The 57,314-nt window shown below is 68.0% G+C and carries 48 protein-coding genes and 2 pseudogenes (1 of these 50 only partly in view); 14 read left to right on the top strand and 36 right to left on the bottom strand.

Features of this window, described 5'->3' with window-relative positions:
* On the top strand, positions 1–1,770 hold a 1,770-nt coding region (gene lepA, locus GSQ87_RS01605), incomplete at its 5' end, for a translation elongation factor 4 (protein WP_158912827.1).
* Positions 1,771–1,900: 130 nt separating this feature from the next.
* On the opposite strand, the gene GSQ87_RS01610 is transcribed toward lepA, so the two are convergent.
* Positions 1,901–2,185 (bottom strand): GIY-YIG nuclease family protein, encoded by a 285-nt coding sequence (locus tag GSQ87_RS01610; protein WP_158912828.1) that lies wholly within the window; start codon positions 2,183–2,185, stop codon positions 1,901–1,903.
* Between the two features lie 262 nt (positions 2,186–2,447).
* On the opposite strand from GSQ87_RS01610, the gene GSQ87_RS01615 reads away from it, so the two are divergent.
* Positions 2,448–2,744, top strand: coding sequence for a hypothetical protein (locus GSQ87_RS01615; protein ID WP_158912829.1), 297 nt, complete (start codon positions 2,448–2,450; stop codon positions 2,742–2,744).
* Between the two features lie 67 nt (positions 2,745–2,811).
* On the opposite strand, the gene GSQ87_RS22975 is transcribed toward GSQ87_RS01615, so the two are convergent.
* Positions 2,812–7,044, bottom strand: coding sequence for a translocation/assembly module TamB domain-containing protein (locus tag GSQ87_RS22975; protein ID WP_158912830.1), 4,233 nt, complete (start codon positions 7,042–7,044; stop codon positions 2,812–2,814).
* Positions 7,041–8,849, bottom strand: a complete 1,809-nt coding sequence (locus GSQ87_RS01625; protein ID WP_158912831.1) for an autotransporter assembly complex family protein — start codon at positions 8,847–8,849, stop codon at positions 7,041–7,043. The genes GSQ87_RS22975 and GSQ87_RS01625 overlap by 4 nt, the downstream gene beginning before the upstream one ends.
* Positions 8,850–9,138: 289 nt before the next feature.
* Between GSQ87_RS01625 and GSQ87_RS01630 the strand changes: the two genes are divergently transcribed.
* From GSQ87_RS01630 to GSQ87_RS01645, 4 genes are all read left to right on the top strand, one after another.
* Positions 9,139–10,470 (top strand): hypothetical protein, encoded by a 1,332-nt coding sequence (locus tag GSQ87_RS01630; protein WP_158912832.1) that lies wholly within the window; start codon positions 9,139–9,141, stop codon positions 10,468–10,470.
* 63 nt (positions 10,471–10,533) lie between these two features.
* Positions 10,534–11,283 (top strand): hypothetical protein, encoded by a 750-nt coding sequence (locus GSQ87_RS01635; protein ID WP_158912833.1) that lies wholly within the window; start codon positions 10,534–10,536, stop codon positions 11,281–11,283.
* A gap of 46 nt (positions 11,284–11,329) precedes the next feature.
* Entirely contained in the window at positions 11,330–11,788 is a 459-nt protein-coding gene (locus GSQ87_RS01640; RefSeq protein ID WP_158912834.1) for a RidA family protein, read from the top strand.
* Positions 11,789–11,819: 31 nt separating this feature from the next.
* Positions 11,820–12,980 (top strand): GNAT family N-acetyltransferase, encoded by a 1,161-nt coding sequence (locus GSQ87_RS01645; RefSeq protein ID WP_158912835.1) that lies wholly within the window; start codon positions 11,820–11,822, stop codon positions 12,978–12,980.
* A gap of 4 nt (positions 12,981–12,984) precedes the next feature.
* On the opposite strand, the gene GSQ87_RS01650 is transcribed toward GSQ87_RS01645, so the two are convergent.
* Complete coding sequence (locus GSQ87_RS01650; protein WP_158912836.1) at positions 12,985–13,395, bottom strand: DUF6491 family protein; 411 nt, start codon at positions 13,393–13,395, stop codon at positions 12,985–12,987.
* A gap of 133 nt (positions 13,396–13,528) precedes the next feature.
* Entirely contained in the window at positions 13,529–14,104 is a 576-nt protein-coding gene (locus GSQ87_RS01655) for a DUF5655 domain-containing protein (protein WP_158912837.1), read from the bottom strand.
* Between the two features lie 65 nt (positions 14,105–14,169).
* On the opposite strand from GSQ87_RS01655, the gene GSQ87_RS01660 reads away from it, so the two are divergent.
* On the top strand, positions 14,170–14,607 hold the full coding sequence (locus GSQ87_RS01660) for an HIT family protein (protein ID WP_158912838.1): 438 nt from the start codon (positions 14,170–14,172) through the stop codon (positions 14,605–14,607).
* A 161-nt stretch (positions 14,608–14,768) separates the two neighbouring features.
* Here the strand turns inward: GSQ87_RS01660 and ppdK are convergent, their stop codons facing one another.
* From ppdK to GSQ87_RS01710, 8 genes are all read right to left on the bottom strand, one after another.
* Entirely contained in the window at positions 14,769–17,477 is a 2,709-nt protein-coding gene (gene ppdK, locus GSQ87_RS01665) for a pyruvate, phosphate dikinase (protein WP_158912839.1), read from the bottom strand.
* Between the two features lie 8 nt (positions 17,478–17,485).
* Positions 17,486–20,020 carry a glycine--tRNA ligase subunit beta gene (glyS, locus tag GSQ87_RS22635; RefSeq protein WP_254062694.1) on the bottom strand — a complete coding sequence of 845 codons (2,535 nt, stop codon included), beginning with the start codon at positions 20,018–20,020 and terminating at the stop codon, positions 17,486–17,488.
* A 3-nt stretch (positions 20,021–20,023) separates the two neighbouring features.
* On the bottom strand, positions 20,024–20,452 hold the full coding sequence (locus GSQ87_RS01685) for an endonuclease domain-containing protein (protein WP_216838925.1): 429 nt from the start codon (positions 20,450–20,452) through the stop codon (positions 20,024–20,026).
* 44 nt (positions 20,453–20,496) lie between these two features.
* Complete coding sequence (locus GSQ87_RS01690; RefSeq protein ID WP_158912992.1) at positions 20,497–21,375, bottom strand: glycine--tRNA ligase subunit alpha; 879 nt, start codon at positions 21,373–21,375, stop codon at positions 20,497–20,499.
* A gap of 116 nt (positions 21,376–21,491) precedes the next feature.
* Entirely contained in the window at positions 21,492–22,118 is a 627-nt protein-coding gene (locus GSQ87_RS01695) for a fasciclin domain-containing protein (protein WP_216838917.1), read from the bottom strand.
* 109 nt (positions 22,119–22,227) lie between these two features.
* Entirely contained in the window at positions 22,228–23,121 is an 894-nt protein-coding gene (locus GSQ87_RS01700; RefSeq protein ID WP_158912841.1) for a 4-(cytidine 5'-diphospho)-2-C-methyl-D-erythritol kinase, read from the bottom strand.
* Positions 23,118–24,875, bottom strand: a complete 1,758-nt coding sequence (locus GSQ87_RS01705; RefSeq protein ID WP_254062696.1) for a tetratricopeptide repeat protein — start codon at positions 24,873–24,875, stop codon at positions 23,118–23,120. Before GSQ87_RS01705 ends, GSQ87_RS01700 begins: the two co-directional genes overlap by 4 nt.
* Positions 24,876–24,951: 76 nt before the next feature.
* Positions 24,952–26,658 (bottom strand): electron transfer flavoprotein-ubiquinone oxidoreductase, encoded by a 1,707-nt coding sequence (locus GSQ87_RS01710; RefSeq protein WP_254062697.1) that lies wholly within the window; start codon positions 26,656–26,658, stop codon positions 24,952–24,954.
* Between the two features lie 134 nt (positions 26,659–26,792).
* Here GSQ87_RS01710 and GSQ87_RS01715 point away from each other — a divergent pair, with 134 nt between their 5' ends.
* Both GSQ87_RS01715 and GSQ87_RS01720 read left to right on the top strand, forming a co-directional pair.
* A complete protein-coding gene (locus GSQ87_RS01715; RefSeq protein ID WP_158912842.1) occupies positions 26,793–27,608 on the top strand; it encodes a uracil-DNA glycosylase in 816 nt (271 codons plus the stop codon).
* A 141-nt stretch (positions 27,609–27,749) separates the two neighbouring features.
* Positions 27,750–29,336 carry a lytic transglycosylase domain-containing protein gene (locus GSQ87_RS01720; protein WP_158912843.1) on the top strand — a complete coding sequence of 529 codons (1,587 nt, stop codon included), beginning with the start codon at positions 27,750–27,752 and terminating at the stop codon, positions 29,334–29,336.
* Positions 29,337–29,461: 125 nt separating this feature from the next.
* Here GSQ87_RS01720 and GSQ87_RS01725 read toward each other — a convergent pair whose 3' ends face one another.
* From GSQ87_RS01725 to GSQ87_RS01785, 13 genes and pseudogenes are all read right to left on the bottom strand, one after another.
* Complete coding sequence (locus tag GSQ87_RS01725; RefSeq protein WP_158912844.1) at positions 29,462–30,742, bottom strand: hypothetical protein; 1,281 nt, start codon at positions 30,740–30,742, stop codon at positions 29,462–29,464.
* Between the two features lie 208 nt (positions 30,743–30,950).
* On the bottom strand, positions 30,951–32,282 hold the full coding sequence (locus GSQ87_RS01730; RefSeq protein WP_158912845.1) for an N-succinylarginine dihydrolase: 1,332 nt from the start codon (positions 32,280–32,282) through the stop codon (positions 30,951–30,953).
* A complete protein-coding gene (gene astD, locus GSQ87_RS01735) occupies positions 32,279–33,751 on the bottom strand; it encodes a succinylglutamate-semialdehyde dehydrogenase (RefSeq protein ID WP_158912846.1) in 1,473 nt (490 codons plus the stop codon). The genes GSQ87_RS01730 and astD overlap by 4 nt, the downstream gene beginning before the upstream one ends.
* On the bottom strand, positions 33,748–34,752 hold the full coding sequence (locus GSQ87_RS01740; RefSeq protein ID WP_158912847.1) for an arginine N-succinyltransferase: 1,005 nt from the start codon (positions 34,750–34,752) through the stop codon (positions 33,748–33,750). The genes astD and GSQ87_RS01740 overlap by 4 nt, the downstream gene beginning before the upstream one ends.
* A gap of 91 nt (positions 34,753–34,843) precedes the next feature.
* A complete protein-coding gene (locus GSQ87_RS01745) occupies positions 34,844–36,844 on the bottom strand; it encodes an OPT family oligopeptide transporter (protein WP_158912848.1) in 2,001 nt (666 codons plus the stop codon).
* A gap of 170 nt (positions 36,845–37,014) precedes the next feature.
* Entirely contained in the window at positions 37,015–37,764 is a 750-nt protein-coding gene (locus GSQ87_RS01750) for a glucose 1-dehydrogenase (protein WP_158912849.1), read from the bottom strand.
* Positions 37,765–37,881: 117 nt separating this feature from the next.
* Positions 37,882–39,279, bottom strand: a pseudogene (gene der / locus GSQ87_RS01755) (ribosome biogenesis GTPase Der); the annotation flags it as partial.
* Between the two features lie 24 nt (positions 39,280–39,303).
* Complete coding sequence (locus tag GSQ87_RS01760) at positions 39,304–40,665, bottom strand: PQQ-like beta-propeller repeat protein (protein ID WP_158912851.1); 1,362 nt, start codon at positions 40,663–40,665, stop codon at positions 39,304–39,306.
* The gene (locus GSQ87_RS01765; protein ID WP_158912852.1) at positions 40,662–41,447 is read right to left on the bottom strand and encodes a tetratricopeptide repeat protein; all 786 of its coding nucleotides are present in this window, start codon (positions 41,445–41,447) and stop codon (positions 40,662–40,664) included. Before GSQ87_RS01765 ends, GSQ87_RS01760 begins: the two co-directional genes overlap by 4 nt.
* A gap of 169 nt (positions 41,448–41,616) precedes the next feature.
* Positions 41,617–42,009 carry a hypothetical protein gene (locus GSQ87_RS01770; protein ID WP_158912853.1) on the bottom strand — a complete coding sequence of 131 codons (393 nt, stop codon included), beginning with the start codon at positions 42,007–42,009 and terminating at the stop codon, positions 41,617–41,619.
* On the bottom strand, positions 42,002–42,616 hold the full coding sequence (locus tag GSQ87_RS01775) for an RNA polymerase sigma factor (protein ID WP_158912854.1): 615 nt from the start codon (positions 42,614–42,616) through the stop codon (positions 42,002–42,004). Before GSQ87_RS01775 ends, GSQ87_RS01770 begins: the two co-directional genes overlap by 8 nt.
* Positions 42,617–42,641: 25 nt before the next feature.
* Positions 42,642–43,067, bottom strand: coding sequence for a DUF6249 domain-containing protein (locus GSQ87_RS01780; RefSeq protein ID WP_158912855.1), 426 nt, complete (start codon positions 43,065–43,067; stop codon positions 42,642–42,644).
* A 112-nt stretch (positions 43,068–43,179) separates the two neighbouring features.
* Complete coding sequence (locus tag GSQ87_RS01785) at positions 43,180–43,722, bottom strand: GNAT family N-acetyltransferase (RefSeq protein ID WP_158912856.1); 543 nt, start codon at positions 43,720–43,722, stop codon at positions 43,180–43,182.
* A gap of 99 nt (positions 43,723–43,821) precedes the next feature.
* Between GSQ87_RS01785 and GSQ87_RS01790 the strand changes: the two genes are divergently transcribed.
* Complete coding sequence (locus GSQ87_RS01790) at positions 43,822–45,090, top strand: MFS transporter (protein WP_158912996.1); 1,269 nt, start codon at positions 43,822–43,824, stop codon at positions 45,088–45,090.
* 28 nt (positions 45,091–45,118) lie between these two features.
* Positions 45,119–46,129 (top strand): beta-eliminating lyase-related protein, encoded by a 1,011-nt coding sequence (locus GSQ87_RS01795; protein WP_158912857.1) that lies wholly within the window; start codon positions 45,119–45,121, stop codon positions 46,127–46,129.
* 170 nt (positions 46,130–46,299) lie between these two features.
* Here GSQ87_RS01795 and GSQ87_RS01800 read toward each other — a convergent pair whose 3' ends face one another.
* The 7 genes and pseudogenes from GSQ87_RS01800 to GSQ87_RS01830 form a co-directional block, all read right to left on the bottom strand.
* Positions 46,300–47,268, bottom strand: a complete 969-nt coding sequence (locus GSQ87_RS01800) for an acetyl-CoA carboxylase carboxyltransferase subunit alpha (RefSeq protein ID WP_158912858.1) — start codon at positions 47,266–47,268, stop codon at positions 46,300–46,302.
* A gap of 86 nt (positions 47,269–47,354) precedes the next feature.
* Positions 47,355–48,407: a lysylphosphatidylglycerol synthase domain-containing protein gene (locus GSQ87_RS01805; protein WP_158912859.1), complete on the bottom strand. Its 1,053-nt coding sequence runs from the start codon at positions 48,405–48,407 to the stop codon at positions 47,355–47,357.
* A 4-nt stretch (positions 48,408–48,411) separates the two neighbouring features.
* Positions 48,412–49,272, bottom strand: coding sequence for a hopanoid biosynthesis-associated protein HpnK (gene hpnK / locus GSQ87_RS01810; protein WP_158912860.1), 861 nt, complete (start codon positions 49,270–49,272; stop codon positions 48,412–48,414).
* Positions 49,269–50,711: a hopanoid biosynthesis associated radical SAM protein HpnJ gene (hpnJ, locus tag GSQ87_RS01815; RefSeq protein WP_158912861.1), complete on the bottom strand. Its 1,443-nt coding sequence runs from the start codon at positions 50,709–50,711 to the stop codon at positions 49,269–49,271. The genes hpnK and hpnJ overlap by 4 nt, the downstream gene beginning before the upstream one ends.
* Before the next feature lie 34 nt (positions 50,712–50,745).
* Positions 50,746–51,882: pseudogene (gene hpnI, locus GSQ87_RS22640) on the bottom strand (bacteriohopanetetrol glucosamine biosynthesis glycosyltransferase HpnI); the annotation flags it as partial.
* A gap of 122 nt (positions 51,883–52,004) precedes the next feature.
* Positions 52,005–52,445, bottom strand: a complete 441-nt coding sequence (locus GSQ87_RS01825; protein WP_158912863.1) for a VOC family protein — start codon at positions 52,443–52,445, stop codon at positions 52,005–52,007.
* Between the two features lie 232 nt (positions 52,446–52,677).
* A complete protein-coding gene (locus GSQ87_RS01830; RefSeq protein ID WP_158912864.1) occupies positions 52,678–53,298 on the bottom strand; it encodes a TIGR00730 family Rossman fold protein in 621 nt (206 codons plus the stop codon).
* A 114-nt stretch (positions 53,299–53,412) separates the two neighbouring features.
* Here GSQ87_RS01830 and GSQ87_RS01835 point away from each other — a divergent pair, with 114 nt between their 5' ends.
* The gene (locus tag GSQ87_RS01835) at positions 53,413–54,234 is read left to right on the top strand and encodes a hypothetical protein (protein ID WP_158912865.1); all 822 of its coding nucleotides are present in this window, start codon (positions 53,413–53,415) and stop codon (positions 54,232–54,234) included.
* Positions 54,235–54,253: 19 nt separating this feature from the next.
* Here GSQ87_RS01835 and GSQ87_RS01840 read toward each other — a convergent pair whose 3' ends face one another.
* From GSQ87_RS01840 to GSQ87_RS01850, 3 genes are read right to left on the bottom strand one after another with little or no spacing between them, the layout of a single operon-like run.
* Positions 54,254–54,694 carry a flagellar basal body protein gene (locus GSQ87_RS01840; protein ID WP_158912866.1) on the bottom strand — a complete coding sequence of 147 codons (441 nt, stop codon included), beginning with the start codon at positions 54,692–54,694 and terminating at the stop codon, positions 54,254–54,256.
* Positions 54,694–54,993: a rod-binding protein gene (locus GSQ87_RS01845; RefSeq protein WP_158912867.1), complete on the bottom strand. Its 300-nt coding sequence runs from the start codon at positions 54,991–54,993 to the stop codon at positions 54,694–54,696. The genes GSQ87_RS01840 and GSQ87_RS01845 overlap by 1 nt, the downstream gene beginning before the upstream one ends.
* Positions 54,993–56,114: a flagellar basal body P-ring protein FlgI gene (locus tag GSQ87_RS01850; RefSeq protein ID WP_158912868.1), complete on the bottom strand. Its 1,122-nt coding sequence runs from the start codon at positions 56,112–56,114 to the stop codon at positions 54,993–54,995. The genes GSQ87_RS01845 and GSQ87_RS01850 overlap by 1 nt, the downstream gene beginning before the upstream one ends.
* Positions 56,115–56,341: 227 nt before the next feature.
* Here GSQ87_RS01850 and GSQ87_RS01855 point away from each other — a divergent pair, with 227 nt between their 5' ends.
* Positions 56,342–56,776: a flagellar assembly protein FliX gene (locus tag GSQ87_RS01855; RefSeq protein ID WP_158912869.1), complete on the top strand. Its 435-nt coding sequence runs from the start codon at positions 56,342–56,344 to the stop codon at positions 56,774–56,776.
* 102 nt (positions 56,777–56,878) lie between these two features.
* Positions 56,879–57,314 carry the 5' portion of an RNA polymerase-binding protein DksA gene (dksA, locus tag GSQ87_RS01860; RefSeq protein WP_158912870.1) on the top strand. 11 nt of this gene lie beyond the right edge of the window, so 436 of the gene's 447 nt are visible here — the first part of the coding sequence; its start codon is at positions 56,879–56,881; its stop codon lies beyond the right edge, outside the window.

Below are 57,314 nucleotides of genomic sequence, written 5' to 3' on the forward strand. Positions count from 1 at the left end.
GTCGTCGCCCACATCGACCACGGCAAGTCCACCCTATCCGACCGCCTGATCCAGGAGACCGGCGGCCTCACCGCGCGTGAGATGAAGGAGCAGGTGCTCGACAGCATGGATATCGAGCGCGAGCGGGGCATCACCATCAAGGCCCAGACCGTTCGGCTCGAGTACAAGGCCGACGACGGCGAGACCTACATCCTCAACCTGATGGACACGCCCGGCCACGTCGACTTCGCCTACGAGGTGTCGCGCTCGCTGGCCGCCTGCGAGGGCAGCCTGCTGGTGGTCGACGCCTCCCAGGGGGTTGAGGCCCAGACGCTGGCCAACGTCTACCAGGCCATCGACAACAACCACGAGATCGTCCCGGTCCTCAACAAGGTCGACCTGCCCGCCGCCGAGCCGGAGCGCATCCGCGCTCAGATCGAGGACGTTATCGGGCTGGACGCCTCGGGCGCGGTGCTGTGTTCGGCCAAGTCGGGCCTGGGCATCCACGACGTGTTGGAAGCCATCGTCACCCGCCTGCCGCCGCCCAAGGGCGACGTCAACGCGCCGCTGAAGGCCCTGCTGGTCGACGCCTGGTACGACGCCTATCTGGGCGTGGTGGTGCTGGTGCGGGTGATCGACGGCCAGATGCGCCGAGGCCAGCGCCTGAAGATGATGCAGACCGGGGCGGTCTACGGCATCGACAAGCTCGGCGTGTTCCGGCCCAAGCCGGTCGACGTCGAGGTGCTGGGGCCGGGCGAGATCGGCTTCTTCACCGGTTCGATCAAGGAGGTCGCGGACGCCGCGGTGGGCGCCACCATCACCGACGAGCGCCGCCCGACCGACGCCCCCCTGACGGGCTTCCGCGACGTGCAGCCGGTGGTGTTCTGCGGCCTGTTCCCCAGCGACGCCGCCCAGTTCGAGGACCTGCGCAACGCCATCGGCCGGCTGCGGCTGAACGACGCCAGCTTCTCGTATGAAATGGAGACCTCGGCGGCGCTCGGCTTCGGTTTCCGCTGCGGGTTCCTCGGCCTGCTGCACCTGGAGATCATCCAGGAGCGGCTGAGCCGCGAGTTCAACCTCGACCTGATCGCCACCGCGCCCAGCGTGGTCTACCGCATCACCCTGATCAACGGCGAGGTGGTGGAGCTGCACAACCCCGCCGACATGCCCGACGTGATGAAGATCGAGAGCATCGCCGAGCCCTGGATCAAGGCCACCATCTTCACCCCTGACGAATACCTCGGCGCGGTGATCAAGCTGTGCCAGGACCGACGCGGGGCTCAGCGCGAGCTGTCCTACGTGGGGTCACGGGCGATGGTGGTCTACGACCTGCCGCTGAACGAGGTGGTGTTCGACTTCTACGACCGGCTGAAATCGATCTCCAAGGGCTACGCCTCGTTCGACTACTCCATCGAGGAATACCGCACCGGCGACCTGGTGAAGATGACCGTGCTGGTCAACGGCGAGCCGGTCGACGCCCTGTCCATGCTGGTCCATCGCGGCCGCGCCGAGATGCGGGGCCGGGGCATGGTGGAGAAGATGAAGGAGCTGATCCCGCCCCACATGTTCCAGATCCCGATCCAGGCCGCCATCGGCGGCAAGATCGTGGCCCGCGAAACGGTGCGGGCCCTACGCAAGGACGTGACCGCCAAGTGCTACGGCGGCGACGCCACCCGCAAGAAGAAGCTGCTGGAGAAGCAGAAGGAAGGCAAGAAACGGATGCGCCAGTTCGGTAAGGTCGACATCCCGCAGGAAGCGTTTATCGCCGCGCTGAAGATGGATGCGGATTAGGCATCGCCATCGGCGGTGTGCGTGCTTGGAGACACAGCGCCTGCGCCGCCGTTCCTCCGCTCGTTCTCGCAACTCACATTCGTCATGCTGAGGAACCCCGAAGGGGTGTCTCGAAGCACGCACCTCCGGTTCACCGCCGACGACGCGAGGCCAAGGTCGAGATTACAGCGAAGTCCCCGGCGACCAGGGCGATCTTCTTGGCGCGCGACCAGCCCTTGATCTGGCGCTCCACGGCGATGGCGTCATCGATGTGCTGGAATTCCTCCACCCAGACGAGTTGCACCGGAAGACGCGCCGCCGTGTAGCCGCCCATCGTCCCGGCCAGGTGTTGGCCGATGCGGCTGTCCAGGTCGGTCGTACAGCCGACATAGAACGACCCGTCGGCGCAGCGCAGCATATAGGTCCAGGACGCCATCGGCGGTCTGCGTGCTTCGAGACACGGCGCCTACGCCGCCGTTCCTCAGCATGACGAATGTGGGGGATTGGAGAAAGCAGATGTGCGCCTCGACAAGCGTCAAGTCTGCGGCGCAACGCCAACAGCCGCTAGGACCCTAGTCGGACATTGCGCCGGACCGGTCGTAGGGCGACACTGCTGTATGAGACCACTTTGGCCAATCGAAAGTGCTGTACTAGAAAAGCTCGCAGAGCTTCACACTTCCATAGAAAGCGCCCTTCGGTTGCAGATTGCATCAGCTGAGGTGACATTTTTTGAGAACACCGGGGCTGGGTTCTTCTCTGAGCTGAATGTTGATCCTGCCGCACCAATCATCTCCGGGGATTCGCCGCTCGGGGAAGTCCATGGCGAAGTTCTTGGCGTGCCGCATGGGATGGGATTTCTGCTCTTCATAGGAAACGGGAGGGCAGCAATGCTAGAAGGGTTTTCTCTTGCGGGATTTTCGACCGACACTATTGATTTCGAGCGCGCCATTTACGCGCTGATGTCCGGCTTTCCCCATCCGGGCAAAGCGCCATAAGTCCGCTTACCATCCGTTTTCGAAGTTCGGAATGTGCGCTTCCCGGACCGCCTACAACGACATTTCCTCACTTAAAGTTCTTCCGCCACTGGATCGACAGTTGCGCGTCGCCCTGGGTGCCGACCTGGGAGATGATCGAGAAGCTGCGGCGCACGCGCCATTCCACCGAGGCCGAGGGGCCTTCGCGGCCGCCGCCGGTCAGCTCGATATAGATGTTGTCGGTGACGTACTTGCCGCCCGAGACGCTGGTGCCGCTGGTGTTGGCGCCGCTGGCGGTGGTGGCCTGGCCGAGCGCCAGCCGGTCCAGCCCCGCGAACTGGCGCAGCCGGCCGAGGAAGTCGAAACCGCCGCCGCCCGCCAGCGACGCCAGGGCCGAGGCCAGCTCGGCGGCCTGCCCTCCCGAAAGCTGGGCGGCCGATGAGCCGAACAGCACCTGGGACAGCACCTCGTCCTGGGGCAGCACCGGGGTCGAGGTCAGGCGGATCTCCGGCTTGGCGGCGGTGCCCGAGACCGTGATCACTGCGGTCAGGGTCGGGTTGCTCAGGGTGGCGGTCAGGTCCAGCCGGATCTGATCGGCCTGGGTGGCCAGCGTGACCGAGCCGCGCTGGTCGAAGTCGAACCGCTTGCCGGCGAAGTCGTAGGAGCCCAGCACCACGTTGGCCTTGCCGGTCAGCGTCGGGGCTGTGACCAGGCCGCCGACGTGGGCGTCCAGGGACAGCTCCACGTTCAGCCCCTTGCCCTTGACGAACACGCCGCGCGATGCGCGCAGCGCCACGTCCAGCGTCACCGGCGGCCCGACCGCGGAGGTCCTGGCGGCGGCGGCGGCCGGTTCGTCGGACTTCTGCGGCAGGTTGATCTCGCGCACCTCCAGGTCGACCACCCCATTGGGGGTCGGCGTGTTGGGGGTGATGTCCGCGCGGTCGATCTTCACCGTGCCCGAGACCCTGGCCGCGCCATTGGTGTCGCGCACCACCGTCACGTCTCCCGAAGCGGTGGCGCGCACCGTCTCGTTGTCGATCAACCGGAACTTGGCCAGCGACAGCTTGAAGTCCGAAGCGCCGCCCTTGGCCAGGTTGATATTGCCCGAGCCCGACATCTTGCCGCCATGCCCGTCGGAGCCGGAGGCCTGGCCCATCTGGATGCTGTTCTGGTCGAACTGGGCGCTTAGGGCCAGGTCCTGCAGATTCAGCCCGGTGGCCGCGTTCTGGTAGCGGCCGGCGCTGAGGGCTGCGTGGCCGGCGGCGTGCAGGCCGTTCAGGCTGCCGCTGAGCACGCCCTGGGTGACGACATGGCCGGACAGGCTCTGGTCGCCGCCCACCAGCAGGTCCCACAGCGGCCGCAGCTCGCCGTCCGCCGAGAACGACCCGCTGAGCGGCTTGGTGCGGTCGATGGCGATGCGGAAGGGCGCGGCGGCGGCCTCCGCGGGCAGGACCATCTGCAGGTTGGACTTCAGGCCCTGGGCGTTGGTGGCGTCAGCGGTGATGCTGAGCTTCGATCCGGTCAGTTCGGCGCGCATCTGCCCGGCCAGCGCCAGGTTGGCCGGCGCGTCGCGCGAACGGGCGCCGCTGAGCGTGGCGTTCAGCACCCCCGACAGGGCCGAGCCATGTCCACCCACGCTCAGGTCGGCGTTCACCGCCCCGGCCAGGTCGGGATCGATCGCCTCCAGGGTGACGCCGGCCAGCTTGGCGTCGGCCTTGAGCGCATCGCCCTGTTCGTGGACGGTCACGTCCGCCTGGCCGCCGCTCACCGCCAGATGCAGGGCGAGGTCGCGGGTGTGATCGTCGAAGCGGAGTGTGGCGGGCTGAAGGGTCTTGAAGTCGACCTTGCGCACGCGCCCGGCGCCGGTGAGGGACAGCTGGCGCATCGGCGCGCTCTGGTCCAGCACCCCGCTCCCGGCGAAGCGCCAGGCCACGGGATTGCTGCTCTCGGCCGAGAGGCGGAACGGCAGGCGGCTCCACGGGCCGTCGGCGTGCAGGCTGACCGTCTTCAGCGTCACCGGCGCCTCGGGCGCGGCGATGTCCTGTCCGTCCAGCGCAATGTGAGCGGTCAGGCCGCCGCCGGCCGCCTGGGTCAGCTTCACCGCGCCGGACAGCTGCCCGTGGTTGAGGAAGGCGCCGGCCTTGGCCTGTAGCGTCAGGTCGGCGGTGGACGGCGCCCCGTCCCGCAGCGCCAGGCTGCCGGCCGCCTTGATCCCGCCCGCGTCGGCGTCGAGGTCGTGCACCTCCAGGCCGCCGCCGGCCCACTGGAACGCCGCCTTGATCGAGGTCGGCCCATAGGCGCTGGGCCCGGTGAAGGCGAGCGCGCCGCCCAGGGCGTCGCCGGCCTTGTCCAGGGTCAGGGCCAGGTGCGCCGGCTTGACGATCAGCCGCCCAAGCGCGAGCGATGCGAGGTCGGCGGTCAGGTCGATCTTGGGTGCGGCGATGCTGCCGGTGAGACGGCCCGTCCCGCTGGCGGCGCCGGCGATCTCCAGCGGCCCGGTGTCGAACGGCCCGCTGGCCTGCCAAACCACGTCCAGGCCCAAACCGCCCTTGGGATCGAGCTTACCCTTGACCCCGGCCGACAGCGCCGCGCCGGTGAACTGGGCCTGGGCGATCTCCAGTCCGGCCGGCCCATAGGCGGCGGTCGCCTTCAGCTTGGGCGTCGGGCCGATGAAGTGGTCCGCCTGGGCGATCCCCAGCGCGAACTTGGACGCGCCGCCGTCCAGGGTGAAGCGCCACGCGCTCGAGCCCTTGGCCTGGTTGGCCGACCAGGCGGTGACGATCACGCCCTTGGCGTTAGGTAGGGCGACCGCCAGGTTGGACACCTCGGCCGATCCCTTGAACGACAAGTCCCCAAGCAGGCCCTGGCCGCCCTGGGCCGACAGCTTCAGGCCCGAGCCCTGGGCGTCGAGCTGGCGTACCAGCAGCCGACCATCGGCCAGACGCGTCCCATCGAGCTTGGCGTGCGGGCTGCGGCCCAGCAGGGCGAAGGGCGCGCCCTTGCCCGCCCCGCCGGCGCCGGTGAGGTCGGCCTGCACACTCCACTGGGCGCCGCGTCGCGCGAGCCCGACCGAACCCGATATCCGATCCAGGGCGTAGCCGCTCTGGGCGAAGCGCCGGCCGTCGATCGTCCCCTTGTAGGTGAAGTTGGCCACATCGCCCGACAGCACGCCGGCGGTGGACGTCGCCCCGAGCGTCAGGCCCGGGACCCAGCGCGACAGGTCGGCGACCTGGAGGCGGGCGTTGAGGTTCGAGCTGCGGATCGCACGCCAGTCGAAGGGCCCGTCCACAGCGAGACTGGCTGCAGGCGCGACCAGGGCGGCCTGGAGCTGGAAGCTGTTGGCGGCGAGATGGCGCGCGGTGGCGGTCAGGTCGGCCTGGGGCCCCGCCCGCGCGGCCAAGAGGGTGGTCCAGCGCGAGGCGGTGAGGTCGATATGGGCCTTCAGCCGCGATACGCCGCCCTTCCAGTCCGATTCGGCGGTCAGCGACTGGCGCGCGCCCGACGTCGCCAGCACCTTCAGCGCGCCGGCGTCCGCCGTGCCTTCCGCGCGCACCTGGACCCCCAGGCGCTGGTCGGCCGCCAGCCCCAACAATCCGGCCAGACCGCCGCCCGAGGCCTCCACCGCATCCGCGCGCAGCTCGATATGGCCGTGATCGCCCAGATGAAAGTCGGAGGTGAACCCGTCGCCCGCATGCAGGCGGCTGCGCGCGGCCAGCCGGCCGGTCGCCGCCAGATTGCGCTCCAGCGTGAAGCCGCCGTCGATGTCCCAGGCGCCATGGCGGATGCTGATCGCCGGCAAGGTCTCCAGCGCCACGCGCACGCGATCCACCTGGATGGCGATCGGCAGGGTGGGCGGCCCGCCCTTGGACGGGGGCTGGGGTGCGATGTCGGGCGCACGCAACACCCGCAGCGACCCCGCCGTCAGGCTCTCGGCATGGAAGCGGCGCCGGACCAGGGCCCAGGGCAGCCAGCGCAGCGACAGGTTGCTCCCGTCGAGCCAGACGCCCTGCGTATCCACGATCTGCAGCCGCTTCAGGGTGAAGTCCCGCAGGGGATCGCCGCCCAGGCCGGAGATCCGCAACCGGCCGATCGGTCCAAGCGGCAGGCCGTTCAGCGTGCGCGTCAGCAGGGCCCGGCCCGGATCGGTCCGCACGCCCACCCTGGCTCCAGCGAGCGCCAGCGCCAGCAGCACGACGAGCGCGCCAAGCGCCAAGGCGATGCGACGGCCCCAGCGCCCCTTGCGCGGGGCGGTCGCCGGGTCCGAGGTCGCGGCTTGCGTCTCCTTAAGCGGCGGATCGTGGGGAGGTGGAGCTTCGGTCAAAAGCTTTGCCCGACGCTGAGATAGACCTGGAGCGGATTTTGCGACGCTCCGCTGAGCTTGTTGATCGGCGTGGCGAAATCTATCCGGATCGGCGCGAAGCCGAGGTCGTAGCGAAATCCCACGCCGATGCCCGAGGCGATGTGGGTGAAGGTCGGCGTGGCCTGGCTTCCCACCGTACCGGAGTCGAGAAACAGCACGGCGCCGAATGGGCCGCTGATCCGACGACGCAGCTCGAGCGAGGTCTCGATCAACGACAGGCCGCCCTGGGGGGTGTTGTCCGAGTAGTGCGGGCCGACGCCCTGGTAGGCGTAGCCTCGGACCGAGCCCCCGCCGCCGGCGTAGAAACGGTCGGGCGCCGGCACCAGCGGGATCTCGCCACCGATGATCGAACCCGCATGGACACGGGCGGCGAAGACGGTGTCCTCGCCCACGTCGAGCGGGAGGTAGGTGCTCGCCTGGGCCTGGATCTTTAGATAGGCCAGCGCCTCCTGATGGTCCTTCATCCCGGCAGGCGCGCCGACCCTTTCCTCGTAACCGGCGGTGGGTTCGGCCCGCGCATCGAACTTGAAGCCCTGCAGCGGATCGAGGGTGTTGTTGGTGTGGTCGAAGGAGACCGCAATCAGCGGCCGTATCGTGGCCACGTTGACGCCGCCCTCGTGGTCGTCGATGCGGCTCGCCACCAAGGACAACCCCTTGGTGAAGAACGAATATTTCCCGTATCGCTGAGTAAGGTCCGCGACCAGCTCGCCGCCCAGGTTGGAGTAGGCGGCGGTGTCGTCGCGGAACACGTCCGGACCGAACTTCAGCGTCTGGCCGGGACTCCACCAGTCGGGCAGGCTCTCGCTGACGCCGATGCGGCTGTCGATGGTCTGGGCCTTGGCGAACACCGTCAGGGTGTCGGCCCGGTGCAGGATGTTGAAGGTCGAGAAGGTGCTATCCACCAGCACCCCCTCGGTGGTCGAGTAGCCGAACCCCAGCGACAGGGCGTGCCGGGTCCGATCCGCCACGCTGACCACCACCGGCCGCAGGCCGTCCGCGTTCGGCTGGGGCGCGAGCGCGACGGTGACGCTGTCGTACACGCCGGTGTCGAGCAGCCGGCGTTCGAGTTCGGCCACATGGTCGGGCTTGTAGATCTCGCGCGGCTTCCAGGGCGCCAGCTTTAGCAGGAACTTACGGTTGGTCCGGCCCCCCTTGTTGGTGAGTTGCATCCCGTCCATGCGCACCAGGGCGCCGGCCGCGATGCGGAAAGTCGGGCGCATGGTCTTGTCCGCATGGTCCACGACGATGTCGTGCGACGCGGCCTTGGCGTCGGCGTAGCCGTGCTGCTGCAGGATGGCGACCAGCCGGCCCTCGGCGGACAGCACCTCGACCGCGCGGGCCGGCCCGCCCGGCTTCAGCTTCAATCCGGCCCGCACCGCGACGTCCGTGGCGTCCACCGGCGGCGTGCCGACCCACTCGATCCTGCTCTCCCCCAGGATCGTGCGCGGACCCGGCGTGACCTTGAGTATGCCCTTGGGATGCTCGCCCTCGCCGATGTCGGGAACCACCTCTGAGTCGTAGTAGCCTTCGGTGCGCAGCAGGGCGGTGGCGCTGACGGCGGCCTGGGCGGCGCGGCGGCGGGCCTCGATACGGTTGGCGACTTCGCCGGGCGCATCGCCCACGGCGCGCTCGATCGCCTGGCGGAGCGTCTTGTCGGCCACGCCTTGGACCTGGGCGCGGGGTTCAGGCGTGGGATGGCGCGCCGCAGCCCGGGCCGCGCAGACCGGAAGGCTCAGCACGGCGATGGCGGCGAGGGCTAAACCCAATCGTCCCAAACAACGGTTCCCAGTGCTGGCGTTGCGCAGCGGACTGTCGCCCCCTTGTCTGTTCTTAGGCTGGCGCACGGGAGCTGTCACGCCGGCTTGCGGCCACGTCGCGGCCAGGTTTCACAAAACAATCAAAACGCTGATTTTGTATGAGCGAAACAGACTGGCCCCCACCCCGACGTCCCCTTACTTCGGCGTGATCTTCAACCCACCGCCCGCACGCGTAACGCGAGCTTGACCGGAACAAAAGGTGAATTTAGGCTGCAGTCTCGCTGAACACGAGGATCGTTTGAAACACCGCTTCCGCTTGACCAATGAACCCGGAGCCCTGGGACTAAGTTGCAGCGCATCCGGACTGGCGCTCGCGGGGGTGGCTTTGCTCGACAAAGGCGAAAACGGCTTCACGCCGCGATCCGCCGACGACATCGAAGCCTTGCTCAAGCGCGCCTATCCCGAACACGACGGGCCGATCGATCTGTCGTCCGGCCTGGCCGTGGTGGCTAGCGCGCTCAACACTGGCGACCTGACCAAGGCGATGATCGCCGCGGTCTTCCTCAAGCTGCCTGAGCTGGACTGGGACGGCGCGGTGCGCATCGCCCGCGCCGACGAGGCCCTGGCGAAATACGATCCCGCCCAGCCCAGGGATTGGCATGGCCGGTGGACGACCGGCGACGGCGCCCATGTCGCCGCCAACCTGCTCGCCCGCAGCCATAGGCCAAAGGGCGTGGACACCCGCCAACTGGCCGCCGACCTGGCCGAACTGCAACGCTCCGTACCCGCCGACCGATTCCAGGCGACCCTAAAGGCATTGGAGGCCCGCCTGTCCGCCGCCGACCGCGACCGCCTCGCCGAGGATCGCCGCCTCGAAGCCAGGATGCCGGAGATGGGACGCGTCTACGGCCCGACCGCGCGCGCCGCCGGCGAACAGGCCGTGCGCATCGAGCAGACCGCGCCAGGGATGCTCACCGTCGACGCGGTCAAACAGGCGCTGACAGCCATCCACGCCGCACGCATGAACCCCGCGACCTCTTCCGAAGACCGCATGCACCTGCTGCCCGCCTACTTCGGCGTCTACACACGCGGCGTCAACGAAGGGCTGCTCTCGGTCGAACTTTCCCATGAACTGGTCGAACTGGGCCTGGGCGCAATGGCCTATGACGACGGCGCCCTGGCGCACGGCGCGTCACGGGGCGTCCATGAGCCCGATCTCACCCTGCCCCGCACGGGGAGCAAAAAGGTCCTTCCCGAAAATGCGCCACGCGGCGCCACGGTGGGGTCGGCAAAGCGCAAGAAATATAAGAAAACATATGTCGATGACGTTCCGGATTCCGATCCAGAATCGGAAGTCCACCACGCCATACCACAGGCCGCCCTTACTCTTTACCCAGACCTCTTTACGCCCGAGGAAATCCATTCACCTGAAAATCTACGAGGCATTCCAAAATCAATTTCTCGTTATATTCATCAATCTCAACTTGGGAAAGAGTTTAGCAAGTTTCGTAGAAAGCATTCAAATCCGTCAAGGCAAGACCTTATAGATTACGCCAGCTATACAGATTGGAAATATGGGGAATTTTATATTCCAAAAATCAGCAAAATTTTATACATCTATATCATATAATTAAATCAAATTGAAACATAAAAAGATCCGAAGAAAATTTCCGTAAAGCAATGAGGTGGAATTATGGAACCAAATTGGGGAATCGTAGAAATTCTTCTAATCGGCGGCCTGGAATACATGTCAGATCATGTTTCAAAGACCACGACTCATATGATATATGATGATTTAAATCGTTTTAGATTTGGAGATGTATACGAATTACTTACCTACATAGCCAAAAAACACAATCTGGAAAATCTTGCGACTGAAGAAGCGGGGCGCCTTATGGGCTTCCTACCGCCCACTTCGCTAGAAGACGCTACAGAACAGCCGGCGCAGCCCAAGAGGCAAATTAGATTTCCGATTAAAGCTCCAGCCCCCTTACATTGGTCAAAATCCGAAATTAGTCAGGAATTAAAAAGAATTATTTTTGACTCAAACATCCAAGAGCATAATTTATGGAGCGATTTCATAAGAAAAGACAGTATTTACAGAGGCATAAAAATTAGAACGATATACACTTATGAAAATGAAAAATTATACATTTGCGAATATCACCCAATGAACATTCCATTCACCCCTCAACGCAACGAAGTTGGGGCGCAAAGAGCAAATATAGAATCTCTACTATTTGATACTTTGTATCAATTGAAAAGATTCATGCCGGCGGTGGACTATGAAACCTATCGCGACGCAATCGAATACGGTCTTTATAAATTCGCATATGCCGCCCTGGGAATATCTTCACAAAAATGCGATATTTATCCAGAGTCCCTAGAACGGGCCGGCCCGCTTCTGGGCTATCCCGACGACCCATCGCCCGTTGAGCCCTAAGCCCCGACCGGCTATTGAGCAGCTTATCCACGAGCGCGAGGCGAGCATGTCTAAGGTCGAGGCCAGATTGGCCGAACTGGGGATCACCCTGCCCGTGCCGGTGGCGCCCCTCGCCAACTACGTCCCCTTCGTGCGGACCGGCAACCTGCTGCACATCTCCGGCCAGGTGTCGCTCGGCCCGGACGGCGGGATCGTCGGCGTGGTGGGCTCCGAGATCGATCTCGCCACCGCCCAGCGCGCCGCGCGCCAGTGCGGGATCAATCTGGTGGCCCAGATCAAGGCGGCGACCGGCGACCTCGACCAGGTCAAGCGCATCGTCAAGCTCGGCGGTTTCGTCCAGGCCGGCCCCGACTTCTTCGACATCCCGGCGGTGGTCAACGGCGCCTCGGACCTGATGGTCGAGGTGTTCGGCGATATCGGCCGCCACGCCCGCTCGGCCGTCGGCGTCTATCGCCTGCCGCGCAACTTCGCCGTCGAGGTCGACGCGGTGGTGGAGCTGAGCTGAGCTTGCGCGCGCGGATCGGGAGTATCGGGGCTTGAAGATCAAGGCCGAGATCTCGGTCCACACCGCCATCGACGAGATCGGCCGCGACGCCTGGGACGCCTGCAACGCCGCCGCCGACTATGCCGACAACCCCTTCACCGCCTACGACTTCCTGCAATCGCTGGAGGAGAGCGGCTGCGTCTCGCCCCGCACCGGCTGGGCGCCCCACCACCTGTCGGTGCGCGACGCCGCGGGCGAGATCGCCGGGGTCATGCCGCTGTATCTGAAGTCCCATAGCCAGGGCGAATACGTGTTCGACCACGCCTGGGCCAACGCCTACCAGCAGGCGGGCGGCGACTATTACCCCAAGCTGCAGGCCGCGGTCCCCTTCTCGCCGGTGACCGGCCCGCGCCTGCTGGTTCGCGACGGCGCGCCCCGCGCGGAGGCGCAGGCGATCCTGCTGGCAGGCGCACGGACCCTGTGCGGGCGGCTCGGCGCCTCGTCGCTGCACGTGACCTTCCCGCTGGAGTCCGAGTGGCGGGCCATGGGCGAGCAGGGCCTGCTGCTGCGCCAGGACCAGCAGTACCATTGGGAGAACGCAGGCTATTCCACCTTCGAGGACTTCCTGGCCGCGCTATCTTCCTCGCGCCGCAAGACCATCCGGCGCGAACGGCGCGACGCCCAGGCCGAGCTTGAGATCATCGCGGTCAGCGGCGCGGAGCTGACCGAGGAGCACTGGGACGCCTTCTTCGCCTTCTACATGGACACCGGCGCGCGCAAGTGGGGCCGGCCCTATCTGAATCGTCGCTTCTTCTCGCTGCTGGGCGAGCGGATGGCCGACAAGGTGGTGCTGGTGCTGGCCCGGCGCGAGGGCCGCTGGATCGCCGGGGCGCTGAACCTGATGGGCCGCGACACCCTGTACGGCCGCAACTGGGGCGCGCTTGAGCATGTGCCCTTCCTGCACTTCGAGCTCTGCTACTACCAGGCCATCGAGCAGGCCATCCTGCGCGGGCTGAAGCGGGTGGAGGCCGGCGCCCAGGGCGAGCACAAGATCGCGCGGGGCTATCTCCCCTCCCCGGTCTACTCCGCCCACTGGATCGCCGACCGGGCGCTGCGCGAGCCCGTCGCCCGTTATCTGGAACAGGAGCGCATGGCGGTGCAGAGCGAGATGGCGCTTCTTGAGGCCGAATACTCCCCGTTCCGGGAAGACTGAGCCGTCAGCGCTTCTGCGACTTCTCCAACGCCCGCGCCTGATCCAGCGTGATCGGCTCGATGCTCTGCATGAAGCAGGGCGTGGAGATGATGTCGCCGCTGTTGGCGACATAGAGCTGGGCGTCGTGGATATCGCAGATGCGCGATCCTCCGCGCATGACGGTGGTGATCCTGGGCAGCGGACTGGCCAGGCTCTGGCACTTGGACGTCGTCACCCGGAAGGCGCGCCCCACGCTGCGCAGCAGCAACGTGTGGTCGTCCAAGGGTTCCCAGTTGTTGGACAGGGTGGTGTCGATGCACTGGCCGCCCGGCAGCGAGGTAGGCGGCGACGGGGTCTTGTCGGGCTGGGCCGCGGCGGGACCGGCGAGCAGAACGGCGGCGAGGAGAAGGGGCGTTGCGGCGCGCGAGGAGGTCACGTGTGTCTCCTATGCAGGGTTGAGCCACGAGTTTGCCCTGTCTTGGCGACCGCATGATGTCCGAGGTGGAAACCGACGGGTCGGGAATCTCAGTGGTCGCTCACTGGAGCCCTCCCCTCGCTCATCCCCGCCTTCAGGATCGCTCCCAAGCTCGGCGCATCAATTCGGCCACCTCCGCGTCGACGTCCTCGGCCGCAGCGAGTTCCATCACCGCCGTCAGCCGCTCGGACCAGGATTCCCGGCCAGGCGGGGACACGCGGGGATGGGTATCCTCCGGCGGCAACGCCAGACCCAACCGCACGCGTCCGCCCTTCAGCGGGCGCACGGCGGCGAACTGGACGCGGCGGGAGAAGGGCGTGTAGCCCTTGCGCCGGCCGACCAGCACGCCTTCCAGCCCGGCGACGGTTGCGGCGATGGCGTCGAACACCGCGCGGGCGTGGGGATCGGCCCACAGGGGGTCGTCGCCCTCGCCGTCCGTATCGTCGGTGTCGAAGGCTGTCGACAGCACCAGCGAGGCGCGGTTCTGCGCCAGGCCGTGCGTGTCCTTCATCCATTTCAGCCGGGCGCGATGGGCCGTCTCGGGACAGGCGCGGGCGATCTCGGCCCAGGCGTCGAGGGTGCGGCCGGTGTCGCGCTCAAGACCCTCGCGAAGGGAGGCGAACCATTTACGCTGCTGCTCGGTGAGGGTGTCGGCGTCCCATTTCGGCATGTCTGCGACCGCCTCTTTCGGCTATCAGGCTCGCGCGAAGCGTACACCGCACGGGAGATTTGGTCATGAGCCTCGAAGGCGCCTACGAGCACGACAACATCTTCGCCAAGATCCTGCGTGGCGAGCTGCCCTGCGCCAAGGTGTTCGAGGACGCCCACGTGTTCGCCTTCATGGACGTGTTCCCGCAGTCGAAGGGTCATGTGCTGGTGGTGTCCAAGACCTCGCGGGCCCGCAACCTGCTGGAGATCGAGCCCCAGGCGCTGCAGCTGCTGATCCTGGGCGTGCAGCGGGTGACGCGCGCCACCCAGGCCGCCCTGCAGCCGGACGGGCTGACGGTGACCCAGTTCAACGGGGCCGAAGCCGGCCAGACCGTCTTCCATCTGCACTTCCACATCATCCCCAACTATGCGGGCGTGGCGGTGGGACGGCACGCACAGGGCGGCATGGCCGACGCGGGGGAACTGGCCCAGCTGGCCAAGGCGATCGCAGCGCAGATTTCTTGATTCCTTCTCCCCTTGCGGGAGAAGGAAGGGCCCGCGTGTCGATAGACGCGTAGGAAGGTTGAGGGGTCGACGAGCGCTTATCGGCTTATGGCGGCGAGACCCCTCACCCTCCCAGCCCGAGGCTGGGTCCCTCCCTCTCCCGCAAGGGGAGTGGGTCAGCCCTACTTCGCCTTCGCTTCCAGCGCCGCCTGGGCCGCGGCCAGGCGCGCGATCGGCACGCGGTAGGGCGAGCAGGAGACGTAGTCCAGCCCCACCGCCTCGCAGAAACCGATCGAGGCCGGGTCGCCGCCGTGCTCGCCGCAGATGCCGAGCTTCACGTCCGGTCGCGTGCTGCGCGCGCGTTCGACGCCGAGCTTGATCAGCTCGCCCACGCCTTCCTGGTCGATGCTGACGAAGGGGTCCTTCTCGATGATGTTCTTCTTCAGATAGGCGTCGAGGAACTTGCCCGAGTCGTCGCGGCTGATGCCGAAGGTGGTCTGGGTCAGGTCGTTGGTGCCGAAGGAGAAGAATTCCGCCGTTTCGGCCAACTGGTCGGCGCGGATGGCGGCGCGGGGCAGTTCGATCATAGCCCCGACCTTGTAGTCCAGCTCCACGCCCTGTTCCTTCAGCACCGCCTTGGCGGTGTTGTCGGTCAGCTTGCGCAGGAAGGCCATCTCTTCCTTCTTGGCCACCAGGGGGTGCATCACCTCGACGATGGGCGCCTCGCTCTTCTTCTTCACCGCGCAGGCGGCCTCGAAGATGGCGCGAACCTGCATCTCGTAGATCTCGGGGAAGGCCACGCCCAGGCGGCAGCCGCGCCAGCCCAGCATCGGGTTGGTCTCCGACAGCTCGGACCGGCGGCGCTTCAGCTTTTCGAGGTCCAGCCCGGCAGAGGTCGCCAGTTCTTCGATCTCGGCGTCGGTATGGGGCAGGAACTCGTGCAGCGGCGGATCGAGCAAGCGGATCGTCACCGGCAGGCCGGCCATGATCTCGAACAGCTCGGTGAAGTCGGAACGCTGATAGGGAAGGATCTTGGCCAGCGCGGTGCGGCGACCCTTCTCGTCGTCGGCCAGGATCATCTCGCGCACCGCCGAGATGCGGTCCTCTTCGAAGAACATATGCTCGGTGCGGCACAGGCCGATGCCCTCGGCCCCGAAGCCGCGCGCGGTGCGGGCGTCCAGCGGGGTCTCGGCGTTGGCGCGCACCTTCAGCCGACGCACCTCGTCGGCCCAGACCATCAGCTGGGCGAAGTCGCCCGACAGCTCGGGCTCGATCATCTCCACCGCCCCGGCCAGGACCTCGCCCTTGCCGCCATCGATAGTGATGATGTCGCCGGTCTTGAACACGCGACCGCGCGCGCGCAGCTCGCCGGCCTTCTCGTCGATCTGGATCTCGCCGGCGCCGGAAACGCAGGCTCGGCCCATGCCGCGCGCCACCACCGCGGCATGGCTGGTCATGCCGCCGCGGCAGGTGACCACGCCGCGCGCCGCGTGCATGCCGTGGATGTCCTCGGGCGAGGTCTCCTCACGCACCAGGATCACCGCCTCGCCGAGTTCGGCCAGGCGTTCGGCCTCGTCGGCCTGGAAGGCGATCTTGCCGGTGGCCGCGCCCGGCGAGGCCGGCAGGCCGACCGCGATCAGGTCGCGCACCGCGCCGGGATCGATGGTGGGATGCAGCAGTTGGTCGAGCGAGGCGGCCTCGACCCGCATCACCGCCTCGTCGCGGGTGATCAGGCTTTCGGCCACCTGGTCTACCGCCATCTTCAGCGCGGCCTTGGCGGTGCGCTTACCGTTGCGGGTCTGGAGCATGTAGAGGTGCCCCCGCTCCACGGTGAACTCGATGTCCTGCATGTCGCGGTAGTGGCGTTCCAGTCGCTCGACCACGTCCTTGAACTGGAGGAACACCTCCGGCATCGCCTCCTCCATCGAGGGGGCCTTCTCGCCCATCTCCTCGCGGGTGGCCTTGGTCAGGGCCTGGGGGGTGCGGATGCCGGCGACCACGTCCTCGCCCTGGGCGTTGATCAGGAACTCGCCGTACAGGCGGTTCTCGCCGGTCGAGGGGTTGCGGGTGAAGGCGACGCCGGTGGCCGAGGTGTCGCCCATGTTGCCGAACACCATCGACTGGACGTTGACGGCGGTGCCCCAGCTCTCGGGGATGTCGTGCATGCGGCGGTAGAACTTGGCCCGATCGTTCATCCAGCTGGCGAACACCGCGCCGACGGCGCCCCAGAGCTGGTCGCGCGGGTCCTGCGGGAAGTCGCTGCCCAGTTCGCGCTTCACCGCGACCTTGTACTCGGCGACGACCTTTTCCCAGTCGGCGGCGGTGAGCGCGGTGTCGACCGAGACGTCGAGCCGGTCCTTGGCGTCGTCCAGGATCTCCTCGAACAGGCTGTGCTCCAGGCCCAGCACCACGTTGGAATACATCTGGATGAAGCGGCGATAGCTGTCGAAGGCGAAGCGCCGGTCGCCCGACAGCTTGGCCAGGCCCTCGACCGTCTGGTCGTTCAGGCCCAGGTTCAGCACCGTGTCCATCATGCCCGGCATCGAGGCCCGCGCGCCCGAGCGCACCGAGACCAGCAGCGGATTGGCCGCGTCGCCGAACTTCTTGCCGGCCAGGGCCTCGACCTTGGCCAGCCCGGCGTCGACCTGACCCTCCAGGTCGGGCGGATAGCTCTGGGCGTTGGAATAGTAGTGGACGCAGGCCTCGGTGGTGATGGTCAGGCCGGGCGGCACCGGCAAGCCCAGCGCGCTCATCTCCGCCAGGTTGGCGCCCTTGCCGCCCAGCAGGTTCTTCATCTTGGCGTCGCCGTCCGCCGACCCGCCGCCGAAGGAATAGACCCAGCGGGTGGTGGCTGCGGCGCCCTTGGGGGTGTCGTTGAAGCCGTCGGCCATGGGTAACCCTATCCGTTGGAAACCAGTGAGAAGTCCGCGATCCGGTTCGCGGCGTCCCGTACAGCGCTTAACAGCCGCAAACGGTTCAGTCGAACCGCCGGCTCCGGGTCGTTGACCAGCACCTTATCAAAGAACGCGTCCACTGGCATTCGCAAGTGCGAAAGGAATCGCATCGCACCTGCGAAGTCCTCTGCCTCCAGAGCGGCGTCCACCTGCCCTTGGACTGTGCGCAGCGCGGCCGACAGCGCCTTCTCCTCGGGCGCGGTGAGCAGCTCCAGGCTCTCGTTGAGGGCGTGGTCCTCGCCCGGCGCCTTCTTGGCCTCGGCCTTGAGGATGTTGGCCGCGCGGCGATAGCCGGCGAGCAGAGACGCGCCGTCCTCGGTCTTGAGGAAGCCGTCGAGCGCCTCGACCCGGCGCACGATGCGCGCGAGGTCGTCGTCGGCTTGTCCATTTGTAGGTGCGAACACGGCGTCTACGAGGTCGTGGTGCTTGCCCTCGTCGCGAAGTTGAACTTTTAAACGATCGGCAAAGAAAGTGAGCAATTGATCGGCCGCCCGCCGAAGCGCAAATATACGAGCCTCTTCGCTAGCCATCACAGCTTGATCAATTATTGACGGCGAAGATTTAAATGACCCCAAGATCGGGTGATTAATTTCCACAGATTCCTTGCCAGCCGCTATCAGCGCGCGACTAAAGACCTCTTCATTTTCGACTGTAATGGACAAGTAACGCTCATGCGCGGTCCATAGTACGGAAAGTATGCTAACGTTACGATCAGCTTCCAGAATTAACCGGATCACCCCCAAAGCCGCCCGCCGCAACGCGTAAGGGTCGCGCGACCCCGTCGGCCGTTCGTCGATGGCGAAGAAGCCGACCAGGGTGTCGAGCTTGTCAGCCAAGGCCACGGCCACCGTCACCGGCGCGGTCGGCACGCTGTCGGAGGGGCCGACCGGCTTGTAGTGGTCGCGCACCGCGTCGGCGACCGTGTCGATCTCGTCGGGCGTCAGGCCGTGCAGCCATCTCCCTTCCCCCTCGAAGGGGGAAGGGTCGGGGATGGGGGTGTGGCCACCGTCATCCGCCTGGTGAACTGTGGAGGCGCCGCCCGCGCCTTCTGAAGCGCCGTCTGCGCCCTGCACCCCCAACCCTGCCCTTCCCTCTTCGAGGGGGAAGGGTGAGGCGTCGACCATCTGCTCGACAGTCGCCAGCGGGTCCTCGTCGCCATCGGACTCAGCGGACAGATGAGCGACGTCCACCCCGGCGCGCGGCGCCGGGTCCTGCGCGACGCGGGCCTGGCGCACATAGTAGCCGCCCATGATCCCCTGCAGTTCGGGGAACTCGCCGACCATGCCGGAGACCAGGTCCGCCTTGCACAGCTTGGCAGCGATCTCGGCCAGCTCGACCTCGCGCGGGGTGCACCCCACCAGCGGCGCGATCTCCTTGGCCAGCGCTGCGATCCGCTCCACCCGCTCGGCCATGGTGCCGAGCTTGGCGTGGAAGGTGACGCCGTCGAGCTTGCCCAGCCAGCGGTCGAAGTTCCCGGCCCGGCTGTCCTCGTCCCAGAAGAAGCGGGCGTCGGACAGGCGCGCGGTCAGCACCCGTGCATTGCCGTGGGCGATCACCGCCCCGCCGTCGGTCGGCTCGATGTTGGCCGTGACCACGAAGTACGGGGCCAATCTCCCAGTATTTGGGCCGCCGGTCTTGGGGTCGCGCACGGCGAAATAGCGCTGGTGGGTGCGCATGGAGGTGCGGATCACCTCGGCCGGCAAATCCAGGAAGTCCGGGTCCATGTCGCCCAGGATCGGGACCGGCCATTCCGCCAGGCCCGTCACCTCGTCCAGCAAACCCTCGTCTTGAACCCACTCCAAGCCGCGCTCGGCGCAGACCGTCTGGCAGCCGGCGGCGATGCGAGCGCGCCGCTCGGCCGGGTCGAGCACGACGTAGCGGCGGCCCAGCTCGGCCGCATAGGCGTCGAAGTCGCGGGCGGCGAACGGCGCGTGCTCGGCGCCCATGAAGCGATGGCCTTCGGACAGGTCGCCGCTCTCGATCCCGTCGATGGCGAACGGAACGATCTCGCCATCGAACACGCACAGGATGCGCTTGAGCGGCCGGACCCAGCGCAGCGTGCCGGAGCCCCACCGCATCGACTTGGGCCAGGGGAAGCCGCGCACGGTAGCGTCGACCATCTCGGCCACGATCTGCGGCGTCGGGCGGCCGGCGCGGTGCAGGGTGGCGAACAGCACCCCGTCGCGCTCAGTCAGTTGCTCGCGGGTCAGGCCGGTGGAGCGCAGGAAGCCTTGCAGCGCCTGGTCCGGCGCATTGGCGCGCGGGCCCTTGCGCTCCTCGGTGCGGTCGGCCTGGGCGGCGGGCAGGCCGTCGACCACCAGGGTCAGGCGGCGTGGGCCGGCGAAGGCGCGCAGGGTGTCGAAGGCGAGGTCGGCGGCGGTCAGGCGCTCACGCGCCATGCGCTCCAGGTCGCGCGCGGCCTGGGCCTGCATGCGCGCGGGGATTTCTTCGGAGAGCAGTTCGAGCAGGAGCTGGGGCATGGCTTACTCTCCCTTCCCCCTAGATGGGGGAAGGGTCGGGGATGGGGGTGTCAGCGCTGCGGTCGCAATCATGGCCACCACGCCGTTAAGGTCATTCACCACCGCCGCATTGGTGAAACGGAGCGTGCGGTAGCCCTGCATCTCGAACCAGGCGTCGCGCTCGGCGTCATGAAGTTGGTTCTCGGGCAGATCGTGACGCGCGCCATCCACCTCGACGATCAACCTCGCGGCGTGAATCGCAAAGTCAGCGACGTAGCGGCCGATGGGCGTCTGCTTACGAACATGCAGGTCTAGCTTGCGCAGCTCCGACCACAGCAGCTTTTCCGGCAAGGTCATCTCACGACGTAAGCGGCGGGCTCGGTCGATAGCGCCTCGAGCATTTCTATCGTCTGATGGATGCGCCGAGACACCCCCACCCCGACCCTCCCCCATGGAGGGGGAGGGAGCGCTGGGTGAACCGCCGCCGCCAACCTCGCTCACGTCTGGCGCTCCATCTCCACCCAGGCTTCCGCGCAGGCTTTGCACAGGTCGCGGATGCGGCCGATGTAGCTCTGGCGCTCGGCCACGGCGATCGCACCCCGAGCGTCCATGATGTTGAACAGGTGGCTCGCCTTCAGCACATGGTCGTAGGCCGGCAAGGCCAGTTTGCGCCCCTGGCGGCTACGCTGCTCCAGGATGCGTGGGACCTCCCGCGCCATGTCCTCGAACTGGCGCTTGAGCATGTCGACATCGGCGACTTCGAGTTCGAACTTGGAGAACTCGCGCTCATTCTCCAGAAACACCTCGCCATAGGTGAACTGGTCGTTGAACCGCAGGTCGTAGACGCTCTCCTTGCCCTGCAGATACAGCGACAGCCGCTCCAGCCCGTAGGTCAGCTCGCCGGCCACCAGCTCCACGTCCAGCCCGCCGACCTGCTGGAAGTAGGTGTACTGGGTCACTTCCATCCCGTCGCACCAGACCTCCCAGCCCAGGCCCCATGCGCCGACGGTGGGGTTCTCCCAGTCGTCCTCGACGAAGCGGATGTCGTGGACGGTCGGGTCCAGGCCGATGGCCTTCAGCGAGCCGAGATAGAGGTCCTGCAAGTTCTCCGGATTGGGCTTGAGGATCACCTGGTACTGGTGGTGCTGGTGCAGTCGGTTGGGGTTCTCGCCGTAACGGCCGTCCGCCGGCCGGCGCGAGGGCTGGACATAGGCGGCGCGCCAGGGCTTGGGCCCGAGCGCGCGCAGCACGGTGTTGGGGCTGAGCGTGCCGGCGCCGACCTCGACATCGTAGGGCTGCAGGATCACGCAACCCTGCTCCCCCCAATAGCGATGAAGCGTCAGGATCAGGTCCTGGAAGGTCAGGGCGTCGCTCATGAGGGTGCGCAGGGCCGTCCAGGCGGTCAAAGAAAAGCCGGCGGACCATAGGGTCCGCCGGTTTGGGGATCAAGGCGAGCGGCCGAGGCCGAGGAAGTCCAAGGCCGCTTCAGGTCTTAGGCGGAGGGGGTCAGCACCTTGTCGACCACATAGATCACGCCGTTGGAGGCCGGCACGGCGGCCTGCAGCACGTTGGCGTCGTTGATCCGGATCGGGGTGGCGGAACCGTCGATGCTGACCTGCTTCTGGGCGGCGGTCATCACCTTGCCGGCGGCGTGGCCCTTGACCTGCGCCTCGGTCACCTGGGTGGTGATGATGTGATAGGTCAGCAGGGCCCGCAGCTGGGCGGGGTCCTTCTTGATCGCGTCGAGCTGGCCGGGCGGCAGGGCGGCGAAGGCCGCATCCGTCGGCGCGATGACGGTGATCTTGGGCTGGGCGCCCTGCAGCACGCTGGTCAGGCCGTTGGCGTCGAGCGCGGCCAGTAGGGTGGTGAACTGACCGGACCCTTTCAGCTCTTCATAGATGGTGGAAGACGCCGACGGCGTGATGATCGGGGCGGAATTCAAGGCTTGAGACGCGCCCGGCGTGGTCGCTGGCGGCGCGCTCGGGTCCGTTCCACCCTGTGTCTGGCTGACACCGGACGTCGTCATGGTCGAAGACGGGGTCGACCCGGCCTGGGCGAAAGCCGAGGACGCCATCAGGGTGGCGACGGCGGCGCCGGCCAGCAGGCGATCGATCTTCATCACGTATTTCCTTCAGCAACGCGAACTGTGCGCTGTTTACCTACCGGCTCAGCTGAGAAAAGGTTTCTCCAGTTCACGGGTTCGTGAACGCGGACAACAGCTCATTTCCTCAGCTCGGGTCAGGCCACGGGCCGCCGAAGCGGCAGGCCTGGACCCACCAGCCGGGATGCTCGCGCTCGAAACGGCGGGCCAGGGCCGCTGCATCGGCAGCGTTGCGGCAAAGCGCGAAGGCGGTGGCGCCAGAACCTGAAAGCCGGGTGAGACGCGCTTCGGGCGCCGCTCGCAATGCGCCCAGCACAGCGTTTATTTCAGGGGCGACGCCAAGCGCCGGCCCCTCCAGATCGTTTCGGCACGCGGCCAGGAAGGCGATCAACGTGTCGACATCGTCGAACGCGTCGGGCGTTTCCGGCCGATCCGCTGCGCCGGCCGCATGGACGTCATAGGCGCGATAGACCTGTCCCGTGGAGCAGGGAACACGCGGGTTGACCAGCACGGCGTCCAGCACCGGCATGACCGGGGGTGGCGACAGGCGCTCGCCACGACCTTCCGCCATCACTGGCCGCGCAGCCAGGCAGGCCGGGCCGTCCGAGCCCAACTCGCCGGCGATGGCCATCAGCACATCGTCGCCGGCCTGGGGGACGAAAGCGTCCCGCACCAGCCGCAGCCCCGCGCCCGCATCGCTCGACCCGCCGCCCAGCCCCGCCGCCACCGGCAGGGCCTTGATCAGCTTCAGCCGGAATGGCGGCGGTTGCACGTCGAAGCGGGCGAGCAGGGCCTGGACCGCCCGCCAGGCCAGGTTGCCGGCCGGGTCCTCGCCCGCCAGCGCGGCGGCGAACGGACCCTCCAGGTCGAAGCCGGTCGTGTCGGCGGCGCTCAGCTCCAGCCGGTCGCCGATGTCGGCGAAGGTCATCAGGCTGGCCAGCGGGTGATAGCCGTCGGGTTGCAGGGGGGCGACGTGGAGGAAGAGGTTGACCTTCGCCGGCGCCAGGGCGGCTGCGATCAAGGATGGCCTGCGTCTTTCGGCGCCGTGGGTCCGCCGGCCGAGCCCAGTCCATCGCGCGCCAGCTTGCCCTCGACGGAGGAGCGAGCCTTGGCGTCGGGCTCCAGCGTCAGCACGCGGCGCCACTGGTACTGCGCCTCCAGCTTGCGGCCGGTGCTGAAGTAGGCGTCGCCGAGGTGGTTATTGATATCGGGATCGGACGGGTCGAGGCTGGCCGCGCGCTCCAGCTCCTTGACTGCCTGGGGATAGCGGCCGAGGCGATAGTAGGCCCAGCCAAGCGAGTCGACCACCGCGCCCGAGTCGGGCGCCAGGGTGGTGGCCTTGGTCAACAGGCTCAGCGCCTCGTCTAGGTGCTCGCCCCGGTCCGCCCAGGCGAAGCCCAGATAGTTCAACACTTCGGGATCGTCGGGCTTCAGGTCCAGCGCGTGTTGCAGGTCCTTTTGCGCGGTGTCCCACTGGCCCTGCCGTTCCAGCGAGGCGCCGCGAAGGTAGTACAGCCGCCAGACCGCGGCGGTGTCGCGGCCGACCAGGGCGATCAGCTTGTCCAGGGTCTGCACGGCCTCAGGATAGCGTTCGTCGTCGCGATAGATGTCGGCCAGGACCAGCAGGGTGTGCGGGTCGCTCGGCCGGTCGGCCACGGCGGCCTGGGCCACCTTGAGCGCCTCATCCTTGCTTCCCGCTTCCTGCAGGTTGATGGCCAACCGGCCCTGGGCCGTGGTGTATTCGGGCGAGGTCGGCTTGACTCGGCGATAGGCGTCGCGCGCGGCCGCCGGGTCCTGCTGCGCCTCAAGCGCGTCGCCGACCAGCACCCAGCCCTCGGCTAGGTTGGGATCGAGCTTCAGCGCCAGGCGCAGATAGGCCAACCCCGCGTCGGGTTGTTTCTGCGCCAGCAGCAGGGCGGCCGGGCCGATCAGCGACTGCGCCGCGCCGGTGAGGATGGTGGGCGCCGCCGGCGCGGTCGCGCCCGCCGCCGCACGCGCCTTGGCTGCGGCGAAGGCCGGGTCGGTCGGGTCCTTGGACAGACTCTGGCCGTAGAGCGCCACCGCCGCATCGCGTCGGCCGCGCCGTTCGAGGAAGGCGCCATAGGCCAGGGCGAACACGCCGCCCCGAGGGGCCATGACCTGATATTCCGCTTCGGCTTCGGGGAACTTGCCAGCGCGCTCCAGCAGCAGGGCGTGGTTCAGCTGCCCGAAGGCCTGCACCGCCCGGTCGCCGCCCCCGGCGACCGGCGTGGTGGCTGCATTCCAGTCCCCGGCCGCTGCAGCCGCCCAGGGCGTCAGCAAGGCCGCCGCCGCCCAATGGGCGCCCATGCTCGACGCCGACAGCAGGTCGTAGGCCGCCTTGCCGTGGTCCGCCGACAAGGCCACCACCGCCTGGGTGACCCGGCCGAGCGCGTAGGCCGCTTCGTCGCCTTCGCCCGGACGCGGGGCCAGGGCGGCGGCCCGGTCCACATCGCCGGCCACCAGGGCTGCGGCGAAGGCGCGTTCCTTGAGGAAGCCGGCGTCGGGGCTGCGCGCGCTGGCCTGGCCGAGATACATGGCCGCGTCCTGGCTGGCGCCGTTGTCGAGTGCGGCCTCGCCCGCGAGATACAGGCCATAGACCGAGGTGTCCCCCAGTCGCGAGTCCATGCTCGAGGCGTCGGCATGGGCGGCCGGACGCAGCGCAGGCGGCGACGCTCCGGTCGCGCAGGCGGCGAGCACGGCGGGAAGGGCCATAACGGCGAGAGCGCGGGCCAGAACCCGATTGGTCTTGGACATCAGGATTTACATCCACCCTTTGCGCCCGCCGGGCAAGCGCGCGCCGCCATCTCGCACCTATAACGCGTGAGACGGCTCACATGTTCGGATAGTTGGGACCGCCGCCGCCCTCCGGCGTGGTCCAGACGATGTTCTGCGACGGGTCCTTGATATCGCACGTCTTGCAGTGAACGCAGTTCTGCGCGTTGATCACAAAGCGCGGATCGGTCCCCTCGTCCTGCACCACCTCGTAGACCCCGGCCGGGCAATAGAGCCGGGCTGGCTCGCCATACTTGGGCAGATTTACCCGGATCGGGACGGCGAGGTCGCGCAGCTTCAGATGGCTGGGCTGGTCCTCGTCGTGGTTGGTGTTGGAGATGAACACCGAGGACAGCTTGTCGAAGCTGATCACGCCGTCGGGCTTGGGATAGACGATCGGCTTGTAATCCTTGGCCAGGCCGGTGGACTCCGCGTCGGTCTTCTTGTGCTTCAGCGTGCCGAGGAACGAGAAGCCGCCGGTCAGGTTGGTGACCGTCATCTCCATCCCCGCCGCGATGGTGCCAAGCACGGTGCCGAGCCGGGTCAGCAGCGGCTTGGCGTTGCGCACCAGCATCAGCTCCTTGCGGATCGCAGAGGCGTCGTAGGCGGTCTGATACTCGCTCAGCACGTCGCCGCCCCGCCCGGCCGTCAGCGCGCCGTAGGCCGCGTCCGCCGCCAGGATGCCCGAGCGGATGGCGTTATGGCTGCCCTTGATGCGCGGCACGTTGACGAAGCCGGCGCTGTCGCCGAGCAGCACCCCGCCCGGGAAGGCCAGCTTGGGCACCGACTGCGCCCCGCCCTCGCAGATCGCCCGCGCGCCATAGGAGATGCGCTTGCCGCCCTCCAGGTGGGGCCGCACCTCGGCATGCTGCTTGAAGCGCTGGAACTCGTCGAAGGGCGAAAGGAACGGGTTGGCGTAGTTCAGGTGGACCACGAAGCCGACGGACACATAGTTGTCCCCGAAGTGGTACATCCACGAGCCGCCGCCGGTCTTGTCGTCCAGCGGCCAGCCGAGCGTGTGCTGGACATAGCCGGGCTTGAAGGTCGCGTCGGGGACTTGCCACAGCTCCTTGATGCCGATGCCGTACTTCTGCACGTCGACGCCTTCGCGCAGGCCGTACTTGGCCTCGACCAGCTTGGACAACGAGCCGCGCACGCCTTCGGCCAGGAACACGTAGCGGCCATGCAGCTCCACGCCGGGCTGGAAGTCGGGCTTGTGATGGCCGTCCTTGGCCACGCCGAACACGCCGGCGACGACGCCCTTCACCACGCCATCCTGGTAGACCAGCTCGGACGCCGACATGCCGGGATAGATCTCCACCCCGAGCGCCTCGGCCTCCGTCGCCAGCCAGCGGCACAGATTGCCGAGCGAGGCGATGTAGGCGCCATGGTTCTTCATGAACCCCGGCATCGGCAGCCAGGAGATGTCCAGCGATCCGTGCGGACCGAGATAGATGAAGCGGTCCTTGGTGACGGGCGTCTCCAGCGGCGCGCCCTTTTCCTTCCAGTCGGGGAACAGGGTGGTCAGGCCGGAGGGGTCGATCACCGCGCCCGAGAGGATATGGGCTCCGACCTCGGAGCCCTTTTCCAGCACCGCGACGGAAATATCCTCGCCCCTCTCGGCGGAGAGCTGCTTCAGCCGGATGGCGGCGGCCAGGCCGGCGGGACCGGCGCCGACCACCACCACGTCGTAGGCCATGACCTCGCGCTCGGGCGAATCGGCTTCCACGCCGCCCATTTCGTTTTCGATCTCTTCCCCGCCCATGCCCTGTCCCCTACCGCCCGTGGATCGCGCGTCGTCTTGAGGTGCGAACGGATCGCGCGACGCCTTGATCCTTGATAGGACTTATCTGAACCTCTCGACAGCATGGTCAAGCGCCGTGCGCCGAACCGGATTGCATGGCCCAACCGCATCATCCCGCCGATCTCCGCGCACTCGAAGGCCTGCTGGCCTTCTGGGCCGATGCGGGGGTGGATTGCGTCTATGCCGAGGAGCCGGTGGACCGGATGGCCGAAGGCGCGCGCCGCTTGGCGCCCCAACGGCCGCCGACTGCGCCTCCCGCCAGGCAGACGGCCGCCGCCGCGCCCTCCGTTGCGCCGCATGTGGGCCAAGCCCTGGTGGAGGCGCGCGCGGCCGCCACAGCCGCCGGGGACCTCACCGCCCTGCAAGCCGCCATCGCCGCCTTCGAGGGTTGTTCGCTGAAGGCCGGGGCGACCAATACGGTGTTCTCGCGCGGGCGGCCCGATGCGAAGATCGTGATCGTCGGCGAAGGTCCCGGCGCCGAAGAGGATCGCCAAGGCCAACCCTTCGTCGGCCCCTCCGGACGGCTGCTGGACCGGATGCTGGAGGCCGCGGGCCTCGCCGACCAGGTATTCATCACCAACACCGTGTTCTGGCGCGCGCCGGCGAATCGCACCCCTTCGCCGCAGGAGCAGGCCGTCTGCCTGCCCTTCGTCGAGCGCGCCATCGCCCTGGTGCGACCCCAAGTCTTGCTGCTGATGGGTGGGGCCTCGGCCAAGCATCTGCTCAAGCGCCCGGAAGGCATACTGAGCCTGCGCGGCCGTTGGCAGGACTGGGTTTCCGAGGACGGCGCCCAATCGATCCCGGCCATGCCGACCCTGCATCCGGCCTTTTTGCTGCGACAACCCGTCGCAAAGGGGCACGCCTGGCAGGATATTTTGACCCTGCTGTCAAGACTTGAAGGGCCCGCTTAGCTCGGTCAGGGTCCACCTGCCTAGTTCTAACTAGTGAAAAACCCACGTGCAGCCCGCCCATGACGAGATCATTCGGGGGCGGGCGGCCGAGCGGAAGGTTACTGAATGACGGTGTCAGGACGGGGTTCTCGCCCGTACGCCATGAGCTTAGCCATCGGCGTTTTCGGGTCCATGTCCCTGGCCGGCGCCGCCCTCGCCACCCCCATCCCCACCTCCGACCTGGCTAACGCCGCCTCCCCCGTCGCGACGTCGGCAGCGCTGAAGGTGCTGTCCGCCGAAGACGCCCGCCGCTATGGCCAGGCCTTCGCCGCCATGAACCGGGGCGACCTGATCGCCGGCCAAAACCTGGCCAAGGGCGTTTCCGACCCCTGCTTGCTCGGCCGCCTCGAGGCCGCCCGGCTGCTGAACCCCAACTACCGCGCCAACTATCCCGAGATGGCCGCCTGGCTCGAACGCAACGCCGACCTGCCCGAGGCCGAGCGCGTCTACGACCTGGCGATGAAGCGCAAACCCTCCGGCGCCGCCGCGCCGCGCGCACCGCTGACCGCCAGCGCCTCGACGCCCAGCGCCGTAAGCCTGGGCGAGCGGGTGTCGCGCAGCCTGCAAGGCGCGCCCGCCCCCAGCGCCGGCCAGCGGGCCGCCCGCGACGCCTTCTACCACGGCGACCTGGAGCAGGCTTACGCCCTGGCTGTCCGCTCCAACGAGCGCTGGATCGCCGGCCTCGCGGCCATGCGGCTGAAGCGCTATCCCGAGGCGCAGAGCAACCTCGAAGCCCTGTCCGGCGACGTCCGCCAGAGCCCCTGGATGCGTTCGGGCGCCGCCTACTGGGCGGCCCGCGCGGCGGCGGCGCAATCGGACGGCGCCAAGGCTCAGGGCCTGCTCAAGGTCGCCGCCCGCTCGCCGGACACCTTCTATGGCCTGATCGCCGCGCGTGAGCTGCAGCAGCTCAACGCCAAGTCGCCCAAGGCCGACGCCATCGCCGACATCCTGGCCGCCTCGACGCTTAGCGTCGACGACGCCGCCGCCTTCGCCAAGTCCGACCCGCGCGCTCACCGCGCCGCCGCCCTGATGCAGATCGGGCTGCCGCTGAACGCAGGCGAGGAATTGCGCACCGCCATGACCACGGCCAGCGACGCGGATCGCCCGCGCCTGACCTCCCTGGCCCTGGCGCTGAACGCGCCCTTGGGCGACGCCGACCCGTCCAAGGCCGGTTGGGCGCGCTTCGACGTGGGCCACTTCCCGACCCCAGTGCTGACGCCGCTAGGCGGCTTCACCATCGACAAGGCGCTGGTCTACGCCCTGGTCCGCCAGGAGAGCCGGTTCGACCCCAACGCCGCCAGCGGCTCGGGCGCCTACGGGCTGATGCAGCTGACCGCCGACACCGCCGCACGGCTCGCCGGCGACGACAAGCTGCGCCACAATCCCGCGGCGCTGCGCGATCCCGGCCTGAACCTCAAGCTGGGCCAAGCCTATGTGACCAAGCTGCTCGCCGCCGCCAAGGGCGACGTGCTGAAGGCGGTGGCCGGCTACAACTCGGGTCCTGGCGTCGTGCAGAAGCTCTCCGCCAAGATGGGTCAGGACGCCGACAGCCTGATGCTGGTGGAAAGCATGCCCAGCAGCCAGACCCGCGACTACGTTCAGCGGGTGATGTCCTACTACTGGACTTACCGGCAGATCTTCGGCCAGGACGCGCCGGCCATCGCCGCCGTCGCCAAGGCGAGCTTCTAGGGTCTGGACACGGTCCGGCTCACGCTCGAGCCGCACCTCGGCTTTCGACGATTAGGGCGCGCCCCTACCCTCCACGGCTCAGGCCCCCATCTCCGCCTTGAAGAGGGTGCAGACGACGGCGAACGCTAGAAGGGCAGGCTACGCCGCTTCAATTCCACCCGTATGATGCTGGCCCGCCCAGGGTCGGGATAGACCAGGGCTAGCACGCTAGCGGAACGGTTTCCGGCGTCGAACGCTGCGCTGGCGGCGCGGACACGCTGGGCGGCCGTCATGATACGTTGCGCACCCGCCGTCTGCTGAGCCAGCAGCAGGCAGATCGCCAGAGCCGCGACGGCTTGGGACAGCTTGGGAAAGCGGCTCCACGCCTGATGGACCGGCGCGATCAGGGCCAGGATCAGGCCCGCCTGAAGCAGGCTGGTGAACGGGAAATAGCGGGTCGGCACGATGGGCTGGGGCAGTTCGTCCACTCGTCCGAACGTCGCCATGACCGCGGTCAGCAGGCTGAACAGGATCAGGTTGCAGCCGATACGCTCGATCCGCCCCAGGCCGCCGGGCGACCTCGCCCCACGCAAGGCCAGCAGACCTCCGCCCAGCGCGCATGCGATCCCGAACAGGTGCGCGGGGATCTTGGCGCCGCTTCCGCCCGACCAGGGCAGAGCGCAATAGCCGGTGAAATAGACGAACATCTTAGCCAGGTGCGCTGGAGCCACCATGTTCATCTCGCCCAGATGCCGACTGGGCGCGCCGAGTCCGCTCATCGAAACGGCGATATAGACGATGGCGACGGCGACGGTGGCCGCCAGCCGCCATTGCAGATGACGGTTGCGAACAGCGGCGTAGATCAGAACCGGCCACACCCCGAGACCTGCCGCATTTCCAAATCCGGACAGCACGCCGCAGACGAGCGCCGCGAGGAAGAACAAGGCTCCGCTCTTCTCGCCGTCATGCAACTCAACGGTGCTGAGCGCCATGGCGGCGAACGCGGAAACGAAGATGTAGACGCTGAAGACCGGAAAGCTGCAGTCTTCGCAGGCAGCCGCACTGATCAACGTCATGACCACGAACGTGCAGGCCAAAACCGCGAAGTCGCCCTTAGGCAGATTGCGGATCACGATCCCGGCCAAGACGGCCACCGACACGAACAGGGACAGCAGCGTCCCGATCAGGAACGCTGGAACCCGCTCCTTCCCGAACACGCACATATCCAGATAGGTCAGGATTCTGGCGAAGACGATTCGCTGATTGGTATGGGGCGTCCAGAGATATCCCAGCCAATTGCCTGCCTTCTGGGTCGCAAAGACCAGCGCATCCCAGTCATGGGGATCGCCGTAGGGCGCGGCGAGAACGCTTCTGGTGGCGGCGAATACGAATATGGCGATGTAGATGATCGCGCAGAGCGAGGACAAAACCAGGACGCTTGGGTTAATTTTCGAGTCCACAATCCTTGCAGCGGTCGCCTGGGACGCACCCATGGGCTCGGATAGCGGCGTAAGCTTTCCAGCAGCCGTCCGCACGCTTGCATCACGCCACATACACAACCCCGCCGCGAATTGATCGCAGCGTTCTAAGTCGAGGTGTAGCTTGGGGCTAGACTATACCTAAGCTCGAACACGGCTAGGTTGACGCAGGTCTCGACAACAGGTCGTCCAGCGCATTCATCGCCTCGCGGCTTTCCCGGATCATCGCGGGGTCGATCAGGTCGGCCGGGGTCAGGCGGTCACGATAATGGTGTTCAGCCCAGGCGGTCAGCCGCCGATGCAGCGCGTCGGTGAGCCGATAGCCCGGATTGGCGGCGGTCAGTTGCGCAGGCGTCAGCACCACCCGAAGGCGTAGGCAGGCCGGGCCGCCGCCGTTGCGCATGCTTTCGCGTACGTCGACATATTGCACCCGGCCGATGGGTCCGTTGGAAGCGGCGATGCGCTCGGCCACGGCGTGGGCGAGCGGGTTCTCCGCCACGTCCATGGGCGCGATCAGCACCAGCCGATCCTCGCCGGGAACCTCGATCAGCATCGAGTTGAACAGGTAGCTGGCGATGGCGTCGGCTAGCGGCAGTTCAGCCTCGGACACCTCGACAAACTGCGGTTCGAACAGGCCGTCGGCCGCGCGGCGCACCTTGTCCCGCATGGCGGCAGGGTCCTCAAAGGCGGTCTGGTGGTAGAACAGGCAGGTTCGGGCCCCCACACAGACCACGTCGTTGTGGAATGCCCCCGCCGCGATGGCCGCCGGGTTCTGGCGCAGGAACACCGGACGATGGGCGCCGTGACGCCGGGCGACCGCCTCGGACGCCTCGCGGGTCTGGCGAGCGGGGAAAGGGTGGGTCCAAGGCACGTAGGCGTCGCGCCCATAAGCGAACAGGTTCACCCCCGGCGCGCCATGCTCGGCGCACAGGCGCACATGGTTGGCCGCGCCTTCGTCGCCGAGATGCGGTTGGGACGGCAGGGCGTCGTGGACGGCGAAATGGCTTTCGTCAGGGAAGATGGTGCGAAGCTGAGCCGCGGTCTGAGGGTGCTCCAGGCTGCGGTGCAGGTTGGCGACGAGATTGGCGGCGCTCAGATGGACGCGGCCGTCGGCGCTGTCGGCTGACGGGGTGACGGTGGCCGCGTTTGCCGCCCACATGGCCGAGGCCGACCAGGCCGCCCCGGCCAGCAGCGGCGCCGTCTTCCAGGCGGCTTCGTTCACCTGGGCGTCGGAACCGCCGAACCCCAGGCTGCGTAGGAAAGCGAAGTCCGGCCGGTCGTGCGGCGGCAGCACGAACTGAGGCACGCCCAGGTCGGCCAGCAGCTTCATCTTGGCCAGGCCCTGCAACACCGCCGCGCGCGGGTTGGAGAGCGCGCCGAAGTGGGTCTGGCTGGCCAGGTTGCCGGGAGACAGTCCCGCATAGTTGTGGGTCGGTCCGACCAGGCCGTCGAGATTGGCCTCGACCGCAGGCGCGCCGACGCCGCTCATCCGCGCAGTCCCTTGATCTCGCCGAGGGTGGGGACCGCGTGGTCGGCCTCGAAGCTGGCGACGGGATAGGCGCAGTAGTCGGCGGCGTAATAGGCGCTCGGCCGATGGTCGCCAGACGCGCCCAGCCCGCCAAACGGCATGTTTCCCGCCGCCCCCGTGGTCGGGCGGTTGCGGTTGACCACGCCCGCGCGCGACCGGTTCAGCAAGGTCCGCCAAAGCGCGTCGTCTTCGCTGACCAGACCCGCCGACAGGCCGTAGCGGGTGGCGTTGGCCGCCTCGACGGCCTGATCGAAGCTCTCAACCCGTTTCACCAGCAGCACCGGCGCGAAGATCTCCTCGTCGGGGGGAACGATGTCGCTCACATCCAACAGGGCGGGGGTGACGAAGGCGGCGCTCAGGCCTTGCACGGCTTCGAACGGCATGAGCACGCGCGCGCCCTGCTTCACCAGCGCCTCGCCCCTGGCCTTGGCGGCGTCCGCCGCGCGGGCGGAGATCAGCGGGCCCATGAACGGTTCGACCGCGCCGTCCCACGGACCGACGACCAGCCGGCTGGCGAGCGCGATGGTCGCCTGGACGATCCGGTCGCCCACAGCCCCGTGCGGGACTATCAACCGCCGGGCGCACGAACAGCGCTGGCCGGTGGTGACGAAGGCGGACTGGACCACGATGGCGGCGGCGGCCTCGGGATCGACGTCCTCCCAGACGATCAGCGGGTTGTTCCCGCCGAGCTCGAGCGCCAGGATCACATCGGTGCGGTCCACGAACTGGCGGCGAAAATGGGCGCCGGCCTCCGCGCTGCCGGTGAACAGCAGCCCATCGATGGGTTGGTCTAGCAGGGCGGCGCCGGTCTCGCGCCCACCTTGGATCAGATTGAACACTCCATCGGGCAGTCCGGCCGCCCGCCACGCCTCGGCCATGCGCCGGCCCGCGAGCGGGGTCAGTTCGGATGGCTTGAACACCACGGTGTTGCCCGCCAACAGGGCCGGCACGATGTGCCCGTTGGGCAGGTGGCCCGGAAAGTTGAACGGCCCCAGCACCGCCATCACCCCATGCGGCCGGTGACGCAGGACCGCCCGGCCGAAGCCCGCAGCCGCCTCGCGCTCGCCAGCCCGTTCGGCTTGAGCTGAGATGGAGACCTCGACCTTGGCGATCATCGAGCCGAGCTCGGCCTTGGTTTCCCACAACGGCTTGCCGGTCTCGCGCGAGATATCGGAGGCGAAGTCGGCTGCGTTCGCTTCCAGCGCCGCCTTGTAGCGACGCACGTGCTCGATCCGTTCGGCCAGGGGCGCGTCGGCCCAGGCGCGGAACGCCTTGCGCGCGGCGGCGACGGCCTCGAACACCTCGCGGCCCCCGGCGGATGGGGCGTCGAACACCACGGCGTCGGTGGCGGGGTCGGTGGAGACCAGGCGCGGGCCTGAACCCTCGCGCCAAGCGCCGTCGAAAAATTGCTGGGCCAGGTCGGTGCTCATGGGGCGATCCTGATGATGTCGCCTTCGGACAGGCGCAGCGCCTCGGCGGTCTGGAGCGTGATCTCGGCCTCCTCCGCTTGGACCAGCACGGGCGCGCGGACGGCGCGGAACAGGTCGACCGCGTCCACGGCGATGAGCTGGCTCGGGCCGGTCACGTCGGAAACGATCTTCAGCCGACGCCTGACGCTGCCCTTTACGGTGACGATGTCGTCACGCCGGCAGGAGACGCTCGGCCCCGCGTCGAACAGGTCCACCAGGTTCTGGTAACGGAAGCCCTCGCGCTCCAGCATGGCGCGGGCGGCCTCACCCTCGCGGTGGACGCGGCCCACGCCCGTGCGCGCCGCCTCGGGCAGCAGTTCGAGATAGATCGGGTGGCGCGGCGCCAGGTCCAGGATGAACTGGCCGTCGGTGGAGGCGCTCATCAGGTCGGCTTCATCGAACGGGAGGCGGAAGAAGCGCATGCCCACCGTCTCCCAGAACGGACAGATCCCGTCGTCGTCGAACCAGCCGCGCAGCTCGGCCAGCACCATCTCGGCGAAGCGCTGAGGGTCGGCGGCGATCAGCATGTAGCGCGACTGGGCCAGCAGCCGGCCGGCCCCGCCCTTGCGGCTCTCCGGCCGCAGGAACAGCGAGCCCACCTCGGTCCAGCCGGAGCACTCGTTCACCAGCACCAGGGCGGAGTGGTCGAAGCGGGTGGCGATGGCGGACGAGAACTGGGTCATGTTGACGACCCGGAAGCTGAAGAAGGGTCGCTTCAACCCGACGGCGGCCTTGACCCCCGCCACACCGACCACCTGGCCGGTGTCGGCCTCCTCCAGCATCAGGGTGTACCAGGCCTCCAGCGGCGCGGTGGCGCCGGAGAAGCTATCCCATGAGGTCAGCAACCGTTCGCGCAGCGTCGGCTCGTCCTCGGGCAGGCTTGTGAAGCCACGCCCCGAGAGCCTCGCCAGCTCGGCCATCGACTCGTAATCTTCAGGCCCCGCAGGACGCACCACCAGCATGGCTTAGCTCTAAACGAGCCCTAGGCGGCAGAACACCCCCTCTGAGGCCTCGTCCAAGGGTCGTTCGTCGCCGGAAGTCGATTGGCTCGGCTTAAGAGGCGGTTCGGCGGCCCAGGGCGGCGATCCAGCGGTAGAGCCCGATCGTGACCACCCCGAACGCCACCAACCCCAATGGCGCCGCCACCGCCTGGAAGGCCCCACCCACCAGGGCCAGGGGCTCGCTCTTACCGGTCGCCACGATCAGGCCGGCCAGGGCCACGCCCCACAGGCTTTCGCCCACGATCAGGCCGGAGGCCAGCAGCACGCCCATGCGCTTGACGCCCTCCCCATTGGGCAGCTTGTCGGCCCAGCGGTCGTAAGCCCAGCCGATCACCGCGCCCACCACCACGAAGGCGGTGGTGGAGGACGGCAGGTAGATGCCCAGCCCCACGGCGAGCGGGGGAACCGAGCCCTTCTTCGAGGCGCGCAGCAGTTCGTCCACCACGATCAGCCCGATCCCGACCACGACCCCTATGCCGATCAGGCTCCAGTCGAGTTGGCCGGTGATGACCCCCTTGGCCAGGGCCGAGATCAGGGTGGCCTGGGGCGCGGGCAGCGGGTTGGAGGTCGCCGACAGGCCGGGCGAGCCGGCGAAGCCGTAGGCGCGGTTCAGCAGGTCGATCACCGGCGGGATCACCAGCGAGCCCATGATCACCCCCACCAGCAGCGCCACCTGCTGGCGCCACGGGGTGGCGTCGACCAGTTGGCCGGTCTTCAGGTCCTGTAGGTTATCGTTGGCGATGGTGGCCACGCTCAGCAGCACGGCGGTGACGAACAGGGCGAAGGCGACCAGGGCCTGGCGCGCCGCCGGATCGATATGCGGCCCCGCCACCATCAGCAGCATCAGCCCCGCGCCCAGCACCGCCAGGATCGCCAGCCCCGACACCGGGCTGTTGGACGAGCCGATCAACCCGGCCATGTATCCGCATACCGCCGCGACCAGAAAGCCGGCGACCACGATGTAGAGCACCGCGCTCGCCACCAGCGGAACGATGATCCCGCCTAGGGGACCGCCATGGAGAAACACCGCCAGCAGCACGGCCAGGGGAACCAGGCAGGCCAGGCAGATCAGCCCGACCACCACGATGGGAATGTCCTGCTCGGTGCGCGGCAGGTCCGCGCCCTGGCCGGACATGTGCTTGCGCGAGGCCGCCATGGAGGACTTCAGTCCGTTCAGCACCGGCATAGCCAGCTTGCCCAGGGTCCAGATCGACGAGGCGCCGATGGCTCCCGCCCCGATGAAACGCACCTGATGCGACCAGACCGAAGTGGCGACGGCGGCCGCAGCGCCCGCCGCCGGATGCAGATTGGTCAGCAGCGGAACCGCCACGGCCCAGGACAGCACCAGCCCGACCAACATGGCCAGCCCGACCTGTAGGCCCACGAGGTGCCCGGCGCCCAATAGGGCGAACGACAGCGAGACGTTGAAGCCGGTCGCGCCCCGCCCGATGCGGAAATAGGTCCCGGCCTCGCTGGCGAACAACTTGGCGGCGCTGACGATGGCGAACCCGGCCGAGGCGACGGCGCCCCAGATCACCGCGGCCAGCCCGGCCTTGCCCTCGGCGGCGGCCTCGGCCTCGTGGGCGCGCGAGCCCACGCCGACCTTGAGCACCTCGGCGGCGGCGACGCCCTCTGGATAGGGCAGGTCGCTTTCGGTGACGAGCGCCCGGCGCAGGGGAATGGAGTACATCACCCCCAGCACCCCGCCGATGGCGCAGATGCCGAAGGTCGGCAGAAAGGGGATGTGGCCGGTCCACCAGCCGATCATCACCAAGCCCGGCAATACGAAGATGATCGAGGACAGGGTGCCCGCTGCCGAGGCGACGGTTTGGACGATGTTGTTCTCGTAGATGCTGGTCGAGCGCAGCATCCGCAGCACCGCCATCGAGATCACCGCGGCGGGGATCGAGGAGGCGAAGGTCAAACCCACCTTCAGCCCCAGATAGACGTTGGCGGCGGTGAACAGCAGGGTGATCAACCCGCCCAACACCAGCCCCCGGAATGTCAGCTCCAAACGATCGGGCTCACGCCGAACGGCGGGGCTTGCGGTCATGCGAATCTCCGGCGGCCGAACGGCCAGACCTAAGCTGTAGCGCCAGACGCGTCCGAGCGGAAATCGCGAGTTTTGGAGCAGGCTTTTGCGGACCCGGATGATCCGCCGACATTGCTTCGCGGGACGTCAGGCGGAGGCGGTGAAATCCACCGCCTCCGCAGATCAGAGCGCTAGCGCAGGCCGCCCGCCGTCTGGATCAGCTCGCCCGTCACCCAACCGGCGTCGGCCGAGGCGAGGAAGACCGCGACCCGCGCGATATCCTCGGGCTGGCCGATGCGGCCCAGCGGGGTCTGGGCGACCATCTGGGCCTCCATCTCGCCGCCGATGATGCCGGCGGTATGGGTGCCCTCGGTCTCGACCCCGCCCGGATTGATCGAATTGACCCGAATCTTGCGCGGGCCGAGTTCCTTGGCGAAGGTGCGCGTGATCGTGTCCACCGCGCCCTTGGTGGCCGTGTAGACCGCCGCCGCCGGGGGCGTGAGCGACGTAACGACCGAGCCGATGTTGATCACCGCGCCGCCACGCTCGCCGAACTGCCTCGCCGCCGCCTGGGTCGCCAGCAGCAGGCCAAGCACGTTGGTGTCGAAGTGGCGGTGGAAGTGCTCCTCGGTGATGTCGTCGAGCGGGGCGAACTGGTAGAGCCCAGCGTTGTTGACCAGGATGTCGGCCGGCCCAAAGGCCTTTTCGCTCTCGGCGAACAGCCGGGTGACATCGGCGATCTTGGCCACGTCGGCCTGCACCGCGATCGCCTTGCCGCCCGCTCCGGTGATCGCCGCGACCACCTTGTCGGCGCCTTCGCGGCTGGTGGCGTAGTTGACCACGACGGCGGCGCCCTCGGCCGCGAAGGCCTTGGCGATCGCCGCGCCGATGCCCTTGGAAGCGCCCGTCACCACCGCGACCTTGCCTGCCAGCTTACTCATGATTGTTCTCCGATCCTCGTTCGAGGCTCGTCATTTAGACGCTCGTCGAACTGAAACAAGAACGGTGGCAGTTATTGAAGGCGGAGAATTTCTATCAAGGGCGGGTAGGCTCGCCTACCGCCGCTTGAACTGCTTTTTGGGCGTGCCTTTGGGATCGGCCTTGTCGCCGCCGGGAGCGAACGGGTTGTTGCCGGCATTGCTCTTGATGGTGATGCGGATCGGCACGCCGGGCAGGTCGAAGCTCTCGCGCAGGCTGTTGACCAGGTAGCGCCGGTACTGCTCGGGCAGTTGGTCGGCGCGGCTGGCGAACAGCACGAAGGTCGGCGGCCGGGCCTTGGTCTGGGCCATGTACTTGGGCTTGATCCGCTTTCCGCTCACCGCAGGCGGCGGGTGGCGCTGGACGGCCATGGCCAGCCAGTCGTTCAGGTCGCGGGTCTTGACCTTGACCGACCAGTTGGCGTGGGTGGCGAACACCGCCGGCATCAGCTTGTCGACATTGCGGCCGGTCTCGGCCGACAGGGCCACCAGGGGCGTGCCGCGCAACTGGGGCAGGTAGCGCTCGGCGGTCTCCTTCAGCTCGGCCAGGCGCTCCTGGGGGTTCTCGACCAGGTCCCACTTGGCGATACAGAAGATCAGGGCGCGGCCCTCGCGCTCGACTAGGTCGGCGATCTGCAGGTCCTGGGTCTCGAACGCGTTGGCGGCGTCCATGACCAGGATAACCACCTCGGCGAAGGTGATGGCGCGGATAGTGTCGCTGGTGGAGAGCTTCTCGAGCGTCTCCTGCACCTTGGCCTTGCGCCTGAGACCTGCGGTGTCGACCAGGCGCACGGAGCGGCCGTCGAAGGTCCAATCGACCGGAATGGCGTCGCGGGTGATGCCGGCCTCGGGACCGACCAACAGCCGATCCTCGCCGATCAGCCGGTTGACCAGGGTGGACTTGCCGGCGTTGGGGCGGCCGACGATGGCGATGCGGACCGGCTTCTCGGCCCCGTCCTCCTCCTCGTCCTCGCCCTCAACCAGGTGCTCGGTATAGGGCAGCAGCGCCTCGTAGAGGTCGCTCATGCCTTCGCCGTGCTCGCCGGAGATGGGGATGGGCTCGCCGAGGCCGAGCGAGAAGCCCTCGCCGATGCCGGACGCCGAGGCGCGGCCCTCGGACTTGTTGGCGCCCAGGATCACCGGCTTGTCGCGGCGGCGCAGCAGGTCGGCGAAGATGCCGTCGAGCGCCGTCACCCCTTCGCGGGCGTCGTAGATGAACAGACATACGTCCGCATCGTCCACCGCACGCTCGGTCTGGGTGCGCATGCGCGATTGCAAGCTCTCGTCGTCGACGTCCTCGAAGCCGGCGGTGTCGATCAGCTCCAGGTCGAGGTCGCCCAGCCGGCCTTCCGCCTCGCGACGGTCGCGGGTGACGCCGGGCCGGTCGTCGACGATGGCGAGCTTCTTGCCCGCCAGCCGGTTGAACAGGGTGGACTTGCCGACGTTGGGACGTCCGACGATCGCGATTTTCAGTGCCATGAACGGCTCATGCCTGCGCCCGCCTCAGCGGATCGCCACCACTTCACCGTTCAGGGTCAGAACGTACAAGGTCCCGTTCACGCCGATCGGATTGAGGAAGGCGGGGGCGCCGAGCTTGAGGGTGGTGGTGGTGGCGCCGGTCTTCGGGTTGAGCGCCACGGCAAGACCCTTGTCGTTGACGACGATCAGCCGGCCAGCGGCGAGCACCGGGCCGGAATAGATGGCGCGCTGCTTCTTCTTCACGTTCCGATTCAGGTCGCGAATCCAATACACCTGCCCGGAATCGCGCGCGATGCAGATCACGCGGCCCGAGGTGTCGGTGACATAGATCACGTCCCCGGCGGGCCAGGGCGAGGTGACGGTGGTGATCGGAACGGCCCAGCGGCGGTTGCCGGTGTGCAGGTCGATGGCCGCCACGATGCCCGCATGGCTGCCGGCGATCACGTCGCCGCGATAGACGATCGGACGGCCGGCGATGTCGCGGATTTCCGACAGTGCGTTGTTGCGGTTGGTCAGTGACAGCTCGTCTTCCCAGAGCTGGGTGCCGTTGATGGTGCTGAGCGCCACCACCTCGCCCGAGGCGAAGGGGGCCACGACCACGCCGCTGGAGACCGCGGCGCTGGAGGCTTCGAGCATCCGCGCCGGCTCTTCGAGCGCCTGGAACTCCCACAGCGACTTGCCGGTGGCGGCGTCGAGCGCGAACAGCTGGTCGTCCACGTCGGACACGAACAGCTTCCCGTCGACCACGGTCGGCGCGCCGTGGATCGGGGCGGCGGTGTCGACCCGCCACTTGACCTTGCCATCGGCGGCGTTGACGGCGGCGATGAAGCGGAAGCCGGAGGAGACGAACAAGGTGCCGTCGGCATAGGCGACGCCGCCGCCGAACGCTTCGGTGTCGCGGCCACGACGAGGCGCGAACTGATCGCGCCAGATCTCGCGGCCGGTCTCGTCAAGGGAGGTGACGCCGCCCTCGCCGTCCAGAGTGAAGATGTGGTGGTCGCCCACCACCGGCGCGCCGGTGATGTGGCCGCGGCGGCTGGTGCCGGTCCCGATCCGGCGACGCCAGGCCACGCGGAACTGCGCGCCGGCTGCCATGTGGTCGACCGCCTGCTCGGCGTTGCCGCCCGGCAGCGGCCAGTCGGCCTGGGCCTGGGGCTCGGGGATCGAGAAGTCCACGCCCTTGAGCGCCGGGGCGACCTCGACGGAATCCGACGCGCCCAGCACGGAGATACGCTGGCCGACGGCGGCGTGTTCCTTGCTCTTCCCGCCCTTGTTCAGGCCGAAGAAGCTGGGCGTGCGGATGCCCGAGCACGCGTAGAGGCCCGAGCTCAGGGCCAGGCCGACGAAGCCCAGGGCCGCGGTGCGCGCCAGATTGCGGCGGATCATTGGTCGGCTCCGGTCTGGGGCGCGGGTTGAGCGTCGGGAGCCTGCATGGGGGCTTGCCCAGGTGCGGCGGCGGTCGGCGGGGGCGTGACCGGGGTCAGGCCGATAGCCCCCTTGGCGATGGCGGCGATATTGGCGGTGGTCCCCGCCTGCAGCATGGCCAAGGCCGCGTTGGCGCGGGTGCGGGTGACTTCTGAGCTGTCCGAAGACAGCGACAGCACCTGGAAGTCGCCGCGCGCCTCCACATTGTGACCGGCCGCCAGACGCTCCATCGCCAGGGCCTCGCGCGCCAGGTTGCGATAGGGGCGGTCCTTGCCCGTCAGCGGGCTCAGGCGAGCGTAGATGTCGCCGTAAGCGGCGGTGTCCATGAGTAGGTAGGCGGCCTGGAGCCGGGCGGCGTCGCCCATCACCTGGTTCGGCGCGGCGGCGGCGGCCTGGTCGAGCAGACGCGCGGCGCCCGGTGCGTCGTTCGCCTTCAGCCGCAGCCCGGCCTCCTGCATCAGCGACAGGGCGCGGAAGGCCGGCGTGCCCGACTTGGCGAGCGCGGCGAACCGTTGCTCGGCCAGCTTGGCGTCGCCGGAGGCCAGGGCCTGGGCGGCGTCGGAATAGCCCGCGGACGCCTTGGACGCGGCGCTGATCTGATACTGGCGATAGCCCCACACGCCGAGCGCGATCACCGCGACGACGGCGGCGACGACAAGGGCGTAAGGCCAGCTCTTACGAAACAGCGCCTGGAGACGGGCCGAGCGAACCTGCCCGTCGACCTCGAGAAAGACATCGGCCACTTTTTACGAGGCTCCGCACCTACAAACGAACGGCCGCGAACTTATCGGCCCGGCCTCGGCGCGGCAACGCGACGCCTCCGCCCAGGTTAAACCCGCAAAGCCTGGGGTTCATGACTTTATTTTGACCGGCGCGCTAGTCCGGAAGCGTCCAAGGCCGCGGCGTGCGACCTCAGAACGTCTCGAACACCCGCGCCGCCAGCAGCGCCAGCCCCAGGGCGGCCAGACCCGCCACCAGCCAGATCGCCTCCCCGCCCATCGGCAGGATGTGCGAAACGTCGACCTGCAAGCCCGTCTGACGGGCCACGCTCGCGGCCATGTCATGCAGCTTGAGCGAGGCGCCTTCCGACGCCAGGTTCGCCCGCTCCGCCAGGTTGGAGTCGACGAACTGGGCCGCCGCGATCAGGCCGCCGGTGACGCCGGCGACGCCGATCAGCCCGCGACGCAGCGCCCAATTGCGGTTCAGCCGTTGCTGGACCCCGGTGGCGAAGCTCGCCCCATCCGCGAAGGGCGGCGGCTCGGCATAGAGCCGTTGCAGATGTCGTTCGAAAGAGGGTTCAGCCATGCTCGCCTCTCGCCGTCATGCTTTCAGCGCCGCCCCCGGTCGCCCCGTTATCTTGTGGCGACAATCGCGCCTTGAGTTTGTCCAAGCCCCGCCTCACGTGCGATTTCACCGTGCCCAACGGCGTCTTCAAGGCGTCCGCCGCTTCCGCGTGGGTCAACCCCGCCCCGCAGCACAGCGAGACGCACAACCGTTCCGCCTCGCTCAGCGCCTGCAGCGCATCGTCCAGGTCGAGACGGAAAGCCGCGCTCCCCTCGCCGCCCACGCCCAGGTCGGGCGCCTCGGCGTCGTCCAGCGCCTCCAGCCGGCCACGCCTCCGCCAACGCTTGATGTAGAGCCGCGCCGCGATCCGCTTGATCCAGCCGGCGAAGGCCCCGTGGCCCCGAAGCTCCCCGATCCGCTCGTAGGCGGCGAGGAAGGCGTCCTGGGCCACGTCGTCGGCGGTGGCGGGGTCCGCGCCCATACGCCGCAGAAGCGCGCGCACCGCCGAACCATGGCGCCTCACCAACTCGCCGAACGCCTGCCGCCCTCCGGCGGAAGCGAGGGCCGCCAGCTCCACGTCGGGCAGAGCCGACAGCGGCGGTCCTCGGGTCTCGTTTCCTCTGGCCATGACGGCTCGCCCTCAGGCCGCGGGATCAGACCTTGGTCCTACCGCGCCCAAAGAACCAGAGACCGAGATAGGCGACGCCGATGAAGGCCGGGATCGCCCCGATCGCCGCGAAGGAGCCGAACGTCTCCTCCGAACCGCCGACATTGTAGAGCCCGGCGTAGAAGGCGCCGCCCACCGCGACCAGACCCAGCCCCACCGCCAGCCAGAGCACGCCGCGACGCAGATCGCGCTGGGGCCGGTCAGGGACGGTGTAGACCGGCTCGTCGTAGGCGCGCGGCCGACGACCAACCTGCAGGGCTTCGACCAGTTCGGGCGGAACCGGCTGGCCCCGCTCGAACGCCAGCCGCAGGGTTTCGTGCAGACGCCCACGTTCCTGGTGCCGCAGATACTTGGGCACGAGGATGATCGCCGCCAGAAAGGCGAAGAAGAAGAAAGGGGCCAGGTCCACCATATGCGCCTCCAGCGCGAACGTGAGGGCCGGTCGAAGCCGGCTTCACATACAAGAGGCTCCCACGGACCCGTTCGGATGCGAAGGGCGGGATGAAATATTGTTAAGCTAAGGCTTAGGCCGCCTTCAGCCCCGCGACCCGGCCCTGGACCTGGTCCAGCACGCCAGGGACCAGACCCCGCCAGAGCACCCGGCGCGGATCGACCGGCCCGGGCAGGGCGACGCGTCCCGGCGGGGTCGGCTCGAACCCCTGGGAGGCGAAGATCGGCAGGCCGCCGACCAGCAGCACGATCCGATCGCCCTCGCGCAATCCGGCCTCGCAGGCCCGCTCGGTGAGGGCCGCGGCCAGGCCCTGGCGGCGATGGTCGGGACGCACCTCGATAGGCCCGAGGAACAAGGCCGGCGTCTCGCCGATACGGATCGACCACAGCCGCACCGCGCCCACCAGCGTCTCGCCCGACCAGGCGCAGATCGACAGGTCCATCCGCTGGTCGGACGCCTCGCGCAGACGCTCGGCGGTCTTGGCGAACCGGCCCGGCCCGAACGCCTGGTCGATCAGGGCGTCCACGCGCGCCGCGTCCTGCGCCTGTTCCGTCTGGAAACGCACGGCGAGGTCGGAGGATGGCGGGACCCGGGAGGGATTGGAGATGGCGTTCATTTCAGCGCAACGGCCGCCGACGGCGGCGCGGCGCGCAAGCGCTTAAGATCTACGGCCGCCCTAGGTCAACAATGATTGCGCGAAGCTTTGCAGCTCGCCATGGTGCGCCGCCACATGGACTCATCCCCGACACCCTCCTTATCGGTGTTCAGACACCGCGCCTTCGCGCTGTTCTGGTGGGCGCGTGTGCTCTCCACCCTGGCGGTCCAGGCCGAGAGCGTCACCCTCGGCTGGCAGGTCTATATCATCGCCCGCCACGCCAACGGCGTGGCCCAGAGCGCCTTCCTGGTCGGTATGGTGGGCCTGGCCCAGTTCGTGCCGTTGTTCATCCTCACCTTCATCGCCGGGGCGACCGCCGATCGGCGCGACCGGCGGACCATCATGCTGGTCTGCACGGGGATCGAGATCGCCTGCGTGCTGGCCCTGGTCGCGCTGTCCCTGCACCCGAGCCCGAGCCTGATCCCGATCTTCGCCATCGCCGTGCTGTTCGGGGCCTCGCGCGCCTTCCTGTCGCCCGCCAGCGGCGCGATGGGGCCGATGCTGGTCCCGCGCGACATCTTGCCCCGCGCCATCGCCTGGAACTCGCTGGGCTTCCAGGCCGGGTCGATCATCGGGCCCTGGATCGGCGGCGCGCTCTGCGCGGTGTCGCCGGCGGCGGCCTATGGCGGATCGGCCGTGCTCTACGCGGCGGCGGCGGTGGCGCTGCTGGCCATGCGCGCCAAGACCCGCCCCGACCACCAGCCCGGCTCGCAGCTGGAACTGATCCGCGAGGGGCTGGTCTATGTCTGGACCAACAAGATCGTGCTGGGCGCGATCTCGCTGGACCTGGTCGCGGTCCTGCTCGGAGGCGCCACCGCCCTGCTGCCGGTGTTCGCGCGCGACGTGCTCAAGATCGGGGCCCATGGCTTCGGCGTGCTGCGCTCCGGCCCGGCGATCGGAGCGGCGGTGATGGCCTTCTCGCTCAGCCGCTGGCCGCTGCATCGCCATGCCGGGCGCTGGATGTTCGCGGGCGTGGCCACGTTCGGCGTCTCGACCCTGGTGTTCGCCGTCTCCAAGTCGGTGGTGGTCTCGGTGATCGCCCTGGCGGCGCTGGGGGCGGCCGACATGATCTCGGTCTATGTCCGCCAGTCGCTGGTCCAGATCGTCACCCCCGACCCCATGCGCGGGCGGGTGTCGGCGGTGGCCAACCTGTTCGTCGGTGCCTCCAACGAGCTCGGCGAGTTCGAGACCGGGGTGGTGGCGCGCCTGATCGGCCCCATCGGCGCCGCCATCTTCGGCGGCGTCGGGTCGCTGGTGGTCACCGGGGCCTGGGCTGGGCTATTCCCCGCCCTGCGCAAGGCCGACCGGCTGGACGAATCCCAGGCCTGAGCCCCACCTAAGTCCACAGGAGTTGAGCTTGACCCCCCGCTTCGATTTCGCCTCCGACAACACCGCCGGCGCGGCGCCCGAGGCGCTGCAGGCCCTGATCGAGGCCAACAGCGGCTTCACCTCCGGTTATGGGACCGATGCGGTGACCGCCAGGGCCGCCGACGCCGTGCGCGCCCTGCTCGACGCCGACGCCGACGTGCGGTTCGTGGCCTCGGGCACCGCCGCCAATGCGGTGGCCTGCGCCGCCCTGTGCCGCCCGTTCGAATCGATGCTCGCCCACACCCACGCCCACGTCATCACCGACGAGACCGGCGCGCCGGGCTTCTTCGGCCACGGCCTGGGTCTGACCCCGCTGGCCGGCGCGTCCGGAAAGATCGACCCGGCCGCGCTGAAAGCGGCGCTGGGGGTTCCCGAAGCGTCCTACCGCCAGTCGCCGGCGGCCCTGACCGTGACCAACGCCACCGAATACGGCACCGTCTACACCACCGAGGCGGTCGCCGAGCTGACCGGGATCGCCAAGGCGGCCGGGCTGCCGGTGCATCTGGACGGCGCGCGGCTGGCCAATGCGGTAGCGTCCGGCTTCGACCTCAAGGCGCTCAAGACCCTGGATATCGACATCCTGGTGATGGGCGGGACCAAGGCCGGCATGCCGCTGTCGGAAGCCGTGGTGTTGTTCGACAAGGGCCTGTCGCGCCGTTTCGACGCCCGGCTGAAGCAGGCGGGTCAGCTTCCGTCCAAGGGACGGTTCATCTCGGCGCCCTGGATCGGCATGCTGGCCGACAACGCCTGGGCCCGCTACGGCGCCCACGCCAACGCCATGGCCAGGAAGCTGGCGGCGCTCATGCCCTTCCCGGTCACCCACCCGGTGGAGGCGAACGGCGTGTTCGTCGCAATGGACGAGCCGACCCTGCTGCGCCTGCGGGCGATGGGCTGGAACGTCTACCGCTTCACCGACGGCTCGGTGCGCTTCATGTGCTCGTGGGCGACGACAGAGGCCTCGGTCGAGGAGCTGGGCGAGGCGCTGAAAGGGTTGGCGTAGACCCTTTCACGACTCCCTCATTGTCATCCCGGAAAGCGCGGCAGCGCTTATCCGGGACCCAGAGGTGGCGATCACCGGCTCCTGGGTCCCGGCTCTCCGCTTCGCTACAGCCGGGATGACACGGGGGGGTAGGCAGGGAGGCCCCTCAAGGGCGCCGTGGGACGACGACCCTACCCGAATGAGCGGCCGATGGCGTAGAAGCGTTCGGCGCGCTGCTTGCGTAGCTGGTCGGGCGTCAGGCTGGACAGCGCCTTCAGCTCTTCCTCCACCACATCGCCCACCGCCTTGATCGCGGCCTCGGCGTCGGCGTGCGCGCCGCCGGTGGGTTCGGTGATGATGCGGTCGATGATCTTCAGGCCAATCAGCTCCTGGGCGGTGATGCGCATGGCGCGCGCCATATGCGCCGCCTGGCCACGGTCGCGGAACAGGATCGAGCTGCCGGCCTCGGGCGAGATCACCGAATAGATCGAGTGCTCGAGGATCAGCACCTTGTTGGCCCCCGCCAGCGCCAGCGCCCCGCCGGAACCGCCCTCCCCGGTGATGGTGGCGATCATCGGCGTGCCCAGCACCAGGCCGCGCTCGGTCGAGCGGGCGATGGCCTCGCCCTGCCCGCGCTCCTCGGCGCCCACGCCCGGATAGGCGCCGGCGGTGTCGACGAAGGTCAGGACCGGCAGGTTGAACTGCTCGGCCATGTCCATCAGGCGCACCGCCTTGCGGTAGCCCTCGGGCCGGGCCATGCCGAAATTGTGCTTCAGCCGGGTCTCGGTGTCGCGGCCCTTCTCGTGGCCCATGACCATGACCGGTACGCCCCGGAAACGCCCCAGACCCGCAACGATGGCCTGGTCGTCGCCGAACACGCGGTCGCCACGCAGCTCGACGAAGTCCTCGATCAGCCCGGCCAGGAAGTCGGTGAAGTGCGGACGGTCGGGATGACGGGCGACCTGGGTCTTCTGCCAGGGATCGAGCCGCGCATAGACGTCGCGGCGAAACCGGTCCGCGCGACTGCGCAGAGCGTCGATCTCGGCCTCGAACGCGCCGGGTTCGGCGGTTTCGGACAGCTTGGAGAGTTCATCAAGCTTGGTTTCGATCTCGGCGATGGGCCGTTCGAAATCCAGGTAATGACGCGGGGGCGTCGACATGCGCGATCGGTATCCAAGGTCTAGAAAAGCGGGCCGGACCTTAGGCGCAAACCTGGCGCGGGACCAGAGCGTGCGCCGTCATGCATCTACGCGCCGGCGGGGCGAAGGATGCGTTTGCCCTCCAGGGCCTGCCAGGCGAGCAGCGGCGGCACGCCGAGCACGACGTCGCGGGCGCGCTTGAGCAGGCTGAGGGCGATGGAAATCTCGGGCGTCAGGCCGAACACCTGGCCGAGCAGGGCGTAGGCCGCCTCCTGCACGCCCAGCCCGCTCGGGGCCATGAAGGCGGCGCTCTTGACCGCCGACAGCAGGCTCTCGATGGCGATCATCGCGGCGAAGGACAGCTTCACGCCCATGAAATTCAGCGCCATCCAGCTCAGCGCCGCCGACCCGACCCAGCCGCCCAGGTGCAGGAGCACGCTCCAGGCCAGCCGGTCGGGCTTGCGGTTCAGCTCGGCGATCCAGTCCTTCACGCCCTGCATGTGCTGCACGGCGTCGGGCGCGATCCGCTCCAGCACCTTGCCGAACAGGTCCAGCCCACGCATCTGGGCGAACACCAGCCCGCCGATCATGCCCAGCGCCAGCACGATGGCCCCGCCGAAACAGGCCAGGAACACACCGCCCAGGTTGGTGTGCGACAGATGCGCCGACAGCAGGACGAGGCCCAGGATCATGTAGATGATCTGGGCCACGATCTCGGTCATCAGGTCCACCGCCAGCGAGCCGTAGGCTGAGGCGTTGCTGACGCCCAGCAGGGTCACGCCTCGCGCGCCGATCAGCACTCCGCCCAGGCTGGAGAAGGGCAACAGGTCCCCCGCGCCCTCGCGCAGGAACCGGCCCCAGATAAAGATCGCCAGGGTGCGCGGGTTCACCTCCCTGGCCAGCACGCCCCAGGCGCCGCCGGTGAAGGGGAAGACCAGCAGGCTGGCCGTTATAAACACGGCGAAACCGCCCCAGCCGATCCGCGCCAGGGCCGAGAGCACCGCGCCGAAGCCGAACCAGCCGATCAGCCCGACCGCCAGCATCGCACCCAGGGCGCCGGCTATGAGCACGCCGACCCGGACCTTGCCGCCGCCGGGCTTGGGCGACGCGGGGTCGATAGCGGCCGCAGGGCCGTCTTGAGGGGTAGAGCGTAAGTCCATTGATTCATGCCGCGAGTTGCGGCGCTCCGGTAAAATCCGCGAAGCCGCCGAGCTGCACGTCGGTGGCGCGGATGGCGGCGATCACGGTGGGATCGGTTAGGGCCGCGAACTCCTCGGCATAGCGATAGCCCTCGGCCGCGCCTTCGAAACCGCCCCGAACGGCGGGATGCAGGTAGATCTCGCTCAGCCCGTCCGGCAAATGGCGCACCAGGGCCTCCAGCCGCGCCGCCGTCAGCGCGCCGGACCAGCGTAGGCCGAACACGTGGTCGGCGGTGGCCACGCCCGCGCGCCGCAGCCGCCGCCGGACCAGCTCCGACCAGGGGCCGGTGACATAGGCCGGCCCGAAAGCGGTCTCGGGCTCGGCGAGCGCCAGCACGGCGCGGGGCTCGGTCGGCACCCGCATAGCCTTAAGGCCGTAGTCGCGGCCAATCTTCAGGATGGTCCCGGCGATGGTCGGGTGCAGGTGGAAATGCTTGTGGGTGTTGACGTGGTCCAGCGGCAGGCCGGTGGCGCGATAGGCCTTGAACTGGGCCTCGACCTCGGCGGCGAGCTGCCTGCGGGCGGCGGGCTTGAAGAAAATGTCCACCGCGCACGCCACCATGTCGCGCCGGAAAGCGCCGGTAGCGTCGACCAGGTCGGGCACAAGCTCGGGTGCAAGGATCGGGCGTCCCTCGATCAGGACGACATGTAGCCCGACCCGCAGGGACGCCAGCCGCCGGGCGCGGGCCACCGCGTCGTCGACCGCCCCGCCGCCGACCATCAGGCTGGCGGCGGTGAGCACCCCTCGCGTGTGGGCCTGCTCCACCGCCTCGTTGACCTCGGCGGCGACGCCGAAGTCATCGGCGGTGACGATCAGGCGTTTCACGCCGGCGCGGACTGCGCCGCCACCTTGCGGTCCTTGAGGAAGTCGCGGAATTCCACGCCCTCGCGCAGGCGCCGCTTCATCATGTCCGGGCTGGTGATCATCTCGCCGACGATGGAGGCGATCTTCTTCGGCCGGAAATAGAAGGCTTTGTAGAAGGTCTCCACGTTCTCGAAGATCCGCTGGTGGCTCAGGTGCGGGTAGTGCAACGGCGCGATCTGGATGCCGTTGTCGTCCACCAGCTCGGCGTTTTCCGCGTCCAGCCAGCCGTTCTCGATGGCCTGCTTGTATAGGAAGGTGCCCGGATAGGGCGCGGCCAGAGACACCTGGATGGTGTGTGGGTTGATCTTGCGGGCCCAGTCGATGGTTTCGCGGATGGTCTCTTCGGTCTCACCTGGCAGGCCCATGATGAAGGTGCCGTGGATGACGATGCCCAGCTCATGGCAATCCTTAGTGAACCGTTCGGCCACCTCGATGCGCATGCCCTTCTTGATGTTGTAGAGGATCTGCTGGTTGCCGCTTTCGTAGCCGACCAGCAGCAGCCGCAGGCCATTGGCCTTGAACACTTCCAGCGACTTGCGCGGGACGTTGGCCTTGGCGTTGCACGACCAGGTCACGCCCAGCTTGCCCAGGCCCTTGGCGATGGCCTCGGCGCGCGGCAGGTCGTCGGTGAAGGTGTCGTCGTCGAAGAAGAATTCCTTGGTCTGGGGGAAGGCCTTGGCCGCCCACGCGATCTCCTCGACCACGTTCTCCACACTGCGGGTGCGATAGAGGTGGCCGCCCACGGTCTGGGGCCACAGGCAGAAGGTGCAGTGGCTCTTGCAGCCCCGGCCGCTGTAGACCGAGATGTAGGGGTGCTTCAGGTAGCCGATGAAGTAGTTCTCCATCGTCAGGTCGCGCTTGTAGATCGGCGTGACCCAGGGAAGGCTGTCCATGTCGTGGAGCAGCGCACGGTCCTCGTTGTGGACGATCACGCCTTCCGCATTGCGGTAGCTCATCCCCTTGATCGAGGCCCAGTCGTGGTCGTCGGCGACTTCCTTGATGGTGAAGTCGAACTCGTTGCGGGCGACGAAGTCGATCACCGGAGCGTCGCGCAGGCTCTTGTCGGCGTCCACGGCGACCTTGGCGCCGATCATGCCGATCTTCAGGTTGGGGTTCTCGGCCTTGAGCGCCTCGGCCACCTTCACGTCCGACTTGAACGACGGCACGGAGGTATGGAGCACCGCCATGTCGTTCTTGCGGGCGTGGACCAGGACGTCGGCGAGGCTCTGCTTATGCGGCGGGGCGTCGATCAGCGTGCTGTTCTCGACCAAGGCCGCCGGTTGGGCGAGCCACGTCGGATACCAGAAAGATTTGATCTCGCGCTTGGCCTGGTAGCGGGACCCCGCGCCCCCGTCGAAACCGTCGAAGGAAGGCGCCTGCAGGAACAGGGTGCGAAGCATGAAAGAAGGACTCCTTGGCCGGGACCAGAGCCCCGTCCGTGCCAATGCAGAAGCGGCGACCGCGCCAGGTCACCGTCTTACCAAAAGATGCGCTCAGAAAAACGGCGAACGAAAAGATGTCGCGCATAGGTAGGAGCCAAAGCGCCTTGATGCGGGCGCCCGTGGCAATATCGACACGGTGGACCACATAAAGACGGGCGGCAAGCGCCAGCATCACCGCCGCTCCTGTGACCGGATTCGGCCCCGCCAACACACAGCCCAGCAGCGCCCACGGGATGGCGTAGGTGAACCCTTGGCCGAAGAAGCCGCCGGGATCGATCATACGGATCGTGCGGGCCCAGCGCGCCTCGTGCCGCCAGAGCTCCAGGAAGCTGCGCTCCGCGCACAGGTGCGACACCGAAACCGACGCCACCTCGCCCCGATAACCTGCCCGCCGGATCGCCCGACCCAGGTCGTAGTCGTCGGCCAGTTGGTCGCTCAGCGCCTCGAAGCCGCCGATCTGGGGCAGCACGTCGCGCCGGAACGCCACCGTGGCGCCGAAGCAGGGCTCGGCCATGTTCAGCCTTAGGCCGGCGGTCACATTGGGCAGGAACTGGTAGTTGATGCCCATGGCCGAGAGCCGCGACCAGACCGCGCCGGTATCCTCGCCGGTATAGAGGCAGGTGACGACGCCGACATTGGGCTGCAGCAGGCGCTCGACCACGCGCTCGAGATAGTCTGGCGCCACCCGGATATCGCTGTCCGACAGCACCACGATCTCGTGGGCGATGGCGCGGGCCATGTTGATCATGTTCGAGACCTTGCGGTTCTCGCCATGGACGCGCCCGTCCACCACCAGGCGGATGTCGAGGGTGGGATAGGTCCGCTGGAGATCGCGGACGACGGGAACGGCCCCGTCGTCGGCGCTGTGCACCCCGAAAACGATCTGCACCGGGCCGGGATAGGCCTGCCGGCAGAAGCTCTCCAGATTGGCGCGAAGCTCGTCCTCGGCCCCATGCAGGGGCTTGAGGATGGTCACGCCGGGAGCCGGTTGCGCGCCGATGTCGACGCCAGCGCCCGATTCCGAGGCCATGTATGCGCCAGCCCAGCGCGCCGAAGCCACCGCAAAGGCGGCTCCGAAAACGCCGATGCAGGCGGCGATCCAACCGAGAAGGGCAATCACGTCAGGCATTTCCCTTCCGGTCCAGAGCCGCAAGGCGTTTCAGGGAGCTAGCGAGCAAAGGTAAAGCGAACCAAAGCGGCATAAGTTCGCCACTTCAAATGAGAAACAATGTGTCCAGGGCGTGACACTTGTCACCAAGCGCCGATATTTTTCATCGAGACCCACGGCTCCGCCGGCGGCAGGGCCTCGCCCTTCTGCAGCAGTTCGATGGAGACCCCGTCCGGCGAACGGATGAAGGCCATGCGCCCGTCGCGCGGCGGCCGGTTGATCACCACGCCGCCGGCCTGGAGCTTGGCGCAAAGCGCGTAGATGTCGTCGACCTCGTAGGCCAGATGGCCGAAGTTGCGGCCGCCGGTGTAGGTCTCAGGGTCCCAGTTGTAGGTCAGCTCGACCACCGGCGCCTTTTCGGCCTGGGCGCGCTCCACATCCTGCGGCGCGGCCAGGAACACCAGGGTGAAGCGCCCCGCCTCGCTGTCCACGCGGCGGGTCTCAGTCAGGCCGAGCTTGGCGCAGTAGAAGTCGAGCGCCGTGTCCAGGTTCGCCACGCGGACCATGGTGTGCAGGTATCTCATGGCGCGGTCCTCGCTGGCCTCGCCGCTTAAGTTGTTCGCGGCGAGCGGCGTTCAAGATAGGCGCGCAGCTTTCCCAGGCCCTGTGGCCGGACCGTGGCCGATGCACCTGAAACCTGTCGCCCTAAAACCACGCTCATAGGGTCCCGCGACCGCCCTAGGGATCGCGAGATGCGTTCGCGGCGCGTCCGATCGGGAGCGTTGCGCGGAAGGAGAAGGACGCCGAAGCGATCGCCTACATCTTCCCCGCAACCGTTTCCGCGCGTTGGCCCTCGCCCGCGGCGAGGGCGGCGCGGATCGCGGGCAGCACCTGCTCCACCCGCTCCACCGACAGCCAGGTGTCGCCGAGCCACGAAGGAGAGAGCTTGGCCTGCGCGGTGTGGCGGATCAGGTCGTAGAAGGGCTGCCAGAAACCCTTGGCGTCCAGGAACAGGATGGGCTTGCGGTGCAACTCGAGCCGGCGCCAGGACAGCAGTTCCACCACCTCCTCCAGCGTGCCGATCCCGCCCGGGAACACGGCGAAGGCGTCAGACTGCTCGAACATGATGCGCTTGCGGTCATGCATGTTGGCGACCACGATCGTCTCCACGTCGTCGTAGATCACCTCGCTTCGGCGCAGGAAGTCCGGCATGACGCCCAGCACCTTGCCGCCGGCGTTGTGGGCCGCCTTGGCCGCCGCCCCCATCAGGCCGACCCCGCCGCCGCCATAGACCAGCCGCACGTCGGCATGGGCCAATTCCAAGCCGAAGTCGCGAGCGGCGGCCAGGAAGTCGGGATCGGTGGCGTCGGACGAGCCGCAGAACAGACAAATCGACAATCCCGCGTGCTTGCGGCCGGCATAAGCCCCGTCTGGCATCTGCAATCCTTGAGAGAGGGTCTGATTCGGGCTTGTTGAAGCGCCCTTGGGCTGGGATGTAGCACGGCCCCACGCGCCGAGGGAGGTGGGCGTTCGCGCCTTGGAGGCCGCAATTTGTCCGACCCGCACGCCTCGAGAATCCTGACGCGCACGACGGGGGCCCTGCTCGCCTGCGCGATCCTGGGGGGCTGTGAAAAGCCAACCGCCCGCGAACCCTTCGTGCACCTCGATCTGGAGAACAGCACGGCGGAGGCCAGCTATCTGGCGCCTCCCAGCGTGACCGGCGCCGTGGCCGACCGGACGGGCGCTGTGATCGTCACGGGTCGCGCCGGCCCCAAGGCGCAGGTCGTCCTGTCCACCCCGGAAGGCGAAACCCTCCACGCCTCCGCCAACGCTCAGGGAGTCTGGACCTTAAGCCTGCCGCAGGCGGGCCATCCTCGCCTGTTCGCCATCTCCAGCCGCCAAGCCGGTCGGACAGTCCACGCCGAGGGGGCCCTAGTGACCCTTCCGCACGCGCGGGTCGCGGCGGTGATGGTCCGGGCGGGCTATGCGGCCCTGCCCATCGGGACGGGAGGACACCTCGACATCGTCGCGGTGGATTACGACCCGAACGGCTTCGCCGGCGTCTCGGGCGTCGCCGCGCCCCGCTCGCCGGTTCGGCTGTCGGTGGACGGCCTGCCCGCCGGCGTGACCGAGACCGACGCCCAGGGTCGTTTCGCCGTGCTGGCGGCCAACCGCCCGCTGAGCTTCGGGTCTCATGTGCTGGAGGCCGCCACACCAGGCGGCGTCGTGCGCCAGACCGTGGAGCTGACCCCGCCCACCCCGCTCAACGGCCCCTACAGCGCCAGCAGCGTCCCTGCCGGCTGGACGGTGGAGTGGGCGCTGAACGGCGGCGGCGTCCAGACCACCCTGGTGATGGCGCCGCCGCACGCCTGAGGCGCTCGAGTGCGGACGCCTAGGCCCGACGATTCAGGGTGATGGCGGAGGCGTCGTTGGGCCGGGCCTTGGCGCGCGGGCCGTACCCGGCCGCCGGCATGCGCTGGGAGGCCACCTCCTCGGCGATGGCGCGGACGACGCCCTCGGTGACGATCTTGGCCGCCTTCACCGATCGCCCATGCCGAGCCAGCACGGCCTCGAAAGCGGTGGTGGCGGCGATCAGCTTCTGGCGCCGGTTCAACGGCCCGCCGGCGATCAGCGAGGGGTTGGCCCTCAGTTGCGCGGCTTCACGCCGATATAGGTTGGCGAGTTCGAGCGTGTCGCCGGAGTTGCGCGCGACGTCCTGCGGGCGACGGGCTTCGAACAGGCGGGTCTCCGCCTCCAGGCGCGCGGTGAGCCGCTCGGTCAGCGCGATGAGCTGCTCCACCCGGTCGGCGGCGTTGTCGGCGGCGAGCGTCATCAGCTCAGGCCCTGCATCTTCAGCATTTCCTGCGCGACCGAACTGGCCAGCCCAATCCCGCCCTTGTTGGTCATCGACTTGCCGATGGCGTCCATCATGAACGAACGGAAGGCGGTCTCGCCCTGGCCGCCGCCGAAGGGCGCCTCGGCCTCGGTGCCCTCGAACATCTGTCCCATCATGGTGGACAGGAACGAGGCCTCGAAGCTCTTGGCGGTCTTCTGCACGTGGGCGCGCTGTTCCGGCGTCGCCTGGGGCAAGGGCGCGACCGCGCCGGATGCGAAGTTGGCGGACAAACCCATCACATCACCTCGATATCGGCCTGGAGCGCGCCCGCGGCCTTGATGGACTGAAGAATTGAAATCATGTCGCGCGGCGTCACGCCGAGTGCGTTCAGCCCTTTCACCAGGGTCGAGAGCGAGGCGCCGGCGTTCAGCATCACCAACTTGCGCCCCTTCTGCTCGTCCACCTTGACCGTGGACTGCGGAACCACCGTGGTCTGGCCCTGCGAGAAGGCGCCCGGCTGACTGACCTGGGGGGTCTCCTGCACCGATATGGTCAGGTTGCCCTGGGCGATGGCGACAGTGGAGATGCGCACCTCGTCGCCCATCACCACCACCCCGTTGACCTCGTCGATCACCACCTTGGCCGGGGCGTCGGGGTCGACCTCGAGCTGCTCCACCATGGTGATGTAGCTCACCAGGCTCTGCCCCGCCGGGGGTTTGAGGGTGACGATGGTGGGATTGTCGGCCGTGGCCGATCCGGGGAAGCGGACGTTCACCGCCGCGGCGATACGGTCGGCGGTGGTGAAGTCGGGATTGTGCAGGGTCAGGCGCAGGCTGGCCATGTGGGCGAAGTCGAAGCCGAGCTCACGCTCCACCGTGGCCCCCTCGGCGATCCGGCCGGCCGTGGGCACGCCCCGCGTGATCGAAGACCCCGACGCGCCACTGGCCGAAATGGCGCCGGTCTGCACCGTGCCCTGGGCCACCGCATAGACCTCGCCGTCCGCGCCCAGCAGCGGCGTGCCCACCAGGGTGCCCCCCAGCAGGCTCTTGGAATCGCCCATGGCGGAAACCGAGACGTCGATCTGGGAGCCCGACGCGGAAAAGGCCGGCAGGTTGGCGGTGACCATCACCGCGGCCACGTCCTTGGTGTCGATGTTGGTTGTGCTGCGGGTGTTGACGCCCAACCGCTCCAGCATGGATTGGAGGCTCTGCTGGGTGAAGGGCGCGTTGCGCAGCGTGTCGCCGGTGCCGCTCAGACCGACCACCAGCCCGTAGCCCACCAGCTTGTTCTCGCGCACCCCCTCGAAGGCGACCACGTCCTTGATGCGCGAACGGGCTTGAACCGGCGCGACCGAGGTCGCCAGCGCGAGGAAGACACCGAACAGCAGCAGCGCCGAACGCGAAAGGATACGCCACATTTCCAACTGGACTCCGATGCGGTCGGCGCAGCGCCGCAGCCTCGCCCTTGCGACCTCCGTGCCAACTCGGCGTTCTTATTTTCCCCATTACGATCAATGTATTATATGATCCGCAAAGGGCTCGGGTCCGGAGCCTGGCCTCACAACGGGCAAAAGCTGCCGGGCGCATTAACCATTCACCAAGTTTCAAGGGCAAAACTCGCCCTGAACTTGCGGATTGCGGGGCTATGAAGGTCAACGGATCGGCGCCGACAGGCGCGGCGGCGCCGACATCGCGCCCCGCCCGGGACACGGAAGGCGGCTTCGCCCCCTCGGGCGTCGCCGACAGCGCCCGTGCGGCGGCGGCCGGCCGTCCCGGCTCGCTAGCCCCGACCACCTCCATGGACATGCTGCTCGCCCTGCAAGAAGAACTGACGCCGAAGGAAAAGCGTCGTCGCGCCCTGCGCCGGGGTCACAGCATCCTCGACGCCCTCGACGCCCTCAAGCTGGCGACCTTCGAACCCGAGGGCATGGACGCCGGCGTCCTGCGCGGTCTGCGGGAGGCCGTGCGCTCGGCCCGCGACGAGACCGAAGACGGCGAGCTGAACGAGCTCCTCGACCAGATCGAACTCCGCGCGGCGGTGGAGCTGGCGAAACGGGAACGGAACGGGCTCACGGCCTGACCAAATGGTCGCATGCCTCCCGCATTGCGCGAGGGGGTTTGCAGCGACGCCACAACGCCGCTATACGGCCGCAATTGTTGCGCTTTTTGCGTGAGGGCGTTTATGCAGGCTTTCGCGTCAGCGATTGAGACGCTCGATAGTACGGCGACCGATGACTATCGGCCGAGCGACGATGAGCCGTTCATGAATACTCGTCAGATCGAGTATTTCCGTAAAAAGCTCATGAAATGGAAAGATGACATCCTGCGCGAGTCGCGGGAGACATTGACCAATCTCCAGACGGCCACCGAAAACCATCCCGACGTCGCCGATCGAGCCTCTTCGGAGACCGACAAGGCGATCGAATTGCGGGCGCGCGACCGTCAACGCAAGCTGATCTCCAAGATCGATTCGGCGCTGCGCCGAATCGAAGAGGGGTCCTACGGCTACTGCGAGGAGACCGGCGAACCCATCGGGCTGGCCCGCCTGGACGCCCGCCCGATCGCCACCCTGAGCCTGGAAGCCCAGGAGCGGCACGAGCGTCGCGAACGCGTTCATC

It is taken from the genome of Caulobacter sp. S45, from assembly GCF_009765965.1.
Classification (GTDB): Bacteria; Pseudomonadota; Alphaproteobacteria; order Caulobacterales; family Caulobacteraceae; genus CAHJWH01.

Coding starts and splice junctions, on each gene's coding strand:
- GSQ87_RS01715 (WP_158912842.1), top strand. CDS start 26,793: ATGGCCCAACCGCATCATCCCGCCGATCTCCGCGCACTCGAAGGCCTG.
- GSQ87_RS01710 (WP_254062697.1), bottom strand. CDS start 26,658: ATGGGCGGGGAAGAGATCGAAAACGAAATGGGCGGCGTGGAAGCCGAT.
- GSQ87_RS01750 (WP_158912849.1), bottom strand. CDS start 37,764: ATGAGTAAGCTGGCAGGCAAGGTCGCGGTGGTGACGGGCGCTTCCAAG.
- glyS (WP_254062694.1), bottom strand. CDS start 20,020: ATGCCCCAGCTCCTGCTCGAACTGCTCTCCGAAGAAATCCCCGCGCGC.
- GSQ87_RS01775 (WP_158912854.1), bottom strand. CDS start 42,616: ATGGCCAGAGGAAACGAGACCCGAGGACCGCCGCTGTCGGCTCTGCCC.
- GSQ87_RS01780 (WP_158912855.1), bottom strand. CDS start 43,067: ATGGTGGACCTGGCCCCTTTCTTCTTCTTCGCCTTTCTGGCGGCGATC.
- GSQ87_RS01655 (WP_158912837.1), bottom strand. CDS start 14,104: ATGCCGAAATGGGACGCCGACACCCTCACCGAGCAGCAGCGTAAATGG.
- GSQ87_RS01855 (WP_158912869.1), top strand. CDS start 56,342: ATGAAGGTCAACGGATCGGCGCCGACAGGCGCGGCGGCGCCGACATCG.
- GSQ87_RS01805 (WP_158912859.1), bottom strand. CDS start 48,407: ATGGACTTACGCTCTACCCCTCAAGACGGCCCTGCGGCCGCTATCGAC.
- GSQ87_RS01840 (WP_158912866.1), bottom strand. CDS start 54,694: ATGACGCTCGCCGCCGACAACGCCGCCGACCGGGTGGAGCAGCTCATC.
- GSQ87_RS01850 (WP_158912868.1), bottom strand. CDS start 56,114: ATGTGGCGTATCCTTTCGCGTTCGGCGCTGCTGCTGTTCGGTGTCTTC.
- GSQ87_RS01785 (WP_158912856.1), bottom strand. CDS start 43,722: ATGAACGCCATCTCCAATCCCTCCCGGGTCCCGCCATCCTCCGACCTC.
- GSQ87_RS01705 (WP_254062696.1), bottom strand. CDS start 24,875: ATGTCCAAGACCAATCGGGTTCTGGCCCGCGCTCTCGCCGTTATGGCC.
- hpnJ (WP_158912861.1), bottom strand. CDS start 50,711: ATGCTTCGCACCCTGTTCCTGCAGGCGCCTTCCTTCGACGGTTTCGAC.
- astD (WP_158912846.1), bottom strand. CDS start 33,751: ATGAGCACCGACCTGGCCCAGCAATTTTTCGACGGCGCTTGGCGCGAG.
- GSQ87_RS01690 (WP_158912992.1), bottom strand. CDS start 21,375: ATGAGCGACGCCCTGACCTTCCAGGACCTGATCCTGACGCTTCATCGC.
- GSQ87_RS01745 (WP_158912848.1), bottom strand. CDS start 36,844: ATGACCGCAAGCCCCGCCGTTCGGCGTGAGCCCGATCGTTTGGAGCTG.
- GSQ87_RS01790 (WP_158912996.1), top strand. CDS start 43,822: ATGGTGCGCCGCCACATGGACTCATCCCCGACACCCTCCTTATCGGTG.
- GSQ87_RS01825 (WP_158912863.1), bottom strand. CDS start 52,445: ATGAGATACCTGCACACCATGGTCCGCGTGGCGAACCTGGACACGGCG.
- GSQ87_RS01760 (WP_158912851.1), bottom strand. CDS start 40,665: ATGATCCGCCGCAATCTGGCGCGCACCGCGGCCCTGGGCTTCGTCGGC.
- GSQ87_RS01830 (WP_158912864.1), bottom strand. CDS start 53,298: ATGCCAGACGGGGCTTATGCCGGCCGCAAGCACGCGGGATTGTCGATT.
- GSQ87_RS01720 (WP_158912843.1), top strand. CDS start 27,750: ATGAGCTTAGCCATCGGCGTTTTCGGGTCCATGTCCCTGGCCGGCGCC.
- GSQ87_RS01740 (WP_158912847.1), bottom strand. CDS start 34,752: ATGCTGGTGGTGCGTCCTGCGGGGCCTGAAGATTACGAGTCGATGGCC.
- GSQ87_RS01635 (WP_158912833.1), top strand. CDS start 10,534: ATGGAACCAAATTGGGGAATCGTAGAAATTCTTCTAATCGGCGGCCTG.
- GSQ87_RS01695 (WP_216838917.1), bottom strand. CDS start 22,118: ATGAAGATCGATCGCCTGCTGGCCGGCGCCGCCGTCGCCACCCTGATG.
- GSQ87_RS01640 (WP_158912834.1), top strand. CDS start 11,330: ATGTCTAAGGTCGAGGCCAGATTGGCCGAACTGGGGATCACCCTGCCC.
- ppdK (WP_158912839.1), bottom strand. CDS start 17,477: ATGGCCGACGGCTTCAACGACACCCCCAAGGGCGCCGCAGCCACCACC.
- GSQ87_RS01685 (WP_216838925.1), bottom strand. CDS start 20,452: ATGGGGGAGGGTCGGGGTGGGGGTGTCTCGGCGCATCCATCAGACGAT.
- GSQ87_RS01610 (WP_158912828.1), bottom strand. CDS start 2,185: ATGGCGTCCTGGACCTATATGCTGCGCTGCGCCGACGGGTCGTTCTAT.
- GSQ87_RS01800 (WP_158912858.1), bottom strand. CDS start 47,268: ATGTCGACGCCCCCGCGTCATTACCTGGATTTCGAACGGCCCATCGCC.
- GSQ87_RS01730 (WP_158912845.1), bottom strand. CDS start 32,282: ATGAGCGGCGTCGGCGCGCCTGCGGTCGAGGCCAATCTCGACGGCCTG.
- GSQ87_RS01770 (WP_158912853.1), bottom strand. CDS start 42,009: ATGGCTGAACCCTCTTTCGAACGACATCTGCAACGGCTCTATGCCGAG.
- GSQ87_RS01660 (WP_158912838.1), top strand. CDS start 14,170: ATGAGCCTCGAAGGCGCCTACGAGCACGACAACATCTTCGCCAAGATC.
- GSQ87_RS01845 (WP_158912867.1), bottom strand. CDS start 54,993: ATGGGTTTGTCCGCCAACTTCGCATCCGGCGCGGTCGCGCCCTTGCCC.